Source organism: Serratia sp. CY43202, assembly GCF_052168755.1.
Taxonomy (GTDB): Bacteria; Pseudomonadota; Gammaproteobacteria; order Enterobacterales; family Enterobacteriaceae; genus Serratia; species Serratia bockelmannii.
Map to the genome: position 1 here is coordinate 1 of NZ_JBJNMB010000012.1, position 55,553 is coordinate 55,553.

The window sequence follows — 55,553 nt, forward strand, 5'->3', positions numbered from 1 at the left end:
TCTGGCGCGTTATCGATCTGGTCGAAAGCACGTGCAGAACCGCCGTAGGTTTTAGCCAGAACGGTGGTGATCGCTGCAGTCAGGGTAGTTTTACCGTGGTCAACGTGGCCGATAGTACCAACGTTAACGTGCGGTTTTGTACGTTCAAATTTTTCTTTAGACACGGCTATATTCCTTACTATAGCGCTCTCCCCTTCTGGAGAGAGCACGGGACTTTGGTTTTAACCCTGCGGCTTATTTGCCACGGGCTTCGATTACGGCCTGAGCGACGTTGTTCGGTGCATCATCATACTTCAGGAATTCCATGGTGTATGATGCGCGACCTTTAGTCAGAGAACGCAGCTGAGTTGCGTAGCCGAACATTTCGGACAACGGTACTTCAGCGTGGATCTTAACGCCAGTCACTTCAGATTCCTGACCGCGCAGCATGCCGCGACGACGGCTCAAGTCACCGATAACGTCACCGGTGTTCTCTTCTGGAGTCTCAACTTCAACCTTCATGATAGGCTCAAGCAGAACTGGTTTCGCTTTCTTAAAGCCTTCTTTAAAGGCGATAGACGCGGCCAGTTTAAACGCCAGTTCAGAGGAGTCAACGTCGTGGTAAGAACCGAAGTGCAGACGAATACCCATGTCTACTACCGGGTAACCAGCCAACGGACCAGACTTCAGCTGCTCCTGGATGCCTTTATCAACGGCAGGGATGTATTCGCCAGGAATTACACCACCTTTGATGTCGTTGACGAACTCGTAACCTTTCGGGTTAGAGCCCGGCTCCAGTGGGTACATGTCGATCACAACGTGACCGTACTGACCGCGACCACCAGACTGCTTGGCGTGCTTACCTTCAACGTCGGTAATCTTCGCGCGAATCGCTTCGCGGTAAGCTACCTGAGGTTTGCCCACGTTAGCTTCAACGTTGAATTCACGCTTCATGCGGTCAACGATGATGTCGAGGTGCAGTTCACCCATACCGGCGATGATGGTCTGGTTAGACTCTTCGTCAGTCCATACGCGGAACGACGGGTCTTCTTTAGCCAGACGGCCCAGAGCCAGACCCATTTTTTCTTGGTCAGCTTTGGTTTTCGGTTCAACGGCGATAGAGATTACCGGCTCAGGGAATTCCATACGCTCCAGGATGATTGGAGAGTCTGGATCACACAGGGTGTCCCCGGTGGTCACGTCTTTCAGACCGATCGCAGCGGCGATGTCGCCTGCGCGAACTTCTTTGATCTCTTCACGCTTGTTGGCGTGCATCTGAACGATACGGCCAAAACGCTCGCGCGCAGACTTAACGGAGTTCAGCACGGTGTCGCCGGAGTTAACAACGCCGGAGTACACGCGGAAGAAGGTCAAGTTACCTACGAACGGGTCGGTAGCGATTTTGAACGCCAGCGCAGAGAACGGCTCGTCATCACTTGCGTGACGCTCAGCCGGAGTGTCTTTACCGTCGTCCAGGATACCGTTGATCGCAGGAACGTCAGTTGGTGCCGGCAGGTATTCGATTACCGCATCCAGCATCGCCTGCACGCCCTTGTTCTTGAACGCAGAACCACAGGTAACCAGGATGATTTCGTTGTTCAGTACGCGCTGACGCAGAGCTGCTTTGATTTCTTCCTCGGTCAGCTCTTCGCCGCCCAGGTATTTTTCCATCAGCTCTTCGGAAGCTTCCGCAGCGGACTCGATCAGGTTCTGGCGCCATTCTTCAGCCAGATCCATCATGTCAGCCGGGACGTCTTCGTATTCGAAGGTTACGCCTGCGTCTTCTTCGTTCCAGTTGATCGCCTTCATTTTCACCAGGTCGATAACGCCGGTGAATTTGTCTTCTGCGCCGATAGCCAGCTGCAGAGGAACAGGGTTAGCGCCCAGACGAGATTTGATCTGGCCAACAACTTTCAGGAAGTTAGCGCCCATACGGTCCATTTTGTTAACGAACGCGATACGTGGCACTTTGTATTTGTTAGCCTGACGCCATACGGTTTCAGACTGTGGCTGAACACCACCAACAGCACAGTAAACCATTACCGCGCCATCCAGCACACGCATGGAACGTTCTACTTCGATGGTGAAGTCAACGTGCCCTGGGGTGTCGATGATGTTTACGCGATGCGGTTCGAACTGCTTGGCCATACCAGACCAGAAAGCAGTAGTCGCTGCAGAAGTGATGGTAATACCACGCTCCTGCTCCTGTTCCATCCAGTCCATGGTGGCAGCGCCGTCATGAACTTCACCGATTTTGTGGTTTACACCGGTGTAGAACAGAATACGTTCGGTAGTGGTGGTTTTACCGGCGTCGATGTGAGCACTGATACCGATGTTACGGTAGCGTGCAATGGGTGTTGTACGAGCCATTTGATTCCTCTATTCCTAGGGCGTTCAAGTTCAGTTAACCCAAGCGGGCCGATTTGACGCGCCCGCTTGGTTAGCATGACTACAGCCAGGTGATTACCAGCGGTAGTGGGCGAACGCCTTGTTGGCTTCGGCCATACGGTGAACGTCTTCACGCTTCTTAACAGCAGAACCTTTGTTCTCTGCTGCGTCAGACAGCTCGTTCGCCAGGCGCAGAGCCATGGATTTATCACCGCGTTTACGTGCAGCATCAACGATCCAACGCATTGCCAGAGCATTACGACGAACCGGGCGGACTTCAACTGGTACCTGATAAGTAGAACCGCCAACGCGACGCGACTTAACTTCTACAGTCGGGCGAACGTTGTCGAGAGCGACTTCGAAAGCTTCCAGGTGATCTTTACCAGAACGCTGAGCCAGGGTCTCCAGCGCGGTATAGACGATTGCTTCTGCAGTAGATTTTTTACCGTCTACCATCAGGATATTTACAAATTTGGCCAGCAGCTCAGATCCGAACTTAGGATCTGGCAGGATTTTACGTTGGCCGATTACGCGACGACGTGGCATGGAAATACTCCGTTGTTAATTCAGGATTGTCCAAAACTCTACGAGTTTATTTTGACATTAAAGTTAAAACGTTTGGCCTTACTTAACGGAGAACCATTAAGCCTTTGGCTTCTTCACGCCGTACTTGGAACGAGCTTGCTTACGGTCTTTAACACCGGAGCAGTCAAGTGCACCACGGACGGTGTGGTAACGCACACCTGGCAGGTCTTTTACACGACCGCCACGGATCAGGATTACGGAGTGTTCCTGCAGGTTGTGGCCTTCGCCACCGATGTAGGAAGTCACTTCGAAACCGTTAGTCAAACGCACACGGCAAACTTTACGCAGTGCGGAGTTTGGTTTTTTCGGGGTAGTGGTATATACGCGGGTGCATACGCCACGTTTCTGCGGGCAGGCTTCCAGCGCTGGAACGTTGCTTTTAGCAGCCTTCACAGAGCGTGGTTTGCGAACCAGCTGGTTAATTGTTGCCATTAAAAAAGCTCCTGGTTTTTGCTTCGTACTAGCTTCGTAAACATGTGATAAATCCCCTCGTATGCACTATTGGCAGAGTACGAGGACGCAGAATTTTAGGGCTGACCAGTATGGGTGTCAAGAAATATACAACATCACTCTCATCACCAGGCCATTTGGCTGCAGTGTTGTTCGGTTAATTCAACGAAGTGATTATAGCCGATGACAGTGATTTTGTGCGAAAAATGACCAACCAATCCCCGGGCTTCCAGGTCATCCTGCAGCGCATAAAGGGATATGGGGGCGGCGAGCAGCAATTCAAGATGAGCGCTGCCGGCAAGGCCTGCAAGCACGCCGTCCTGTAGCAGCAACAGCGCGTCGCCCTCCGCCGCCAGGCGCAGCAGCGCAGGTAAGTCACATTGGTTTGGCGAATGGCTCAGGGTATACAGCATCAGAAGATCCTAAAACGTCATCACGGCGTCGTAACCGGCCAATTGGCGGCGCAATTCATCCGGCGCCAGCACCTCGGCATCCAGCACCCAATCGGTCACCTGACTCAGCCCACGCTCCTGCAGCGAAGCCTGGCATAGATAGCAGCGCTCCACGTCATACAACGGCAGCACGCCGAAGGTGGCGATGTAATTGCGCGCCAAGATTTTTTCCGGTTGCTGGCCCGGCAACAGCTGCAATACGCCATCGCCGACAAAAAACACCCCCAAATCCTCACTGAGCGCCGATGTGGCAAGCAGCGCATCCAGCCCTTCCCTGCCGCCGGCACCGCCGTGCGGCCCGTGGGTGAAAACAAAAGCGACTCGTTTCATCATATCCTCAGAACTGCACCAGACGGTCGCAACTCAGCGACGCTTCGGCCAGGGAACCCAGCCCGCTCAGGGTAAAGCCGGGCTGCAGGTTGGCGCTTGCCAGCCCCTGTTGCGCCGCCTCCTGCTCGTCGGTGACGCCACGGCGCAGCGCGGCAGCAACGCAGACGTTGAGCGCCACGCCGTGTTGCTGCGCCAGCTGCGTCCAGCCGCGCACCAGGTCGAACTCGTCGCTGGCCGGCGCGGTCAGCTGGTTGGCGTTCAACACCCCTTCACGGTAGAAAAAAACGCTGGAAAGCCGGTGCCCTTTCGCCAGCAAAGCCTGAGCGAACTGATAGGCGCTGCTGGCCTGCTGAGTGCCGTAAGCCGGGCCGGTGACCAACAGACAATAATCGAGCATCAACGGTCGCTTCCCAACAGATCGCCGCTCTTGAACTGGCGGATGTACAGATACACGGTGTGTTTGGAGATATTCAGGCGATCCGCCACCTGATTGATCGCATCCTTGATATCGAAGATGCCTTTCTCATAGAGGTTGAGCACCACCTGGCGATTCTTGGCGTTATTGGACACCGAGCGGTCGGCGTTCACCTCTTCGATGGTGAACTCCAGCGTCTGCGCCACCAGATCGTCGACGGAAGAGGCGAAATTCACCGACGACGGCACGTCCTGCGTGGCCGGCGGCATAAAAGTCTGCATGATCTGCGAGAACGGCACGTCGAGGTTCATGTTGATGCACAGCAAGCCGATCACCCGCTGCTCGCGATTGCGAATGGCAATGGTCACCGATTTCATCAACACGCCGCTCTTGGCGCGGGTAAAGTAGGCTTTCGACACGCTGCTGTCGTCGCCGGCCATGTCGTGCAACATGCGCAGCGCCAGGTCGGTGATCGGCGAGCCGATTTTGCGCCCGGTGTGTTCCCCGTTGGCGATGCGCACCGCCGAGCTGTTCAGGTCTTCCAGCGCGTGCAATACGATCTCACAGTGGCCGCCGATCAACATCGCCAGCCCGTCGACCACCGCTTCATAGGATTTCAGGATTTCATGATCCGTTTGAGTAAACGGACGTTCATTCAGCAAATCAAGTTCGCTGGCTTCGCTGGATAAAAGCGAATTCGACATCGAAGATACCACCCTCATAGATCGCCTGTGCCAGGGGGCGCAGCTAAAACCGCTCGGACCGGATCGCTGCCGTCGTCGGCATGCCGCCGCGCGGCTGGCTGAGAGCCGCATAAAACGGCACGATGACATCCGCGGGCGAGGCGGCCGGGAACAATTTTAGGTACACGCCCTAAGGGGCAGACGCATGACTGATAAGTCAGAATTATTAGTCTAGCAAAGCGGCCGGAGCAAAGTCCTTGCGTTTGCGCGTGGTATTGACGTTAAGCCCGATGCCCGGCAGGCGTCAAGCGTTCAATGGCGAGAGAGGTGGCGGCGGCCAAAATGAAAACCGCCGCGGAGGGCATCCGCGGCGGTGGCAAACAAAGCGACGAGATTATTTCGCTTTGGTATCGGCTTTCGCGTCAGCCGGTTTTTCGGCTTTAGCGTCGGCTTTCGGCGCCGCTTTCACGTCCAGCAGCTCAACGTCGAAGACCAGCGTGGAGTTAGCCGGGATGCCCGGAACGCCGGTTTTGCCGTAGGCCAAGGCCGGCGGGATCACCAGCTTGATTTTGCCGCCTTTCTTGATGTGCTTCAGACCTTCGGTCCAGCCAGGGATCACGCCGTCCAGACGGAACGACAGCGGCTCGCCGCGGGTATAGGAGTTATCAAACTCGGTGCCGTCGGTCAGGGTGCCTTTGTAGTTCACCACCACGGTGTCGCTGTCTTTCGGCGCTTCACCCGCGCCCGGTTTCTCTACCTGATACAGCAGGCCGGATTCGGTTTTCTTCACGCCTTTTTCTTTAGCGAAGCTGTCGCGATACTTGGCGCCTTTGGTTTCGTTGTCCTTGGCGTCCTGCTCCATCTTCGCCTGAGCGGAAGCCTTCACGCGCGCTTCGAAGCCCTGCAGGGTCTTCTCGATGTCGGCATCGTTCAGCTTGCTCTTGTTGGCGAACGCGTCCTGAACGCCGGCGATCAGCTGATCTTTGTCCAGTTTGATGCCCAGCTTCTCTTGCTCTTTCAGAGAGTTGTCCATGTAACGGCCGAGAGAGGCGCCCAGTGCGTAGGCCGCTTGCTCGTCGTCGTTTTTGAACTTGCCGGTGCTTGGCGCTGCTGCCGCGTCCGCTGGTTTAGCGGCTTCTGCCGGTTTGGCGGCATCGGCTGCCATGACCTGGGTCGCATTCAGAGCAAAAGCCATGGTGGTTGCCAGAAGCGTGACTTTAAACAAAGATTTCATCCATTTCTCCAGTGTCTGAAGCAATGCCCCAAACAATCATTAGGTAAGATAACCGGGCTACTATAGCTGCCTGAAACAAAACAAAACAGTCGCACAGGTAACCAATCGAGTCAAAGTGTGACTCCCACTTTGCCGAGAAGTTTCCCCCTGAGTGCTACTCGCATGATAAATCAGATTTTTCTTGCAGAATATTCGGCGAGGTTAGCAAAAAACAGCGTATCGGGCGCGCAACTTTTCAGCACTTTACACTGCCGATCGCAACGTTGCGCGCCGTCTGAAGAAATAGCGCGAGCAAACCCGGCGCCAGCTGTTACCATAGCGCCGAATCAGGATTTTATCGCGTCAGAGGTAGCCTCATGCACAACGCCGACATTCAACGCCTGCTACAGCGGCTTGAAGAACTGGAGAGCCGTCAGGCTTTCCAAGAGCTCACCATCGAAGAGCTCAACCAGACCGTTACCCAGCATCAAATGGAAATGCTGAAGATGCGCGAACACCTGCGCATGTTGACCGACAAGCTGCGCTCGACCCAAACCTCAATGATCGCCTCGCAATCGGAAGAAACCCCTCCGCCGCACTATTGAGGGTCCGTTGCGCGGTTATTTCAGGCGTGCCAACCCATCGACGGCACGCTCGAGATACCGGCGCGGGCACCCCAGGTTGATGCGGATAAAACCGCTCCCCTGCGGGCCGAAACCGCTGCCCATCGACGGAGCCAGCTTTGCCACCGCCACCAGCGCCTGCTGTAAGTCAGCATCGCTCAAACCCAGTGCACGGCAATCCAGCCAGGCGAGATAGGTCCCTTCTGCCTGGGTCATCGTGCACCAGGGCGCGGCGGCCGCCAGCGCCCGTTCAAACCAACGCCGATTCTCCGCCAGGTAGCTGAGCAGCTCATCAAGCCAGACAGCACCCCGTTGATAGGCCGCGGTCGCCGCCGTCATCGATAGCGCGTTGAACACATCCAGCCCGTGGGCATTCAGCCGATCGACAAACGCCTGCCGAAGCCGAGCGTTGGGGATCAGGAAATTCGAAATGCGCAGCGAGGAAAGGCCGAACGTTTTGCTGGCGGACGTCGCCGCAATCGCTCGCTCGCGATATTTCTTGTCCAGATGCAACACCGACGTAAACGTCTCGCCGGGCAGCAGCAGATCGGCCCAGATCTCATCGGAGATCACCGTAACGTCGTGGGTATGGCAAAGCGCCATGAGCCGCTCCAGTTCATCGCGGCGCCAGCAACGGCCTGTCGGATTGTGCGGATTGCACAGCAACAACAGCGGCGGTTTACGCTGTGCCAGACAGGCAGCCAACTGGTCGAAATCGATCCGATATCCCTGCGGAGTTTTCAACAGAGGATTCTCAAGCACCTCTCTGCCATTCATGGTGACTATCTTGGCGAACGAGCCATAATACGGCCCCTGCACCACCACACCGTCCCCCGGCTTGCTGAGCAGTTGGATCAGCATCGCCAATCCGGGCACCACCCCCTCAATCGACGTAAACCACTCACGCCGCAGCGGCAAGTCGTGCCGTTTGGCGAACCAGTCGATCGCCGCCTGATAGTAGGCGTCGTCACGTTCGCTGTAGCCAAAGACCCCGTGGTCCACCCGCTGATGCAGCGCCTGTTGCACCTCTGGCGGACATGGAAAATCGAAATCGGACACCCACATCGGCAACAGTTCGCTGCCATCCAGTTGCAGATAGCGGTCGATGAAGTCCCACTTCACGGAGCTGGTGTTGTGGCGATCGATGATGGCGTTGAAATGACTCGTCATGTCAGGCTTCCTTACGCTGCAAATCGTTCTGAGGTTGAAGTTTGGCGATACCGAAGCCGGTGAACCCATAAATCAGGGCGAACACCACCGCGGCATAACATTGGATCGCCCACGGCAGCAGATCGAGCGTGCTGACCCCCAGCGTGGTCGCCATGTAAATACCGGCGGCCGTCCACGGGATCAGCGGCTCGATAACGGTGCCCGCATCCTCGACGGTGCGCGACAGGTTTTTGTTGTCCAGCCCCATGCGCCGATAGGCCCCTTTGAACAGCTCCGCTGGGATCAGCAGCGCCAGCTTGCCGTCGCTGGTCGCGCCGGTCACCAGGATCGTGGTGGCAACGGTGGCGGCGATCAGTTGGCCGGTGGTGTGCACCACGTGCAGCAGCCGGCTGATGATCACCGTCAGGGCGCCGGTCAGCGTCAGGGCGCCGGCGAAGGAAAAGGCGCAGAACACCAGCAGGATCGTACTCATCATCGAGAACATGCCGCCGCGGTTCAGCAGGCGCGGCACATCGGCGACGATCCCTTCGACGTTATGGCCCTGGCTGGCGAACATCGACAGATTGAAGCCGTCCATCAACGCATTCAGCCCCTGTTGCAGGCTAAAACCCTGCAGCGCGACGCCGATGGCGATCGCCAGCGCGCAGGCGGCCAGCATGACAGGGATCACCGGCCGTTTGGTCACTGCGCCCCACAGCACCAGCACCGGTGGCAGGATCAACAGCAGGTTGAAATGGTACAGCCCCTCAAGCGCGCTGACGATTTCGGTCACTTTTTCCGGCGTTGCCACGCTGCCCACCGCGCCGGTGTGGCCGGCGATCAGGTACACCACGGCGGCCAGGATGAAGCTCGGCAACGTCGTGTACATCAGATGCTGGATATGGCTGTAGAGATCGGTATCCGCAACGATAGCCGCGAAGTTCGTCGAATCGGACAACGGCGAAATTTTGTCGCCGAAGTAGGCGCCGGACACCACCGCCCCAGCCGCGGCGGCCAGCGGCACGTCTAAACCGGCGGCCACGCCCATCAGCGCCACGCCCACGGTGCCGGCTGCCCCCCACGAGGTGCCGGTGCACACCGAGATCACGCTGGTGATGAAGAACGCGGCAATCAGAATATATTGCGGACTGATCAGCTTCAGCCCCCAATACACCATGTAAGGGATTGTACCGCTGATCATCCAGGTGCCGATCAGGCCACCTACGCAGATCAGGATCATGATCACCGGCATGGCCTTCGCCAGCTTGGCCACGATGGCCTCGATGATGTCGTCCCAGCGGTAACCTTGCCACCAGGCCAGCGCGGCGGTGATGGCGGCGGAAACCAGCAGAAGCGGTTCAATGCGCAGGCCAAACTGGCCATAGCCGATGATGAGCAGCAACAGCATGGCCACAATCGGCAGCGTCGCCAACCCAAGGTTGAGCGTTTTCTTATTATCCATATACGGCTCCTGTTGAAGATGGGGTACTGCAACAGCGTAATGGCTTCGATAATCGGAGGATGTGAGCGCAGGCAACCGGCCATGTAATCGGTTTCATGCGCTCACGTTGTGTGACTTGCCTCTCATTCGCCGCGCTTGCTTTGCTCATGCGGCTCGCCGTCGGTGACAGAGTCTCGCAGGATAAGCTCGGCCGAAAAGCGGTTGTTCTGCGGCGCGACGTCGCTGCCGCTGTGGATCTGCAGCGCGAGGCGCGCGGCGCGTCGGGCCATTTTCTCGATGGGGTAATGCACAGTGGTCAGCGAAGGGTGGAGATATTTCGCCAGGGCAATGTCGTCAAAGCCAACGATCGACAGCGCATCGGGCAACTGAATGTGCCGTTGATGGCAGGTGCGCATCATGCCGGCGGCCATCACGTCGTTGAACGTCACTGCGGCGGTGAAGCGTGGGTCGCTGGCCAGCACGCGCTCGGCCGCCAACTCGCCCCCTTTCTCGTTGAAGGGCACGCTGATGATCCAGGCTCCGGGCACCTCAATACCAGCGGCGGCCATGGCCTTGCGGTAACCCGCTAACCGCTGTGCGCGGTCGTCGATCGGCAAATCCGCCGTCACGCAGGCGATTCTCCGATGCCCCTGGCGAATGAGTAGCTCGGTCGCCGCCTGTGCCGCCTTGGCATTGTCGAGCCAAATACAACGATTGGCGATGGCCGGCAGGTAGCGATTGACCAGCACCAGCGCGGGCGTGTGGGCGGCGTAGCGCAGCAGCTCCTCTTCTCCCATGCGCGTGACGTGCGCCACAATGGCTTCGCATCCCTGATTGATGAGAAAGTCGAGGCCGCTTTTTTCCAGTTCGGCCTGATGCCCGCCGCTGCACAACATCAAACGCACGCCAGCCTGCCGCGTGATGTCTTCCACGCCCCGCGCCAGGCGCGAGAAAAACGGATCGTCGAGGTTGCCGGTCAGCAACCCCAGCATATTGCCGCTTCTTTTCGCCAGTGCCAGCGCGGCGGCGTTGCGGTGGTAATTGAACTCGCGCATCGCTTTCTCGACGCGTTCGCGGGTCACCGGTTCAACGTAGGCGGAATTATTGATCACCCGGCTGACGGTGGCCGTGGAAACGCCGGCGCGGCGCGCAACGTCTTTCATGGTGGCCATGGCATGTCCTGTTGTGCCGTTCGGCGCCTGGTGCGCCGCGCATAAAAAAGGGCAGCCAATGGCCGCCCTCTTGTCTCGGGATTGCGTTCTGCTTAGTGGCAGCCGCAACCACCGTTACCGCAACCGCCTTTACCGTGGTCGTGACCATGGTCGTGATCGTGGCTGTGGCCGTGACCGCCGCAGCAACCTTCACCGTGCTCGTGGTGATGGTCGTGCTCGCCGTGTACGTGACCGTGCGCCAGCTCTTCTGCGGTCGCTTCGCGGATCGCGACAACTTCCACGTTGAAGTTCAGGTTTTGGCCGGCCAGCATGTGGTTGCCGTCAACCACGACGTGGTCACCGTCAACTTCGGTGATTTCAACCGGTACCGGGCCCTGATCGGTGTCAGCCAGAAAACGCATGCCGACCTGCAGTTCGTCAACGCCCATGAAGACGTCTTTCGGTACGCGCTGCACCAGGTTTTCGTCGTAGTTGCCGTACGCGTCGTTCGCGCCGACGTGAACGTCAAAACGATCGCCAACGTCGTGGCCTTCGAGTGCTTTTTCCAGACCTGCGATCAGAGAACCATGCCCGTGCAGATAGTCCAGCGGTGCGCTCACCGGAGACTCATCAACCAAAACACCGTCTTCTGTACGTACTTGGTAAGCCAGGCTGACCACCAAGTCTTTTGCTACTTTCATGATATCTCCTACCGTTGGCTACTAGGACGCGCACCGTTATCGGGATGCGCGCCTTTTCCGGACAGATTGTAACGGAAATCTGCCTCGCTGTACCCTCCGGGATAAAAAAACGCTACTTCGGCTGGAAAATGCCGATCACCTGCTCTTGCGGGCGAACGTGTTTTTCCACCTGTTGTTCGGTCTGGCGCTGATGGTGTCCGCACTTGACGCACTCCACCACTTCCACCTGATCCTCCCGCCATACCGCCAACGTATCCATAGCGCTACAGCTCGGGCACACCGCCCCGGCGATAAATCTCTTACGTGTTGCAGACATCGTTATGCTCCCGCTTATTCGTATTCGTCCCAGCCGTCGAACTGGCGACTTTCTTTTTGCATTTCGCGATGGAACAGCTCTTCCAGCTCGCGCCGCGCCTCTTTCACGCGGGAAATTTGCGCCACGTCGCCCTGATGCGGCGGCATCAGCTCACGCAGCATGCGCATATCCAGGCGGCGGAAATGCTGCTGGGCGCGGAAAGCCTGATGCGGGTGCATGCCCAGCTCCATCAGCGCCTTGCGCCCCAGTTCCAGCGCGCTGGAGAAGGTCTCGCGGCTGAACTGTTTCACGCCCGCCTGCAGCAGCTCATGTGCCTCCACGCGGCCGCGCGCACGCGCCAGAATGCTCAGGTTCGGGAAGTGCTGTTGGCACAGCCGCACGATCTCCATGGTGTCTTCCGGCTCATTGCAGGTGATCACGATCGACTTGGCCTTTTCGGCGCCCGCCGCGCGCAGCAGTTCCAGCTCGGTGGCGTCGCCGTAATAAACCTGGTAACCGTAACGCCGCAGCACGCCGACGGCGCTGACGTCGCGCTCCAGTACGGTAATGCGCATTTTGTTGGCCATCAACAGGCGGCCGATCACCTGGCCGAAACGCCCGAAGCCGACGATGATCACCTGCGGATCGTCATCCTCTACGTACGGCGTTTCCTCGTCTTCGCCTTTAGCGTTATAGCGGCGCGCCAAAATGCGGTCGATGGCCTGCATCAGCAGCGGCGTGGTCATCATCGACAGCGTCACCACCACCAGCAGCAAAGAGAGTTGATCCGGCTGCAGCACCTTTTGCGCCCCCGCCGCCGAAAACAGCACGAAGGCAAACTCACCGCCCTGGCTGAGCACCCCGGCAAACTGCAGCCGCACCGAGCTACGCAGGCCGAACAGACGCGACACGCCATAGAGCACGCCGGATTTGACCGCCACCAGCGCCAGTACGCCGATCAACACCTCGGCCAGGTGGGTGTAGAGCACGCCGATATTCAACACCATGCCCACCGAGATAAAGAACAGCCCCAGCAGCAGCCCTTTAAACGGCTCGATGGAGATCTCCAGTTCGTGGCGATATTCGCTCTCCGCCAACAGCACCCCGGCGATGAAGGTGCCGAGCGCCATCGACAGGCCGAGCGCCTCCATAAACAGCGCCGAGCCGAGTACCAACAACAGCGCCGCGGCGGTGAAAATCTCGCGCACGCCGGAGGCGGCGATATAGCGGAACAGCGGCCGCAGCAGAAAGCGTCCGCCGATCAGCATGCCGCCGAACGCCGCGACCTTGAGCGCGATCTTCGCCCAGTCGTCGCTGGTGCCGCCGGCGCCGGCCAGAATGGGGATCAACGCCAACGCCGGGATCACCGCCATATCCTGGAACAGCAGCACCGAGAAACCGAGCTGCCCCCCTTCGTTGCGGTTCATGCCCTTTTCGCGCATCAGCTGCAGCGCCATGGCGGTGGAAGACATCGCCAGGCCGATACCGCCGATCACCGCCGCCTGCCAGGCGAAGTGCGTCAGGTACAGCAACGCGCCCAGCACCGCCGCGGTGAGCAACACCTGGCCGGCGCCGGCGCCGAAAATCGAGCGCCTCAGTTCCCACAGCTTGCTGGGGTTCAGCTCCAGACCGATGATGAACATCAGGAACACCACGCCCAGCTCGGAGAAGTGCAGGATCTCGTCAACGTCGCGGATGAAGCCCAATCCCCAAGGGCCGATGGCAATGCCGGCGATCAGATAGCCCAGCACCGCGCCGATCCCCAGGCGACGGGCGATCGGCACCGTCACCACCGCGGCAAACAGGAACAGCAAAATGGCGGTCAGTAAGGTCGATCCTTCCATGGTCACCGCCCTCCGTGCGGCAGCGGGTGGCTCAGCCACTCGCCGTAGGCGTCTGCATGGCTGCGCAACACCTCCGGCTTCTGCCGCCGCGCCCAATAGACCACGAACGGCGTCAGCCAGTGCATATGGCACATCCCGGCGGTCAGCTCGAACGGCCGCAGGATATCTTCCATCGGATAGTGGTTATAACCGCCGGTGCGGTAGGCGCCTTCCGGCTCACCGGTGGTGATCACCGAGCGCCAGTATTTGCCCGCCAGCGCATTGCCGCCCACCCCGCTGGCGAAGCCGCGCGACAGCACGCGATCCAGCCACTCCTTCAGCAGCGCCGGACAGCTGTAGGTATACAGAGGGTGCTGAAACACGATGACCTGATGCTCACGCAGCAGCTGTTGTTCGTGATGAATATCGATAAAAAAATCAGGGTAGTGCGCGTAGAGATCGTGCACGGTGACATGTTCCAACTGCTGCGCCGGTCGAAGCAAAACCCGGTTCGCCACCGAGTCATGGGATTCCGGATGGGCATACAGCAGCAAGACCTTGGGCGGCTGCGACATCATTCCCCTCCAAAGCGTCGTCAGAGTAGCGGTTTTCCGCTACCATGCATCGCAAAGACAAAAACAGCGCGCGGTGCGCGTTCTGTTACCTTAATGATAATTTAACATACTCTGAACATACGGCGCTTTATGATTGTATTCTCCTCGCTACAAATCCGACGCGGCATCCGCGTCCTGCTGGACAACGCCACGGCGACGGTTAATCCAGGTCAGAAGGTCGGCCTGGTGGGCAAAAATGGCTGCGGCAAATCCACGCTGCTGTCGCTGCTGAAGGGCGAGATCGCGGCGGATGGCGGCAGCTTTACCTTCCCCGGCAACTGGGCGCTGGCCTGGGTCAACCAGGAGACGCCGGCGCTGGATGTGCCGGCGATCGAGTATGTTATCGACGGCGACCGCGAGTTTCGCCAGCTCGAAGCCGAACTGCAGGCCGCCAACGACCGCAACGACGGCCACGCCATCGCCACCCTGCACGGTAAGCTGGACGCCATCGACGCCTGGACCATCCGTTCCCGCGCCGCCAGCCTGCTGCACGGCCTCGGCTTCTCCAACGAACAGCTGCAAAGCCCGGTGCGCGACTTTTCCGGCGGCTGGCGCATGCGTCTCAACCTGGCGCAGGCGCTGGTGTGCCGTTCCGACCTGCTGCTGCTCGACGAACCGACCAACCACCTGGATCTCGATGCGGTGATCTGGCTGGAGCGCTGGCTGAAAAGCTACCCCGGCACGCTGGTGCTGATCTCGCATGACCGCGACTTTCTCGATCCGATTGTCGACAAGATCCTGCATATCGAACAGCAGACCCTGAACGAATACACCGGCAACTACTCGTCGTTCGAACGCCAGCGCGCCACCAAATTGGCGCAGCAACAGTCGCTGTATCAGCATCAGCAAGAAAAAGTGGCGCACCTGCAAAGTTATATCGACCGTTTTCGGGCGAAGGCCTCCAAGGCCAAGCAGGCGCAGAGCCGCATCAAGATGCTGGAGCGCATGGAGCTGATCGCCCCGGCGCACGTCGACAACCCGTTCACCTTCAGCTTCCGCCCGCCGGAAAGCCTGCCGAACCCGCTGCTGCGCATGGAAAAAGTCAGCGCCGGATATGGCGATAAAGTGATCTTGAAGTCAATCAAGCTGAACCTGGTACCCGGTTCACGCATTGGCCTGCTCGGCCGCAACGGCGCCGGTAAATCGACGTTGATCAAACTGCTGGCCGGCACCCTGGAACCGCTGAGCGGCGAGATCGGCCTGGCGAAAGGCATCAAGCTGGGTTACTTCGCCCAGCACCAGCTGGAATTCCTGCGCGCCGACGAATCGCCGTTGCAGCATCTGAGCCGCATCGCGCCACGGGTGCTGGAGCAGCAGCTGCGAGATTACCTGGGCGGTTTCGGGTTCCAGGGCGACAAGGTCAGCGAAGTGACCGAACGTTTCTCCGGCGGCGAGAAGGCGCGGCTGGTGCTGGCGCTGATCGTCTGGCAACGCCCGAACCTGCTGCTGCTCGATGAACCGACCAACCACCTGGATCTCGACATGCGTCAGGCGCTGACCGAGGCGCTGATCGATTTCGAAGGCGCGTTGGTGGTGGTCTCGCACGACCGTCACCTGCTGCGCTCCACCACCGACGATCTGTACTTGGTACACGACGGCCAGGTCGAGCCTTTCGAGGGCGATCTCGACGACTACCAGCAGTGGCTTGTCGACCTGCAGCGCCAGGAAAACCAGCAGGATGCACCGGAAAAAGAGAGCGGCGGCAACAGCGCGCAGGCGCGCAAGGACCAAAAACGCCGCGAGGCGGAGTTCCGTACGCAGACCCAACCGCTGCGCAAGCAGATCGCCAAGCTGGAACAGCAGATGGAAAAACTGGGCGCCGAACTGGCGGCGGTGGAAGAGCAGTTGGCGGATCCCGCACTGTACGACATCAGCCGCAAGGCCGAACTGACCGACTGCCTGCAAAAGCAAAGCCAGGCCAAATCCGCGCTCGAAGAGACGGAAATGACCTGGCTGGATGCGCAGGAACAGCTGGAGCAGTTAACGCAGGCGTTCGACGCCTAAACGTTGTTACGCCTTGTAAAAGGGCCTATCCCCCAGAATGGTCGCGCGGTGCATGATGCGCCGCTGCGGCAGATAATCCGCGTTGGCGTAGTGCTGCGTCACGCGGTTATCCCAGATCGCCACGTCATTTTCCTGCCAGCGCCAGCGCACCTGAAACTCCGGTTTGGTGATGTGAGCAAACAGGAAGTTCAGCAAAGCGTCGCTCTCCTTCGGCGCCAGATCGACGATCCGCGTGGTGAACCCTTCATTGACGAACAGCGCCTGCCGGCCGCTGACCGGGTGAGTACGCACCACCGGATGCAGCAGCGGCGGATTTTTCTGCACCGCCAGTTGCCAACGCTGGTGTTCTTCTTCACTGCCGCGATGCTTGTACTCCGGGAACGACTTGGTGAAGTCATGCTCTGCGCGCAGCCCCGCGAGCAGCGTTCTGAACGGCGCCGACAGCGCCTCGTAGGCCGCGATGCCGCTGGCCCACAGCGTATCGCCGCCGGTGGAAGGCAAGGTCTTGGCCGCCAGGATCGCTCCCAGCGGCGGGTTCTCGATAAAGGTCACGTCGGTATGCCAGTTGTCGTTGTCCGGCGGGTTGTCGTCGTGGGTATCGAGCACGATGATCTCTTCCACGTCGGTGGCGTGCGGATAGACCGGATGGATGTGCAGATCGCCGAAACGGCCGGCCAGATCGCGCTGCTGCAGCGGCGTGATCGGCTGGTTGCGGAAGAACAGCACCTGATGCTTGAGCAGCGCATGATAAAGCTGTTCAAACTGGCCATCGCCCAACGGCCGGGCCAACTCGACGTTTTCCACCAGCGCCCCGATGTAAGGCCCCAGCGGGGTGATATTCAGACGTTCGTTCATTGCTGTACTCCATGCCACGGGGTCAATCGGCGCTGCAGGGCGCGCAGCCCCAGCTCCAACCCAAATGCAATCACCGCAATCACGCCGATGCCGGCCAGCACCACGTCGGTCGCCAGAAACTCACCGGCGGATTGCACCATAAATCCCAGGCCGCGCGTGGCGGCGATCAGTTCGGCAGCCACCAGCGTCGACCAGCCGACGCCCAGCCCGATGCGGATGCCGGTCAGGATCTCCGGCAGCGCGCTCGGCAGCACCACGAAACGCAGCACCTGCCAACGCGTGGCGCCCAGCGCGCGGGCGGCGCGCACCCGCACCTGCGCCACGCTGCGCACGCCGGCCACGGCGGACAGCGTCACCGGCGCGAAAATCGCCAGATAAATCAACAAGACTTTCGAGGTCTCGCCGATGCCGAACCAAATTACCATCAGCGGTAAATACGCCAACGGCGGCACCGGACGATAGATCTCAATCAGCGGATCGAGGATGCCGCGCACCGTGTCGTTCAGCCCCATGGCGATGCCCACCGGAATGCCGACGATCACCGCCGCCAGCAGCGCCACCAAAATGCGCCCCAGGCTGGCCGCCAGATGCTGCCATAGCGTGGCGTCCATAAAGCCTTGCGGGCTGGCGATGGTGATCAGTTGGTGCAGCACCTGCTGCGGCGCCGGCAAAAATAGCGGGCTGATCAGCTGCAGCGCCGTCACGCCCCACCAGACGATCAACACCGTCAACAGCGTGGCGCCGCTCAACCAAACGTTGCGCGGCACGCTGAAACGGCGCGCCGCTTTGCCCTGCGGCTGCGCCGCGGCCTTTAACGTGGAATGCAGGCTCATAGCAAGGCCTCGCGCTGTTGGAAAACTTTGCCCAGCACGTATTCGCGCTGCGCGATAAATTCAGGATCGGACTTAATCGAGCGGCAGGCTTCGCCGTCGGCATAGCGTTGGCCGAAGTTCAGCGACAGTCGCTCTACCACCTGCCCCGGCCCCGGCGACAGCAGCAGCAGCTCGCTGGCGAGGAACACCGCCTCTTCGATATCGTGGGTGATCAGCAGCACCTGCTTGCCGGTATCGCGCCAAATAGTCAGCAACAGCTCCTGCATCTGCTCGCGAGTAAACGCGTCCAGCGCGCCGAACGGTTCATCCAGCAACAGCAGGCGCGGATCCGCGGCCAGGGCGCGGGCGATGCCGACGCGTTGGCGCATGCCGCCGGAAAGCTGCCAGATGAAATGCCGCTCGTAACCGGCCAGACCGACGCGCTGCAGCATCTGCTCCGCCACCTGGCGGCGCTGCGCCTTGCCGACGCCGGCCAGCTGCAGACCGAACTCGACGTTGTCCACCACGTTACGCCACGGCAGTAAACCCTCATGCTGGAACACCACGCCCCGTTCAGCGCCCGGGCCGTGAACGGGCGTTCCATCCAGCGTGATGCTGCCAGCTGAAGGCTCGATAAACCCGGCGATCAAATTCAGCAGCGTGGTCTTGCCGCAGCCCGATGGGCCGAGCACCACCACCAGTTGCCCGGCGGCGATCTGGAACGACACGTCACGCAGCACGGGCCGCCCCTGATACTCTGCTGAAAGATGATTGACGTTTAGCATCCTGCTTCCTTACGACTGCGGCGCAGCCTGCACCTGTTTCACAAAACGGTCGGTGACGTAAGCGCTGTAGTCGCTGTCGACCTGCGGGATCTTGCCCTGCTGCTTGAGAAATTCGGCGGTATCGCGGATTGCCTTGTCCACCGGCTGGCCGAGCTGGGCAACCTGATCGGCCACCGGCAGATAACGGTTCCCCTTCACCAGTTCCGGCACCTGCGCTTCCGGTACGCCGCTCAAGCGCGCCAAGGTGCTAAGATGGCTCGGATCTTTCAGCCACTGTTCCGGCGCCGTCAGGTAGGCCTTTTGCGCCTGCAGAGCGCTGGCGGCAAAGGCGGTCACCACGTCGGGATGTTTCTCGGCGAAGTCTTTGCGCACCACCCACACGTCCAGCGTCGGTGAACCCCACTCGCCCACCTGCGCGGAGTCGGTCAACACCTTGCCTTGTTTGGCCAGTTCGTTGACCACCGGCGCCCAGACGTAGGCGCCGTCGATGTCGCCGCGCTGCCAGGCGGCGGCGATGGCCGGCGGCTGCAGATTGAGGATCTTCACCTGTTCAGGCTTGATGCCCCAATGTTTGAGCGAGGCCAGCAGGCTGTAATGAGTCGTAGAAATAAACGGCACCGCAATGCGCTTGCCGATCAAATCCTGCGGGTTTTTGATGTCATTCTTCACCACCAGCGCTTCAGAACTGCCGAGCTGCGAGGCGATGAGGAACACTTCGATGGGGAGTTTTTGGCTGGCGGCCACCGCCAGCGGGCTGGAGCCGATATTGCCGATCTGCACGTCGCCGGAGGCCAGCGCACGCAGCACGCTGGAGCCGCTGTCGAACTTACGCCAGTCGACGGTCGCACCGGACTGTTTGGCGAAGCTGTTTTCCGCCTGCGCCACCTTGGCCGGTTCTGCCGACGTCTGGTACGCCACGGTCACGTCCACCGCGTAGGCGCTGGCCGCGCAGAGCGACAACGCCAGCAGCGCCACGTTACGTAAGGAAAAGAGTTTGCCCGCCATGTTCCGCTCCGTTGATAAAAATCTGTTCAGTTGCTGACAGTTTTATCTGAGCGATGACGGGCGATAAAAGAATAAAAAAGTCTTCTTTATTACCTTGAGTAATATAACCGCAGATTACAGCGCGATACTTCCGTGCAGGAACACATGAGCATAGCCACCGAGCAGCGTGCGATCCCCTTGCAGTTCGCAGAACAGTTCGCCGCCGCGTGCCGAGATCTGCTGCGCATGCAGCCGATGGCGGCCGAGGCGCGCCGTCCAGTAAGGCATCAATGTGCAATGCGCGGAGCCGGTCACCGGATCCTCGCCGCCGTCGAGCGTGAAATAGCGCGAAACGAAGTCCACGGTGTCACCCGGCGCGGTGACGATCACCGCGCGGCCGGCCAATGCGATCAGCGCCGGGATGTCCGGGCACAGCGCGCGCACCTGCGCCTCATTTTCCACCACCACCAGCAGCGCTTTCGCCTGCCACACTTCCTGCGGCGGCACGCCCAGCAGCGCCGCGAGGCCCGCCGGTTCGGCGACTTTCTGCGGCGGCCTGGCGGGGAAATCAAGCACCAGCCGCTCCCCGTCCCGCTCATCGCGCTTGACGAACAGCTCGCCGCCGGCCGAACGGAAGCGAATATCCTTCAGCGCCGGGTTAACCGCGCTGAACATCACATGCGCCGCCGCCAGCGTGCCGTGGCCGCAAAGATCGACCTCACGCTCCGGGGTAAACCAGCGAATGGCGGTCATGTCGCCGTCATCCCAAACAAAGCTGGTTTCCGGCAGGCCGATCTCGTTGGCGATCGCCTGCAACCGCTCCGCCGGCAGCGGCTGCGTCAGCAGGCAAACCCCGGCCGGGTTGCCGCGCAGCCCTTTGCCGGTAAAAGCAACCACGTGATAATAATTTTCCGCCATCGTTCACTCCTTAATGCCAGATCAGTAACACACAGGCTGCGGTCAACAACCCCATGGAAACGTTGAAGATAACCCAGGCCTTTTTGCTGCGCAGCAGGCGGCCGATCAGGGTACCGAACGCCAGCCAGATAACGCCGGCGACGATGTTTACCGCCAAAATGCCCAGTGCGATCGCCGCGATGGAACCGTTGTACTTATCGCCCGCCAGGCTGAAGCTCGCCACCGCGCCCAGCGCCATCAGCCAGGCTTTCGGGTTGAGGAACTGCAGCAGCCAGCCCTGATACAGCCGCACCGGCTGCGGCGGCGCCACGTCGGTTTCCAGCTTTTCATAGGCGGCGGTGGCGACTTTCCACGCCAGCCACAGCAGGTACAAACTGCCGAGGATTTTCAGGATCAGGTGCAGCGACGGGTAAACCAGGATCAGGCTGCCGACGCCGAAGGCCACCAGCAGCAAAATGCTTTGCATGCCGAGCATGATGCCAATCATCAGCCACAGCGAACGCATAAAGCCGAAGTTAGCACCGGAGGTGGTCAGCAGCAGGTTATTGGGGCCTGGCGTGATGGCGGCGACCCACAGGAAGCCCAGCATCGAAAGGAATAAACTCGGTTCCATGGCACGGGTGCTCCTCACCCAAGGCGCTTTTTTGCAGTATCATTGTTAATTCTTGGTATTGAAGCTAACAGTGCGCTAGGGATCTCACAATAGCCGCCCATAACATTTTACTCAGCCTATGCCTAACACCTTTCGCCCCCTGACCGGGGCCAGTAACCCGCACCTGCAAACGCTGTTGCCGCGGCTGGTGCGCCGCCGCGTGTTATTGAAACCGCATTGGCAACGGCTGGAATTGCCCGACGGCGACTTCGTCGATCTTGCCTGGAGCGAGGATCCGGCGCAGGCGCGCGACAAACCGCGCGCGGTGCTGTTCCACGGCCTGGAAGGCAGCTTCTACAGCCCCTACGCGCATGGCCTGCTCAACGCCTGGCGTGAGCGCGGCTGGCTCGGCGTGGTGATGCACTTTCGCGGCTGCAGCGGCGTGCCCAACCGCAAGCAGCGCATCTACCACTCCGGTGAAACCGAAGACGCGCGCTTCTTCCTGCGCTGGCTGCGCGACCGCTACGGCGAGGTGCCAACCGCGGCGGTAGGCGTTTCGCTCGGCGGCAACATGCTGGCCTGCTATCTGGCGCAGCAAGGCGCCGACAGCCTGCTGCAGGCGGCGGTGGTGGTCTCAGCGCCGCTGATGCTGGAACCCTGCGCCTACCGCATGGAGCAAGGCTTCTCCCGTGTCTATCAGCGCTATTTGCTGGGGCAACTGAAACAAAACGCCACCCGCAAACTGTTGCACTACCCGGACACCCTGCCGCTCAAGCTGTCACAGCTGAACGGTTTGCGGCGCATCCGCGAGTTCGACGACGCCATCACCTCGCGCATTCACGGCTTCAGCGACGCCACCGACTATTATCGCCGCTGCAGCGCTCTGCCGCTGTTGCCGGCGATCCAAACGCCGCTGCTGATCATCCATGCGAAGGACGATCCCTTCATGACCCATGAGGTGATCCCCGACGTCGCTGGCCTGCCGCGCAATATCGAATATCAGCTGACCGAGTTCGGCGGCCACGTCGGCTTTGTCGGCGGCACGCTGAAAAAACCGCACATGTGGCTGGAGCATCGCATTCCGGCCTGGCTTTCCCCTTATCTGGACATCCCGACGTGATCATTCCCTGGCAAGAACTGGCAACCGACACCCTGAACAGCCTGATCGAATCCTTTGTGCTGCGCGAAGGCACCGATTACGGCGAGCACGAACGATCGCTGGAACAGAAGGTGGAGGACGTGCGCCGCCAGCTGAAAAACGGCGAAGTGGTGCTGGTGTGGTCAGAACTGCATGAGAGCGTCAACATCATGCCGCGCGGCCAGTTCCGCGCCGGGCAGGAAGAAATTTAGTGGCGTTCGGTTCTATGACTGACGGAAAAAATCAGGTAACAATGGGACATTGCAAACCAGCGAGCGCCATTTTTTCCTGACATAGAGAGCGTCAACAAGAGCCACAATAATCCCCTGACGCCGGCGCATTCAACACGGAGTGACAACCACCATGTCTGCCAAACATCCCGTTATCGCGGTGACCGGTTCCAGCGGCGCCGGCACCACCACCACCAGCGTGGCGTTCCGCAAAATCTTCCAACAGCTCAACATTCGCGCCGCCGAACTGGAGGGCGACAGCTTCCACCGCTACACCCGGCCGGAAATGGACGCGGCGATCCGCAAGGCGCGCGATCTGGGCAGACACATCAGCTATTTCGGCCCCGAGGCCAACGACTTCGGCCTGCTGCAGCAGAGCTTTATCGAGTACGGCAAAAACGGCACCGGCCGTTCGCGCAAGTACCTGCACACCTACGACGAAGCGGTGCCCTACAATCAGGTGCCGGGCACCTTCACCCCGTGGGAGCCACTGACAGCGCCGACCGACGTGCTGTTCTACGAGGGGCTGCACGGCGGTGTGGTCACCGAACACCATGACGTGGCCAGCCACGTCGATCTGCTGGTCGGCGTGGTGCCGATCGTCAACCTGGAGTGGATCCAGAAGCTGATCCGCGATACCGGCGAGCGCGGCCACTCCCGCGAGGCGGTGATGGATTCGGTGGTGCGTTCGATGGAAGATTACATCAACTACATCACGCCGCAGTTCTCGCGCACCCACATCAACTTCCAGCGCGTGCCGACGGTGGACACTTCCAACCCGTTCGCCGCCAAAGCCATTCCCTCACTGGATGAAAGCTTCGTGGTGATCCACTTCCGCGGGCTGGATCAGATTGACTTCCCCTATTTGCTGGCGATGCTGCAGGGCTCGTTTATCTCGCACATCAATACGTTAGTGGTGCCGGGCGGCAAGATGGGGCTGGCGATGGAGCTGATCATGGCGCCGCTGGTGCAGCGATTGCTGGAAGGCAAGAAGATCGAATAAATGCGTTGAGCGCGGCGGCGGGCCGCGCTCCGTCTCGATTACGCCGGTTGGCGGATCTCGAAACTGTGGGTCACCGTGGCGGCCTTGTTGAGCATCAGCGCCACCGAGCAGTATTTCTCCGCCGACAGGTTCACCGCACGCTCTACGATTTTGTCGGTCAGATCCTGACCGGTGACGATGAAGTGCAGATTGATATGGGTGAACAACCGCGGGGCTTCTGCACGGCGCTCGGAGGTCAGCTTCACCTCGCAGTCGCGCACGTCGTTGCGCCCTTTTTGCAGGATGGACACCACGTCAATCGCGCTGCAGCCGCCCACCGACATCAGCACCATTTCCATCGGGCTCGGCGCTTTATCGCCGGCGTTGCCGTCCATCAGCACCTGGTGGCCGGAGGCCGATTCACCCAAAAACGTTAACCCTTCCACCCACTTAACTCTTGCCTGCATTCTGGTCACTCCGGTTAATTTCTTAAAATCAGAGTACGCTTTCGCATAGAAACAGGCAACGTAACCTGATGCTAATCATGCTGAAGCGAGACAACACGAGACACCCGCCTTACTCTGTGCTACAAACAGAGCCGCAATAAATCTTTCCGGGACACTGAATTTCAGGGAAACGCCCAGAGAAAGGCTCCTTTACCGGTATGTTAACAGAATGTAGCTTGCAGCGCTTACGGCAAGTTAATATGCTAGAGCGACAGCGTATTTTTATGACACGCCTCAAAACTTGCCGGTAGCCCTCGCTCATGACTGCGGCTACAGGCGGGTTTTACAGGGAACTCTGACCCCTGTGACACAAGGCAGCGATAACAACAGAGGATAACAGCGAATGGTTCTCGGCAAACCGCAAACAGACCCTACTCTCGAATGGTTCCTGTCTCATTGCCATATCCACAAATATCCATCGAAGAGTACGCTGATTCACCAAGGTGAAAAGGCCGAAACGCTTTACTACATCGTGAAAGGCTCCGTCGCGGTGCTGATCAAGGATGAAGAAGGTAAAGAGATGATCCTGTCCTACCTCAACCAGGGGGATTTCATCGGCGAGCTCGGATTGTTCGAAGAAGGCCAGGAGCGCAGCGCCTGGGTTCGCGCGAAAACCGCCTGTGAAGTGGCCGAAATTTCCTACAAGAAATTCCGCCAGCTGATCCAGGTGAACCCGGACATCCTGATGCGCCTGTCCGCCCAAATGGCGAGCCGCCTGCAGGTTACCTCCGAAAAAGTGGGCAACCTCGCCTTCCTGGACGTGACCGGCCGCATCGCGCAAACCCTGCTGAATCTGGCGAAGCAACCCGACGCCATGACTCACCCGGACGGCATGCAGATCAAGATCACCCGTCAGGAGATCGGCCAGATCGTCGGCTGCTCGCGTGAAACCGTTGGCCGTATTCTGAAAATGCTGGAAGATCAAAACCTGATTTCCGCCCACGGCAAAACCATTGTCGTCTACGGCACCCGTTAATCCCTGAAGAAACGGCGCAATCTGCGCCGTTTTTTTGTCTGCTCTCTGCCATGTGGCGCCGTCTGATCTACCACCCGGAAATCAACTACGCACTGCGACAAACGCTGGTGTTGTGCCTGCCGGTGCTGTTTGGCTTGTTGATAGGCCAGCTGCAGCTCGGCCTGATGTTCTCTCTGGTGCCCGCCTGCTGCAATATCGCCGGTCTGGACACGCCGCATAAGCGCTTCTTTAAACGGCTGATCGTCGGCGGCTCGCTGTTCGCCTTCAGCAGCGTGCTGTTGCAACAGGCACTGCTGTGGCACGTGCCGCTGCCGGCGCTGATGCTGGGCCTGGCGCTGCTGCTCGGCGTTACCGGCGAAATCAGCCCGCTGCACGCCCGGCTGTTGCCGGCGGCGCTGGTGGCCGCCATCTTCGCTCTCAGCACGGCCGGCACGGTGCCTGTCTGGCAGGCGCCGCTGCTGTACGCGATCGGCACCGTCTGGTACGGCTTATTCACCTGGTTCTGGTTCCGGCTGTGGAAAGAGCAACCGATGCGCGAGACGCTCAGCCAGCTCTATCTGGAACTGGCGGACTACTTCGAAGCCAAATACTCCCTGCTGACTCAGCACACCGATCCGCAGACCGCGCTGCCGCCACTGCTGGTGCGCCAGCAAAAGGTGATGGATCTGATCAGCCTGCTGTACCAACAGCTTAATTTCCTGCCGCACGCCAACAACCTCGATCAAAAGCGACTGCAGCGCGCCTTTCAGGTGGCGATGGATCTGCAGGAGCACATCACCGTCAGCCTGCATCTGCCGGAGGAAGTGCAAAAACTGGTGGAGCAGAGCCAGGCCGAAGCGATCATTCGCCGCAACGCTCAGGTGATCGCCGGCCGGCTGCGCGTGGTGGCGCACGATATACTCTACCATCAACATTCGAAGCGCTTTTCCATGGCCCACGAGCTGGCGGCGCTGGAAAAAATGGCGGCGCAGCATCCCGATAACCCGGTCGGCCAGTTTTGTTATTACCACTTCAGCCGCATCGCCCGCCTGCTGCGCACCCAGCATCCGCTGTACCGCCGAGATCTGATGCCCGGCCAGCACCGCCTGCCGTTTTGGCCGGCGCTAGCCAGCTATCTGTCGTTCAAATCTACCGCCCTGCGCAACGCCGCGCGGCTGGGGGTGACGCTGGCGGTCGGCAGCAGTCTGGGGGCGGTGTTCAACCTGCCGAAGCCTTACTGGATCCTGCTCACCATCATGCTGGTGAGCCAAAACGGGTATAACGCCACCCGGGTGCGTATTCAGCACCGTGCGCTGGGCACGATTGCCGGGCTGTTGCTGGCGGCCGGGCTGCTGCAGCTGCAGTTACCGGAAGGCGAAACGCTGAGCATCATGCTGGTGATCACGCTGCTAGCCTACCTGGTTTCACGCAAGAACTACGGGCTATCGGTGATTGGCTTTACGGTGACGGCGGTTTACACCTTGCAGCTGCTGGCGCTGAACGGCTCGCATTTTCTGGTGCCTCGTCTGATTGATACCTTGATCGGCTGCGTGCTGGCGTTCGGCGGCACCATTTGGCTATGGCCGCAGTGGCAAAGCGGGCTGCTGCGCAAGAATGCCCATCAGGCACTGGAAAACGATCAAGCCGCGCTGCGGCTGATGCTGGAACAGCCGGAGCCGGACGCCACCGCGTTGGCCTATGCCCGCATGCAGGTCAACCAGGCGCACAACGCGCTGTTCACCTCGCTCAATCAGGCGATGCAGGAGCCGGGATTCGCGTCGAACTATCTGGCGGATATGCGTTTATGGGTCACTCACAGCCAGTTTATCGTCGAACACCTGAATGCCATGACCATTTTGGCGCGCGAGCACTATATGCTGACGCCGAAGCTGGCGGAAACGTATCTGCAAACCTGTGAAATTGCGCTGCAGAGCTGCCAGCAACGCCTGGAGTACGACGGCCCGAGCAGCGGCAGCAGCGGCATCATGCAGCCGCCGGATCTGCATCCGGAGATGCCCGTTACCGAGATGGAGCGTCATTTGCGGCGTATTCTGTCGCACCTGAGCGTGATGCACACCATTTCGTCGCTGGCCTGGCGCCAACGCCCGCACCACGGCATTTGGCTCAAGCGCAAACTCCGCGATCAATAAGGGCGCGGCATGCCGCGCCCCGTTATTCGTCACACGGGCTTCAGGCGTTGATCACATCCTGCACCGCCAGCTCGAACAGCGCCATGCCGGCCTCGATGTCCTGCGGCTCCACCACCAGCGACGGCGCGAAGCGGATCACGTTCGGCCCGGCGTTGAGGATCATCAACCCACGCGCAGCGGCGGCGGTGAGGAAATCGCGCGCTCTGCCGTGATAATGCGGCGTCAACTCGGCGCCGATCAGTAACCCCATGCCACGAATGGCGGTGAAAATACCGTATTTATCGCCGATATCCTGCAAAGCCTGCACATACAGCGCGTGGCGCTGCTCGATGCCGCTCAGCACCTCCGGCGTATTGATCACATCCAGCGCCGCCTCCGCCACCGCGCAGGCCAGCGGGTTACCGCCGTAGGTGGTGCCGTGAGTGCCCACCTGCATCACCGACGCAATCTCTTCGGTGGTCAGCATGGCGCTGACCGGGAAACCACCGCCCAGCGCCTTGGCGGTGGTGAGAATGTCCGGCGTCACGCCATAATGCATATAGGCGAACAGCTTGCCGCTTCGCCCCATGCCGCTTTGCACTTCGTCGAACACCAGCAGCGCCTGATGTTGGTCGCACAGTTTGCGCACGCCTTTGAGGAAGTCGGCGTCGACCGGCGTAATGCCGCCCTCTCCCTGAATCGGCTCCATCACCACCGCGCAGGTATGGTCGTCCATCACCGCTTTCACCGCCGCCAGATCGTTGAACGGCACGTGCACGATGTCGGCCGGCTTCGGCCCGAACCCGTCGGAATATTTGGCCTGCCCACCCACCGACACGGTGAACAGCGTGCGGCCGTGAAACGCGTTATAGAAGGCGATGATTTTGGTTTTATAGGGGCTGTGGCGGGTGATGGCGTAATGACGCGCCAGTTTGAACGCCGCCTCGTTGGCCTCTGCGCCGGAGTTGGCGAAGAACACCCGGTCGGCGAAGGTGGCGTCGATCAGTTTGCTCGCCAAACGCAGCGCCGGTTCATTGGTGAAGACGTTGCTGGTATGCCACAGGGTTTCGCCCTGGCATTTGAGCGCCTCGACCAGCGCCGGGTGGCAGTGTCCCAGCGCCGTCACCGCGATGCCGCCGGAAAAATCGATGTACTCTTTTCCCTGCTGATCCCAGACCCGGCTGCCTTTGCCGCGCACCGGAACAAACTGGGCGGGTGCATAAACAGGCAGGATCACCTGGTCAAAGGTGCTGCGGCTCACTGCGGATTTGTCAGTCATTTTCGGCTCCACCCTGAAGGTTTTTCAGCGCTATCGCGATGTTATAGTGAAAATATAATCACGAAATATGCATAAAAAAACACTAAAGCGCAAATGCAAAACGCCTGACGGGCGAAAAAAACGCGAAGGGATTAACGCCTGAGAAAATTATCCAACAGCTGATGGCCCTGCTCGCTGAGCACGCTTTCCGGGTGGAACTGCACCCCTTCCAGCGCCAGCGTGCGGTGGCGGATGCCCATGATCTCGTCGCGCACGCCGTCGCGTTCGCTCCAGGCGGTCACTTCAAAGCAATCCGGCAGCGTATCGGCTTTCAGCACCAGCGAGTGATATCGGGTCACGGTCAGCGGATCGTTCAGGCCGCGAAACACGCCGACGCCCAGATGGCGAATCGCCGAAGTTTTGCCGTGCATCACCGCGCGGGCGCGCACCACTTCGGCGCCGAACGCCTGCCCCAGCGCCTGGTGCCCCAGGCATACGCCGAGGATCGGCAGCTTGCCGGCGAAATGACGAATGGCGGCCAGCGAGATACCCGCTTCGTTCGGGGTACAAGGGCCGGGGGAAATCACCAGATGCTGCGGCGCCAGCCGCGCGATATCGGCCAGCTGCAGCTCATCGTTGCGCTTCACCAGCACCTCGGCGCCCAATTCGCAGAAGTACTGGTAAAGGTTATAGGTAAAGGAGTCGTAGTTATCGATCAGCAGCAGCATGTTAGGTCCGGCAGAGAAAAACGCCGCCATAGTTTACTGATTTAACCCGCCGCTGCCGACGATAATTTCCGCTTACTTTTTACGGCCGCCGGTGATCGAGCCCAGTACGCCGCGCAGGATCTGCCGGCCGAGATCGCGCGCCATGCTCTTGGCGGCGGTCTGGACGATGCCGTCGCGTTTGCCGCCGCGCGGGCCGGTGGAACCGAACAGCAGCTCGTTCAATCCGTCCATCAGGCCGCCGCCCGTCTGTTGCTGCGCTTGCGCCTGCGGTTGCTGCCCCTGCTGCGCAGTGCCGACGGTGGCGAAGCCGCCCGACGACAGCTTCTCGTAGGCCGACTCGCGGTCAATCATGTCTTCATAGCGGCCATACAGCGGCGACTTGTTGATCGCGCTGTTCAGCCCTTCCGCACCGAGCATGCCCATCTTGGATTCCGGCGCGATGACCATCGCCCGCTCCACCACGTTCGGCCGGCCCTTCTCGTCGAGGAATGACACCAGCGCTTCGCCCACGCCCAGCTCGGTGATCGCCGTTTCGGCATCGAAGGCCGGATTGGCGCGCAGGGTTTGCGCCGCCGTTTTCACCGCCTTCTGATCGCGCGGCGTGAAGGCGCGCAGCGCATGCTGTACGCGGTTGCCCAACTGGCCGAGCACGCTGTCCGGGATATCCAGCGGATTCTGGGTGACGAAGTAAATGCCGACGCCTTTGGAGCGGATCAGGCGCACCACCTGTTCGATCTTGGTCAGCAGCGCCGCCGGCGCGTCGTTGAACAGCAGGTGCGCTTCATCGAAGAAGAACACCAGCTTCGGCTGTTCAGGGTCGCCCACTTCCGGCAGATGTTCAAACAGCTCGGCCAGCAGCCACAGCAGGAACACTGAATACAGCTTCGGCTGATTGATCAGCTTGTCCGCCGCCAGCAGGTTGATCACGCCATGACCGTTGGCGTCGGTTTTCATCAGATCGTTGATGTCCAGCATCGGCTCGCCGAAGAACTGGTTGGCGCCCTGCTCTTCCAGCGTCAGCAACCCGCGCTGGATGGCGCCGATCGACGCGGCAGAGATGTTGCCGTACTGAGTCTGGAATTGTTTGGCGTTATCGCCGACGAACTGCACCATGGCGCGCAGGTCTTTCATGTCCAGCAACAGCAGCGCGTTGTCATCGGCAATTTTGAACACTAGCTGCAGCACGCCGCTTTGCACCTCGTTCAGATCCAACAGGCGCCCCAGCAGCAGCGGCCCGAGATCGGAAATCGTGGCGCGGATCGGGTGGCCCTTCTCGCCGTAAATATCCCACGGGATAATGGTGCAGGCCTGCGGCTGCCAGTCGGTGACGCCAATCGCCACCAGGCGCGCCTGCAATTTCTCGGAAGGCACGCCCTCGGCGCCGATGCCAGACAGATCGCCTTTCACGTCCGACAGGAACACCGGCACGCCAATGCGCGAGAACTGCTCGGCCATTTTTTGCAGCGTCACCGTCTTACCGGTGCCGGTTGCCCCGGTGATCAGCCCGTGGCGGTTGGCCAACGCCGGCAAAATCACCAGATCCTGTTCCGGTTTTCCGTCTTTCATCGCCTTGGCGATAATCCGTGGTTCACTCATTTTCTGTTCCTTTGACGCTGACGCGGCGCGAAACGCGCCTGTTGATGCAATAAAGCTATAAGCGCCGCGTAACCCCGTCAAGGACAAACAAAATGGGCGCCGTCGGGACGCCCATGATGCCTGTCTTTTCAGAATCCCCCTAAGACCTGCGTCACCCCCGCAGCCCCAGTTGCTCCTTCAGCGCTTTCAAATAGCGCCGGCTGACCGGCACCGGATCGCCGGCGGACATGATCATCTCCGCCGCGCCGCCTTCTTCGAAGCGGATCTCGCGCACCTGCTCCAGGTTGACCAAATACTGCCGATGGCAGCGCACCAGCGGCGTACGGCTTTCCAGCGTGCGCAGCGTCAATTCGGTGAAACACTCCATGCCGTCGCTGCGCACCACGAATACCCCGCTCAGTTTGGAACGGATCGCCAACACCTCGTCAAACCGCAGCAGATAGATACGGCTGTGGCCGGTGCAGGGAATGTATTTCAGGTAACCGGCGCTCTCATCCAGCGCCGTCACGTCCTGCGGCGCACTGCGCTGCCGCAGGCGTTGCAGCGTCTTGCTCAGCCGCTTCGGCTCCGCCGGCTTCAGCAGATAGTCGAAGGCGTGCTCCTCGAACGCCTGCACCGCGTATTCGTCGTAGGCGGTAAGAAACACGATGTGCGGCATCCGATTGGGATCCAGCATGCCGACCATTTCCAGCCCGCTGATACGCGGCATTTGAATATCGAGAAACACCACGTCCGGCTGCAGCCGGTGGATCTGGCTGATGGCTTCGATGGCGTTGGCGCATTCGCCGATGATCGTGATCCCCGCTTCGGCCTCCAGCAGATGGCGCAGGTTGTCGCGCGCGGAAGGCTCATCGTCAACAATCAGTGCGTTTAACATCAGGCGGCCCTCTCCATGGGAACATTGAGCGTAATGCGGGTATAGGCGTCCGGCCGGCAATCCACCCGCACGCCATAGCCTTCGCCGTAGCGCACGCGAATGCGCTTATCCACCAGGTTCATCCCCAGCCCGCTGCAGTTCGGCTTCGGCTGGAACAGCCCGGCATTGTCCGTCACCTGCAGCAGCAGATGCTCTCCTTCGCAGCAGGCGCCGATTTCGATGCGGCCCACGCCCAACAGATGCGAGGTGCCGTGCTTGATGGCGTTCTCGACGATCGGCTGCAGCGAAAACGCCGGCAGCCGCGCCGCCAGCAGCGCCTCCGGCAGCGATACCGCGATCTCCAGCCGATCGGCGAAGCGCGCTTTCTCAATCTGCAGGTAGGCGTTCACATGCTCAATCTCGTCCGCCAGGCTGACTTCATCATCCGAACGTTTGAGGTTTTTACGAAAGAAAGTCGAGAGGGACTGCACCAGATCGCAGGCGCGTTCGCCATCGCGGCGGATCACCGCCACCAGCGTATTTAACGCATTGAACAGGAAATGCGGATTGACCTGCGCATGCAACAGCTTGATCTCCGACTGCGCCAGCAGCTGCTTGTGGCGCTCGTACTGTCCGGCCATGATCTGCGCCGACAGCAGGCTGGCGATGCCTTCACCCAACGTACGGTTGATGGTGCTGAACAGCTGGCTTTTCGGTTCGTACAGCTTGATGGTGCCGATGACCCGCTGGTTTTCGCCGCGCAGCGGGATCACCAGCGTCGATCCCAGCTTGCAGGCCGGATTGATCGAGCAGCAGTAAGAGAGCTGATTGCCGTCGGCGTACACCACCTCGTTGTTGTCGATGGCGCGATGCGAATGCACCGAGGCGATCGGCGTGCCCGGCAGGTGGTGATCGTCGCCGATGCCGATAAACGCCAGCAGCTTGTCACGATCGGTGATCGCCACTGCACCGATACCCAGCTCCTGATAAATCACCCGGGCGACCTTCATGCTGTTTTCCTGATCGAAGCCCTGGCGCAGGATGCCCTCGGTGCGCTCGGCGATCTTCAGCGCCTTGGAAGAGAAAGCGCTGGTGTATTTCTCAAACATCGCGCGCCGATCCAGCAGGATTTGCATGAACATCGCCGCACCGACGGTATTGGCGATCATCATCGGCAGCGCGATGTGCTCTACCAGCTGCAACGCCTCGTTGTAAGGACGCGCCACCGCCAGAATGATCGCCATCTGCAACACTTCCGCCACCAGCGCCACGCCGCCGACGAACAGCGGATTGAACAGCAGCTCGATGCGCCCGCGGCGCATGGCGATGCTGTGTACGATGCCGCCGACCAGGCCTTCCGATACCGTGGAAATCGCGCAGGCCACGTCGGTCATGCCGCCGAGCGTATACCGGTGCAGGCCGCCGGTCAGCCCGACCAGAAAGCCCACCGACGGCCCGCCCAGCAGCCCGCCCAGGACCGCGCCTATCGCGCGGGTGTTGGCGATCGAATCCTGAATGTGCAGCCCAAAATAGGTGCCCATGATGCAGAACACCGAGAAGATCACGTAGCACAGCAGCTTGTGCGGCAGGCGAATAGTCACCTGCATCAGCGGGATAAACAGCGGGGTTTTGCTCAGCAGATAGGCGATGACGAGATAGACGCACATCTGCTGCAACAGCAACAGCACCTGGTTAAATTCATACATGGCAGCAACTCATCCAGAGACAACAAAGGGCGAACGCCGGATTTCCGGTCTGGTTATTGTCTGCCGATTAGAGCATGGGGCACGGGAGAAAACAGTGATGAAGGCAAGGCTTCGTGAGGAAGGACGGCCGACCCCGGCGGGATCGGCCAAAAAACTTACGGCAACACCTTGGCCGACAGAATCACCACCGGTTTGGTCGGCACATTCTGGTAAGGGCCGACGTTACCGGTCGGCACCTGAGCGATCTTGTCCACGACGTCCATGCCTTTCACCACTTTGCCGAACACGGCGTAGCCGAAATCGCGCTGGCCGTGATCCAGGAAGGCGTTATCCGCCACGTTCAGGAAGAACTGGCTGGTGGCGCTGTCCTTGTCGGCGGTGCGCGCCATCGAAATGGTGCCGCGCAGGTTGCGCAAGCCGTTGTCGGCTTCGTTCTTGATTGGCGCCTTGGTGGATTTCTGCTGCATGTCAGCGGTGAAACCGCCGCCCTGAACCATAAAGCCCGGGATCACGCGATGGAAAATGGTGTTGTTGTAGTACCCGCTGTTCACGTAATCGACGAAATTCTGGGTGGAAACCGGTGCCTTCTGACTGTCGAGCGCCAACTCGATATTCCCTGCCGAGGTGGTCAGCATGACGTGGGCTTCACCGGCGGCGAGCGCCGCTGGCGCCATCGCTGTCAGGGAACACAGCGCGACGAAGGTCACTAAAGTACGTTTGAACATTAACGGGTCCTTTCTCTGAGAGACAAACAACGGAAAAGCGCTTTGATTCTAAAGAGCTGTATCGGCAAGTACCAGCCATTTACCTATATTTACCCAATTACGGGACATATCCTAGGCGGCCCTGAATTTTGCTGCGGAAAGTATGGGCGCAGAAGGCTTTTTTGCCAACCGCGTCACGCATTTTTTGCCCAGCGCCGCCCCGGGGCGTTTTTTGCGATCTACCTCCCAGTTTGCACACCCGTTGCCGTTACCCTATATAAATGAGAGCGCTCTCATTATAAAAAGAACGGATACTGAGGTATCCCACGGCGGCGTAGCCGCGCAACCCCTGGAGAAATGACGTGAGTGAATTGATGACTGAAGTCAGCCCCGAGTTTGAAAGCACCATCATGGAACTGCTGGTGTTCTCCGGCAGCGCGCGCAGTAATGCGTTGATGGCGTTGCGGCAAGCGCGCGCCGGTGACTTCGCCGCCGCGGCCAAACACATGGTCGAATCCAAAGAGTGGGTGAAGAAGGCGCACCTGATCCAGACCGAGCTGATCGGCCTGGACGAAGGCTGCGGCAAGCTGGCGATCAACCTGATCACCGTGCATGCGCAGGATCATCTGATGAACGCCATGGTCATCCAGGATCTGGCCGACGACATGATCGAGCTCTATCGCCGTCAGTCACAGACGGAGGGCCGCTCATGAACACGCTCAAAATCGCGGTGATTGGCGGTGGCAGCAGCTACACTCCCGAACTGGTCGATGGGCTGATCCAACGCATCGATGAGCTGCCGGTCACCGAACTGGCGCTGGTGGACGTCGAGCCAGGCCGCCAAAAAGTGGAAACCATCGCCGCCCTGACCCGCCGCATGCTGGCGCGCCACGGGCTGGAACAGGTGAAGGTCAGCGTGCACTTCGCGCTGGACGACGCCATTCACGGCGCCGCTTTCGTGCTGACCCAGTTCCGCGTCGGGCAACTGCCGGCGCGCGCCGCCGATGAACGGCTGGGCCTGAAATACCAGCTGCTCGGCCAGGAGACCACCGGCGTCGGCGGCTTCGCCAAGGCGCTGCGCACCATTCCGGTGATGCTGGATATCGCCCGTCGGGTGGAAAAGCTGGCGCCGGACGCCTGGATCATCAACTTCACCAACCCGGCCGGCATCGTCACCGAGGCGGTGTCCCGCTTTACCAAAGCGAAGATCATCGGCCTGTGTAACGTACCGATCAGCATGCATCACATGATCGCCAACATGCTGCAGGCGCCTTACGCCGACGTGCAGCTGCGGTTCGCCGGTTTGAATCACATGGTCTGGGTGCATCAGGTCACGCAGCAGGGGCGCGACGTCACCGGCAACGTGATCGACATGTTGTGCGACGGCGCGGCGCTGACCATGAACAACATCAAGGAAGAGCCCTGGCAGCCGGACTTCCTGCGCGCGCTCGGCGCCATCCCCTGCCCGTACCACCGCTATTTTTACCAGACCCGCGAGATGCTGGCGGAAGAGATGGCTGCCGCCGGCGAGCGCGGCACCCGCGCCGAGCAGGTGATGCAGGTAGAAAAAGAGCTGTTCGAGCTGTATGCCGATCCGCAGTTGAACAGTAAACCGGAGCAACTCAGCTTCCGCGGCGGTTCTTTCTATTCCGAAGTTGCGCTGGAGCTGATCCGTGCTATCCATAATAATCTCGGCACGCAATTAGTGGTCAACACCGCAAACCGCGGCGCAATCCATGGCCTGCCGGACGATGCTGTGATAGAAATCAACTGTATCGTCGATGCCCAGGGCGCGCATCCGCTGACGTTCGGCCCGCTGTCGGAACCGATGCAGGCGCTGACGCAGCAGGTAAAAGCCTACGAGCGCCTGACCATCGAGGCGGCAGTGCACGGCGATCGCCGCAGCGGCTTGCTGGCGCTGATCGCCAACCCGCTGGTGGGCAACGCCAACCTGGCACAGCCGTTGCTGGACGAGGTGTTGACGATAAACGCGCCGTACTTGCCGCAGTTCAGGTAAGCGCCGGCGCGGTATGACAGGGGTTCGGCACGCCGAACCCATTTTTTTAGCCGTAATCAGGAGTTGGACGATGGTGACACTGGAAGATGTCGCGGCGCTGGCGGGCGTATCGCGCGCCACCGTATCGCGGGTAGTGAACGGCGACAGCAACGTCAAGGCGCCGACCCGCGAGAAGGTTGAACGCGCCGTCGCCCAGCTCGGTTATACCCCCAACCCGGCGGCCCGTGCGCTCGCCTCCAGCCACAGCAATACCCTCGGGTTGGTCACGACGTCGTACCGCGGTGGCTTCTTCGGCGCGCTGATGGACTTCGTGCAGACCGAGGCCGAATCCCACGGCAAGCAGCTGCTGGTGACCCAGGGCCGCAACAGTGCCGAAAACGAATGGCAGGCGGTGCAGCGGCTGTTCAGCCTGCGCTGCGACGGCGTGATCCTGCACGTGCGTTTTCTCAGCGACGATCGGCTGCGCCAGCTGGCGGCGGAGCAACGTGATTTCGTGTTGCTCGATCGTCTGGTGCCGGGGCTGGAAGACCGCTGCGTCACCTTCGATCACCCGCTTGCCAGCCGCATGGCGACGCAGCAGTTACTCGACGCCGGGCACCGGCGCATCGCCTGCATCAGCGGCCCGCGCGAGCGCCCGTCGAGCCGCCTGCGGCTGCAAGGATTTGAAGAGGCGATGCAGGCGGCGAATATCGAGCCGGTAGCCTGTCTGGAGGGCGTCTACGATCTGGAAAGCGGTTACCGCTGCGCCGATCATCTGCTGCAGCAAACCGCACTGCCCAGCGCCATCTACTGCTGCAACGAAGAGATGGCGATCGGCGCGCTGCTGGCGATCAACGAGCACCGCCTGCGGGTACCGCAGGATATCTCCTTGATCTGTTACGACAGCGGCGAACGCGCACCTTTCGTGCGCCCGGCGTTGAGCAGCGTACATTTTCCCATCAGCGAAATGGCCCAATACGCGGCGCGCAGGCTGATCGACCCTGCCACCCCGGCGCACCGGTTTGAGCCGACGATCATCAACCGTGATTCCATTGTGACGGTACGCAAATAGATCACAATAATGCGTATCATCCCTTCATGGGTTGCATCAAAAAATCGACAGCCATCACAAAAAATCCCGTTGTCTGTGCTAGGATCCGCCCCCTGGTGGCCTGATCGGGACTTTTTTCTGCGTTTGCCAGGAAAAGCCAGCGGCCTTATGCCAGCTTTAAAACCTCTAACAGACATATTCAGGCCTATACAATGAATGACAGTAACCGCATACGGCTTACCTGGATCAGCTTCTTTTCGTACGCGCTGACCGGTGCTTTAGTGATCGTCACAGGGATGGTGATGGGAAACATTGCAGAGTACTTTAATCTGCCGGTTTCCAGCATGAGTAACACCTTTACTTTCCTCAACGCCGGTATTTTGATTTCGATCTTCCTCAATGCCTGGCTGATGGAAATCATCCCGCTGAAGCGTCAGTTGATCTTCGGCTTTGTCCTGATGGTGCTGGCGGTCGCAGGGCTGATGCTCGGCAAGAGCCTGACCATGTTCTCGCTGTGCATGTTTATCCTCGGCGTGGTGAGCGGCATCACCATGTCGATCGGCACCTTCCTGATCACCCACATGTATGCCGGCCGCCAGCGCGGTTCGCGCCTGTTGTTCACCGATTCCTTCTTCAGCATGGCCGGGATGATCTTCCCGATCGTCGCCGCGATGCTGCTGGCCCGCCATATCGGCTGGTATTGGGTTTATGCCTGCATCGGCCTGCTGTACGTGGGGATCTTCGTGCTGACCCTGTGCTCCGACTTCCCGGTGCTGGGCAAGAAAGGCGCCGATGCCGGTCAACCAGTCGAGAAAGAAAAATGGGGCATCGGCGTGCTGTTCCTGTCGATCGCCGCGCTGTGCTACATCCTCGGCCAGTTGGGCTTCATTCAGTGGGTGCCTGAGTACGCCACCAAGTCGTTCAACATGGACATCGGCCAGGCCGGTAAGCTGGTGAGCGACTTCTGGACCTCTTATATGGTTGGCATGTGGGTGTTCAGCTTCATCCTGCGCTTCTTCGATCTGCAACGCATCGTCACCGTGCTGGCCGCGCTGGCTACCGGCGCGATGTACCTGTTCGTCAGCACCGACAATCCGGAGCACCTGGGCTACTACATCATGGCCCTGGGCTTCGTTTCCAGCGCCATCTACACCACGCTGATCACCCTCGGCTCGCTGCAGACTAAGGTCTCCTCGCCGAAGCTGGTCAACTTTATCCTGACCTGCGGTACCATCGGCACCATGCTGACCTTCGTGGTCACCGGCCCGATCGTGGCGAAAGGCGGCGCGCATGCGGCGCTGACCACCGCTAACGGCCTGTATCTGGCGGTGTTCGTGATGTGTCTGCTGCTGGGCTTCGTGACCAAGCACCGCAGCCACGGTCACGTGACGCACTGATTTCTTCGCATCAAATACATCAAGGGCGCCCGCAAGGCGCCCTTTTTTTGCGCCTTAGCGCCGAAAATCCACCGTCTCCTCCTGCTGCAAATGCAGCGTGGTTTCCGCCGGCCGCGTTTCGGCGATCACCGCACCCTGGCGAATCGAATAACGCACCGGCGTCTGGCGACGCACCGCGTCGAAGCCGCTTTCCGCCGGCAGGATCACCAGGTTGGCGCTGTTGCCGGCCGCCAGGCCGTAGTCGCTCAGGTTAAGCGTGCGCGCGCTATGGTGGGTGATCAGCTTCAGTCCGTCGTCGATTTGGCCATAGCCCATCAGCTGGCACACGTGCAGCCCCATGTGCAGCACCTGCAGCATGTTGGCGGTGCCGAGCGGGTACCAAGGATCGAACACGTCGTCATGGCCGAAACAGACGTTGATCTCCGCCTCCAGCATCTCCTTCACTCGGGTCACGCCGCGCCGTTTCGGGTAACTGTCGAAACGGCCCTGCAGGTGAATGTTCACCAGCGGATTGGCGACGAAGTTGATGCCGGACATCTTCAACAGACGGAACAGCCGCGAGGCGTAAGCGCCGTTGTAAGAGTGCATCGCCGTGGTGTGGCTGGCGGTGACTTTCGCCCCCATCTCCAGCTTCAGTGCCAGCGCCGCCACGGTCTCGACGAAGCGCGATTGCTCGTCGTCGATTTCATCGCAGTGCACGTCCACCAGCCGATCGTATTTTTGCGCCAGCGCGAACGCCTTATGCAGCGACTCCACGCCGTACTCGCGGGTGAATTCGAAGTGCGGAATGGCGCCCACCACGTCGGCCCCGAGCCGCAACGCTTCTTCAAGCAACGCTTCCCCGTTGGGGTAGGAAAGGATCCCCTCCTGCGGGAAGGCGACAATCTGCAGCGTCACCCAAGGCGCCACTTCCTGCTTCACCTCCAGCATGGCGCGCAGCGCGGTCAGCGTGGGATCGGAAACGTCGACGTGGGTGCGCACATACTGCACGCCGTTGGCGATCTGCCACTTAAGCGTTTGCCAGGCGCGCTGTTTGACGTCTTCATGAGTCAGCAGCGCTTTGCGTTCAGCCCAGCGCTCAATGCCCTCGAACAGCGTGCCGGACTGGTTCCAGGCCGGCTGACCGGCGGTCTGCGTGGTATCCAGGTGGATATGCGGTTCGACGAACGCCGGCAACGCCAACCCGCCCTGCGCATCCAGCACGTCGCTGCGCCACTCCTGTCCTTCCGGCTGTGGCACCAGATGCGCGATGCGCCCCTGCTCGATTGCCAGTTGCCACAATCCTTCATGCCCGCTTAAACGCAGGTTGTCGATAAACTTCAATGGACGTTTCGCCACCCTTCACCTCTGCCGTTGCGCTGGTTTTCTTCATCATACTGGCAGCGGATCGCGCTGACAAAGTCGCCGTGCCATGCCTACCCCTTGCGTTTACTCCCTGCGGGGTAATTTACCTGCAAACTGACTCGCTTCAGCTAAAGATGAATAAAATCCGCAACTTATCAAAAAACGTGAAAAATCATTCATATACCACGTTAGAGGTATATAGGGGTGTGATTGATTTGCATCAATAAATTGCTCATCGGGAGAGATAAGGTAAGCCTAGGAAACCAGAATTTTGAGGCAATAATGAGCAGAGTCAAACTTGCCGTCGTCGGCAATGGCATGGTCGGCCACCGGTTCATCGAAGATCTGTTGGATAAAGCAGACAAAGACCAGTTCGAAATCACCGTCTTTTGCGAAGAGCCACGCATCGCTTACGATCGCGTGCACCTTTCCTCCTACTTCTCGCACCACACCGCCGAAGAGCTGTCGCTGGTGCGCGAAGGCTTTTACGAAAAACACGGCGTAAAGGTACTGGTCGGCGAACGCGCTATCACCATCAATCGCGACGAGAAGGTCATCCACTCCAACACCGGCCGCACCGTCTATTACGACAAGCTGATCATGGCCACCGGCTCCTATCCGTGGATCCCGCCGATTAAGGGCTCGGATAGCCAGGACTGCTTCGTTTACCGTACCATCGAAGACCTGAACGCCATCGAAGCCTGCGCGCGCCGCAGCAAACGCGGTGCGGTAGTCGGCGGCGGGCTGTTAGGGCTGGAAGCCGCCGGCGCGCTGAAAAGCCTGGGGGTGGAAACACACGTGATCGAGTTCGCTCCGGTACTGATGGCCGAACAGCTCGACCCGATGGGCGGTGACCAGCTGCGCCGTAAGATCGAGCGCATGGGCGTCAAGGTTCACACCGGCAAAAATACCCAGGAGATCGTCAACGGCGGCGGCACGGCGCGCAAAACCATGCATTTCGCCGACGGTAGCCTGCTGGAAGTGGATTTCATCGTGTTCTCCACCGGCATCCGCGCCCAGGACAAGCTGGCGCGTCAGTGCGGGCTGGAGGTTGGCCGCCGCGGCGGCATCGCCATCAACGACAGCTGCCAAACGTCTGATCCGGACGTGTACGCCATCGGTGAGTGCGCCGCCTGGCGCGATCGCACCTTTGGCCTGGTGGCGCCGGGATACAAAATGGCGCAGGTGGCCGCCGATCATCTGCTGGGCCGCGAAAACGGCTTCCAGGGCGCCGACATGAGCGCCAAGCTGAAGCTGCTGGGCGTGGACGTCGGCGGCATCGGCGATGCCCATGGCCGCACCGAAGGCGCCCGCAGCTACGTTTATCTGGATGAAAGCAAAGAAGTCTACAAACGTATCGTGGTCAGCGCCGACAATAAAACCCTGCTCGGCGCGGTGCTGGTAGGCGACACCAGCGATTATGGCAACCTGCTGCAGCTGGCGTTGAACGGCATCGAGCTGCCGGAAAACCCGGACGGCCTGATCCTGCCGGCCCATGCGGGCAGCAAACCGGCCATCGGCGTAGATTCGCTGCCGGAAAGCGCGCAGATCTGCTCCTGCTTCGACGTCAGCAAAGGCGACATCATCCAGGCGGTCAACAAAGGCTGCCACACCGTGGCGGCGCTGAAGGCCGAAACCAAGGCCGGCACCGGCTGCGGCGGCTGCATCCCGCTGCTCACCCAGGTGTTGAACGCCGAGCTGAGCAAACAGGGCATCGAGGTCAACCACCACCTGTGCGAACACTTCGCCTATTCACGCCAGGAGCTGTTCCACCTGATCCGCGTCGAAGGCATCAAGTCGTTCGAGGCATTGCTGGCCAAATACGGCAAAGGTTACGGCTGCGAAGTGTGTAAACCGACCGTCGGCTCGTTGCTGGCCTCGTGCTGGAACGAATACATCCTCAAGCCGCAGCATACGCCGCTGCAGGATACCAACGACAACTTCCTCGGCAATATCCAGAAAGACGGCACCTACTCGGTGATCCCGCGCTCCGCCGGCGGCGAAATCACCCCGGACGGCCTGCTGGCCATCGGCCAGATCGCCAAGGAATACAACCTCTACACCAAAATGACCGGCTCGCAGCGCATCGGCATGTTCGGTGCGCAGAAAGACGATCTGCCGGCCATCTGGAGCAAGCTGCTCGCCGCCGGCTTTGAAACCGGCCACGCGTACGCCAAGGCGCTGCGCATGGCGAAAACCTGCGTCGGCAGCACCTGGTGCCGCTATGGCGTCGGCGACAGCGTCGGCTTCGGCGTCACGCTGGAACATCGCTACAAAGGTATCCGCACCCCGCACAAAATGAAGTTCGGCGTCTCGGGCTGTACCCGCGAATGCGCCGAGGCGCAGGGTAAGGACGTCGGCATCATTGCCACCGAGAACGGCTGGAACCTGTATGTTTGCGGCAACGGCGGCATGAAACCGCGCCACGCCGATCTGCTGGCCGCCGATCTCGATCGCGAGACCCTAGTGCGCTACCTCGACCGCTTCATGATGTTCTATATCCGCACCGCCGATAAGCTGCAGCGTACCTCGGTATGGCTGGAGAGCCTGGAAGGTGGCATCGATTACCTGCGCAAGGTGATCGTCGACGATAAGCTCGGCATCAACGAGCAGTTGGAAGCGGAGATCGCCCGCCTGCGCGACGCGGTGGTCTGCGAGTGGAAAGAGACCGTCGAGCATCCGGAAACGCAGCTTCGCTTCGCTCACTTCATCAACAGCCCGCTGCGCGATCCGAATGTGCAGGTAGTGGCCGAACGCGACCAGCACCGCCCGGCGCGCCCTGATGAGCGCATTCCCGTCACCCTGATCGATACCGAGGAGAGCCACGCATGAGCCAGTGGATTACCGTTTGTCCCGTCGCCGACATTCTGCCCGGCACCGGCGTATGTGCCCTGATCGGCGATCGGCAGGTGGCGGTGTTCCGCCCCTATGCCGACGAACAGGTGTTCGCCATCAGCAATATCGACCCGTTCGCCCAGGCCAGCGTGCTGTCACGCGGGCTGATCGCCGAGCATCAAGGCGAACTGTGGGTCGCCAGCCCGCTGAAGAAACAGCATTTCCGCCTGTACGACGGCCACTGTCTGGAAGATGACAGCCGTTCCGTCGCCAGCTTCACCAGCCGGGTGGTCGACGGCATCGTGCAAGTCGCGGCATAACCTTTCGGGAGGCAACATGTTTACCGACACGATCAACAAATGCGCCGCCAACGCGGCGCGCATCGTCCGCCTGGCGAAGGAGAGCCCGCTCGGCTTCTGGATCAGCTCGGCGATGGCGGGCGCCTACGTCGGCCTCGGCATCATCCTGATCTTCACCCTCGGCAACCTGGCCGACCCAAGCGTGCGGCCGCTGGTGATGGGCGCCACCTTCGGCATCGCGCTGACGCTGGTGATCATCGCCGGTTCCGAACTGTTCACCGGCCATACGATGTTCCTGACGCTCGGCGTCAAGGCCGGCACCATCCGCCAAAGCCAGATGTGGGCAGTGCTGCCGCAAACCTGGTTCGGCAACCTGCTCGGCTCGGTGCTGGTGGCGCTGATGTATTACTACGGCGGCGGTAGCCTGCTGCCGGTGGATACCAGTCTGGTGCACAGCGCCGCATTGGCAAAAACCACCGCGCCGGCCGAGGTGCTGTTCTTCAAGGGCGTGCTGTGCAACTGGCTGGTTTGCCTGGCGATCTGGATGGCGATCCGCGTAGAAGGCGCCGCCAAGTTCATCGCCATTTGGTGGTGTCTGCTGGCCTTTATCGCCTCGGGTTACGAACACTCCGTCGCCAACATGACGCTGTTTGCCCTCTCCTGGTTCGGCAACCACAGCGAGGCCTACACCCTCACCGGCATCGGCCACAACCTGCTGTGGGTGACGCTGGGCAACATCCTGTCCGGCTCGGTGCTAATGGGTCTGGGGTATTGGTACGCCACGCCGCGCGCCGAACGCCCGCAGGCGGCGAAAGCCGCCGTACGTCAGACCGCCTAAGTTTTCGGGGGCGCATTTCGCCCCCACATTGATTACCCCGAGGAGTGCCGATGGACTACCTGCCGATTTTCTGCCAACTGCAACACAAAGCCTGCCTGCTGGTCGGCGGCGGCGAGATCGCCGAACGCAAGGCGCGCCTGCTGCTGGACGCCGGTGCGGCGCTGACCGTCAACGCCGTAGACTTCACCCCGCAGTTCCGCCTGTGGGCGGCAGAAGGCCGGTTGACGCTGGCCGAAGGCGAATTCAGCCCGGCCCTGCTGGTGGAAAAATGGCTGGTGATCGCCGCTACCGACCGGCTAGAGGTCAACGCACGGGTGTATCAGTGCGCCAACCAGCAGCGGGTGTTCTGCAACGTGGTGGACGATCCGAAACGCGCCAGCTTTATCATGCCGTCGATTATCGACCGTTCGCCGATCATGGTCGCGGTGTCCTCCGGCGGCAAAGCGCCGGTGTTGGCGCGGCTGCTGCGCGAGAAGCTGGAAGCGATGCTGCCACAGCACCTCGGCAAGCTGGCCCAACTGGGCGGCTCGCTGCGCCAGCGGGTAAAACAACGCTTCAGCAGCCTCGGCGCGCGTCGGCGCTTCTGGGAACGGTTGTTCGCTCACGATCGGCTGGCGCAGTCGCTGGCCAACGACGACGCCGCGCTGGCTGAGCGCCAGCTCGAGCAGCTGTTCAGCGAACAGCCGGCAGATCGCGGTGAAGTGGTGCTGGTGGGCGCCGGGCCGGGCGATGCCGGCCTGCTTACGCTGAAAGGGCTGCAACAAATCCAGCAGGCCGACGTGGTGGTTTACGACCGACTGGTCTCCGAAGAGATCATGACGCTGGTGCGCCGCGACGCAGAACGTATCTTCGTCGGCAAACGCGCCGGCCACCACTGCGTGCCGCAGGAGCAGATCAATCAAATCCTGCTGCAGCAGGCGCAGCAAGGCAAACGCGTGGTGCGCCTGAAGGGTGGCGATCCCTTTATCTTCGGCCGCGGCGGCGAAGAGCTGGAGACGCTGGCAGACGCTAACGTGCCGTTCTCGGTGGTGCCGGGCATTACCGCCGCCTCGGGCTGTTCCGCCTACAGCGGCATCCCGCTCACCCACCGCGACCACGCGCAGAGCGTGCGCCTGGTGACCGGCCACGCCAAGGCCGACGGTGGATTGGATTGGGCGACGCTGGCCGCCGGGCAACAGACGCTGGTGTTCTATATGGGGCTATCGCAAGCGGCTGAAATCCAGCGCCAGCTGATCGCTAACGGGTTGCCAGCCGCCACGCCGGTGGCACTGGTGGAAAACGGCACCTCTTGCCGCCAACGGGTGATCGAAGGGGAGCTCCGCCAACTGGGCGCCTTGTCCCTTCAGGCCACCAGCCCCAGCCTGATCATCGTCGGCAGCGTGGTCAGTCTGCGCAGCAAGCTCAATTGGTTCGCCAGCGAAGAATCGCCTGCCAGCCTGGCGCAAATGGCGTAAGACCGACGTAAAAAAAGCGGCCTGTGGCCGCTTTTTCTATTTGCGCCGGCGTTATGCCTGCGGCGGTACGAAACCGACAGCCTGATAGACCTTCGCCAGGGTTTCCTGCGCGCGTGTGCGGGCCTTGGCGGCGCCGTCGCGCATCACCTGCTGCAGATAGGCTTCGTCGTTACGGAAGCGGTGATAGCGCTCCTGCAGCTCACCCAGCATGCCGGAGACGGCTTCCGCCACCGCGCCTTTCAGGTGACCATACATCTGGCCTTCGAACTCGGCTTCCAGCTGCGCGATGCTCTTGCCGGTCACACCGGCGAGAATATCCAGCAGGTTGGAGACGCCCGCCTTGTTGACCACGTCGTAACGCACGACAGGCGGCTCTTCCGAGTCGGTCATTGCGCGTTTGATCTTCTTGGTCACCGCTTTCGGATCTTCCAGCAGGCCGATCACGTTGTTGCGGTTGTCGTCCGACTTGGACATCTTCTTGGTCGGCTCCTGCAGCGACATCACGCGCGCGCCGGATTTAGGAATAAACGGCTCCGGCACTTTGAACACGTCGCCGTACAGCGCGTTGAAACGCTGGCCCACGTCGCGGCTCAGCTCCAGGTGTTGTTTCTGGTCTTCGCCCACCGGCACCTGGTTGGTTTGATACAGCAGGATGTCTGCCGCCATCAGCACCGGATAGCTGAACAGCCCAGCGTTGATGTTCTCCGCGTAGCGCGCGGATTTGTCCTTGAACTGCGTCATGCGGCTCAGTTCGCCGAAATAGGTGTAGCAGTTCAGCACCCAGCTCAGCTGCGTGTGCTCAGGCACGTGCGACTGCACGAAGATGGTGCTTTTTTCCGGATCGATACCGCAGGCCAGGTACAGCGCCAGCGTATCCAGCGTGGCCTTGCGCAGCTTCTCGGCGTCCTGGCGAACGGTGATGGCATGCAGATCGACGATGCAGTAGATGCAGTCGTAGTCGTCCTGCATCTGCACCCACTGACGCAGCGCACCCATGTAGTTGCCGATGGTCAGTTCGCCGGACGGCTGCGCGCCGCTAAATACGATGGGCTTACTCATGTTTAAATTTCCTGATTCTCTAAAGATGACAGCCCAAGAGCGGGCAACAAATCGGCGAAGCGCTCCAACACCCGATCGGGGTGGCTCAGGGCGATCGATTCACCGTAGTTATAACCGTAGGTAAAGCCGACGCTCGGGCAACCGGCGCCCTGTGCGGCTTGAATATCGTTGCGCGAGTCGCCAACGAACAGCAGTTCATGCGCACGCAGCCCAAGCTTGCCGAGCACCAGGTACAGCGGTGCCGGGTGCGGTTTCTTTTCCGTCACGTCGTCGCCGCCGATCACCAGCGAGAAATAATCGCCAATGCCCAACGATGCCAGCAGCGGCGCCACGAACGGCGTCGGCTTGTTAGTCACCAGCGCCATCGGGTAACCGTGTGCGGCCAGGCGGACCAGCGTCTCTTGCACCTGCGGGAACAGGCGGCTGCCGCTGTCAACGGTCTGCGCGTAGAAATGGTCGAAACGCTCACGCAGCCGGCTGCACTGCGCCGGCGTGCCTTCCGCTTCCGCCCAGCGCAGCGCGCGTTGCACCAGCACGTCGGCGCCGTTGCCGATCCAGGTGCCGACCCGTTCCTCACCCGCTTGCGGCAGGCCCGTCTCTTCCAGCGCCATATCGATGGCCGCCGCCAGACCCGGCGCGCTGTCGACCAGCGTGCCGTCCAGATCGAAGGCCAATGCGCGGATCGCGCCGAAATCAGCCATGGGTAACCTTCGCCAGCTCGCTGCGCATCTCGTCGATCACCTTGCGGTAGTCCGGCTGGCCAAAGATGGCGGAACCGGCGACGAACATATCGGCGCCCGCGGCGGCGATTTCAGCGATGTTATCCACCTTCACACCGCCGTCGACTTCCAGGCGGATATCTCGACCACTGTCGTCGATCAATTTGCGCACCTGGCGCAGCTTGTCCAGAGTACCGTGGATGAACGATTGGCCGCCGAAGCCCGGGTTGACCGACATCAGCAGGATCACGTCGATTTTATCCATCACGTAATCGAGGTAGCTCAGCGGCGTCGCCGGGTTGAACACCAGGCCGGCTTTACAGCCGTGCTCTTTAATTAGCTGAATGGTGCGATCGACATGCTCGGAAGCTTCAGGGTGGAAAGAGATATAAGACGCGCCTGCCTTGGCGAAATCAGGCACGATGCGGTCCACCGGCTTGACCATCAGGTGCACGTCAATCGGCGCAGTAATGCCGTAGTTGCGCAGCGCTTCGCACACCATCGGACCGATGGTCAGATTGGGCACGTAGTGGTTATCCATCACGTCGAAGTGCACCACGTCGCCGCCTGCAGCCAGCACGTTAGCGGTATCTTCACCTAACCGGGCAAAATCTGCCGACAGAATGGACGGGGCAATCAAAAACTTTTTCATCCGCTTCTCCAAACGTAGGGTCGAGTTGTTATGCGCCGGGGTGCCCCGGCTTAGCGATACAGCGCCAAAAGCTCGTTCACTTTGCTGCGGCCGAGAATGTTGCGGCTGATTGTGCGGCGCGCTTTCACCACATACAGCGCAGCATTCTGGTACCAGTCGCGCGTCAGCTCGGTATCGTGATTGGAGATCAATACCGGTACCTGGCTCTCTACCGAGAGCTGGTGCGCCAGTTGCGCCAGGCTCTGCTGATCGGCGATGCTGAAGCTGTTGGTGTGGTAAGCGGTGAAATTCGCCGTCGCCGACAGCGGCGCATAAGGCGGATCGCAATACACCACGGCACCGGCCACGGCCTTCGCCATGGTATCGCGGTAATGCTCGCAGACAAAAGTGGCATTGCGCGATTTTTCGGCAAACCAGTAGAGCTCTTCTTCCGGGAAGTACGGTTTCTTGTACCGGCCAAACGGCACGTTGAACTCGCCGCGCAGGTTATAGCGACACAGGCCGTTATAGCAGTGACGGTTCAGGTACAGGAACAGCAGCGCCCGGCGGTAAGGCTCGGTGCTAGTATTGAACTCTTCTCGCAGCAGGTAAAACTGATCCGAGTTATTGAATTCATCGGCGAAAAGCGTGCGGGCATCGCGCACGAAGTCATCCGTGCGCAGCTTAACGATGTTATACAGGTTGATAAGATCGCTATTGATGTCGGCGAGAATGTAGGCGTCGTAATCCGTATTCAGAAAGACGGATCCCGCACCCACGAAGGGCTCGATTAAGCAGTCTCCCGCCGGCAGATGGCGACGAATCTCATCTACCAGCGGGTATTTTCCACCAGCCCATTTTAAAAAAGCGCGGTTTTTCTTCATGCCGTCAATTAGCTACTTATACAATTCAGAGCGGCGGATTGTACTCTGTTTCAGACAGCACATCAGCGCACAAATTTAAATGATTTATTTTTTAAGATCTTGCTGCACTTGGTGTACAGGTCGGACCCACGGTTTTTTCGCCTGCACATCCGCCGGCAACGAAGCAATGGCGCGCTTCGCTTCCGCAGAAGACGCATAGTTGCCGCTCACCAGCACGTACCACGGTTTGCCGTCACGCTTGGTGGCGTACACCAGGTAGTTCTGCAGCTTCTGCTGTTTGGCGTAGGCGTTCAGCGTGTCGGAACGCGAAGCGCTGCTCAGCTGCAAGGTATAGTGGCTGCCCGGCGCAGACTGCAGTGAACTGCCGCTGCTGGCGACCGCTCCCGCTTTCGCGGTGGAAGACGGCTTGGCCGGCGGCGTATACACCGTGGTCGGTGATTTATGCTGCGTCGCGGTCGGTTTGGTGGCGGCGGTTTTCGCCGGCGTTTTATGCTGTTGCGGTGCGGTGCCCTGCACAGGACGCGTCGCTTCGCGCGCCGCGGCGCCGCTCATCACCGTCGCCGGTGCGGTCGGCAGCGTCGACGCTGCGCCGGTCATGCCTTGAGTCGCGGCATCCACCTGCCCCTGCTGCTGCGACAGCGCATCCGCCATGTTGCCCGGCAAATCGACGCGCTGCTGCGCGCCGCCCTGCTGAGGCTGCGTTTGCGCTTCGGTCGGTGTGCCGGAGATCGGCGGAACGCTGACGTTCTGCGGTTGCTGCGGCTGAGTCGCGCTCACGCCGTTGTTATCGTGGGTATCCGTCGTGCCGCCCGGCACGCCGTTATTGGCGGTGGTCAGCGACGAAGAACCGGACAGGTTGATATCGCGGGCCGCGCCGTTTTGCGCGCCGCTCTCCTGAGCCGCTTCATGTTTGGTTGGCGCCTTCAGGGCGGAACCGATGCCGATAATCAGCAGCAACAGCACCAAAATGCCGATGCCAATCATCAAATGCTGGCGCGAAACGGCGAAGCGCGGCGCGGCGGCCGGCTTGCGCGAACGCGTAGGACGACGATCGCTGCTATCAGGTCTGAGATCGTCTTCCGGTTTAAACTCGTCCATCTGAAACCCTCCAACTAGAGGCAAAAGCCCACCACCGTAGACCTACCGTGGCACGGGCAGATTAACCCGATGATGGCAAAGCGACACCCGTCGTGCTCTGCTCACTGTATTAATATAGATGCAAATGGCGGCTAAGCCACTGTTACTTAGTCCGATTTAATTACGCTGCTGCTCAGGCAAGCAGGCGGCGATCGACGCCAGCACCAGCTCATGCCCTACGCCGCCGCGCACTTCCGCCGCACCGATCATGGTCGGCAGCACCAGACGCAGTTCACCCGCCAGCACTTTCTTGTCACGCAACATGTGCGGCAGATAGGATTCCGGCGTCATTTCCTGCGGCCCGCAGACCGGCAAGCCGGCGCGCAGCAGCAGCGCTTTGATACGTTCGATGTCTTCAACAGAGAACTGGCCGAGACGGTGCGCGGTTTCCGCCGCCATCACCATGCCTGCAGCCACCGCTTCACCGTGCAGCCACACGCCGTAGCCCATCTCGGCTTCGATAGCATGACCGTAAGTATGGCCCAGATTCAGCAGGGCGCGCAGACCGCTTTCGCGTTCGTCGGCGGCCACCACCTCGGCCTTCAGTTCGCAGCAGCGGCGGATACAGTAGGCCAACGCCTGCATATCCAACGCCATCAGCGCATCGATGTTATTTTCCAACCAGACGAAGAACTCGCGATCGAGGATGATCCCGTATTTGATGACTTCAGCCAGGCCGGAAGAGAGTTCACGCGTCGGCAACGTTTTCAGGCAATCCAGATCAACCACCACCGAAGCGGGTTGATAGAAAGCGCCGATCATGTTTTTGCCGAGCGGGTGGTTGACGGCGGTCTTGCCGCCTACGGAGGAGTCCACCTGCGACAACAGCGTGGTGGGAACCTGAATGAAGCGCACGCCGCGTTGGTAACACGCGGCGGCAAAACCGGTCAAATCGCCGACAACGCCGCCACCGAGGGCGATCAGCGTGGTATCGCGACCGTGCGGTTTTTCGAGCAGCGCCGAAAACACCTGCTCCAACACCGCCAGAGATTTGTACTGCTCACCATCGGGAAGAATCACCTGATCCACCACGACGCCGCTCTGCTCCAGCACCTGCCGGACACGCTCGAGATAGAGCGGCGCCAGGGTCTGGTTGGTGACCAACATCGCTTGCTCACCCGCCTTTAACGGCATAAAAGAAGCCGGATCGTTAAACAATCCGGCGGCAATGGTAATCGGGTAGCTGCGCTCCCCAAGCGTTACAGTAATTCTCTCCATGTCGCGCTCAGTTCTCTGTATGGTGCGGCGGTGGTTGATCCCCGCAACAGCGGGGAACACAAATCAGTTTTTCGCATTGGCCGACGGCGAACGCGAAAATTGGCAATCAGTTGCTTTCCAGCATGTTGATGATCTGGTTAGCAACCACTTTAGCGCTCTGATCGTCGGTGCGGATGGTGACATCGGCAATCTCTTCATACAACGGATTACGTTCTTTCGCCAAGGCTTCCAGCACTTCACGCGGCGGAGAATCAACCTGCAGCAGCGGGCGTTTTTTATCACGCTGAGTGCGAGCCAGCTGCTTCTCGATCGTGGTTTCCAGATAGACCACCACGCCGCGCGCGGACAGACGGTTGCGCGTTTCGCGCGACTTCACCGAACCGCCGCCGGTCGCCAACACAATCCCTTGTTTTTCCGTCAGTTCATTAATGACTTTTTCTTCACGATCGCGGAAACCTTCTTCCCCTTCCACGTCGAATACCCAGCCCACGTCAGCTCCGGTACGTCGCTCAATTTCTTGATCGGAGTCGAAGAACTCCATATTGAGTTGCTGAGCTAACTGACGGCCAATAGTGCTTTTGCCGGCACCCATAGGCCCAACCAGAAAGATATTGCGTTTCTCTGCCATGTTTTTCGGTATTACTAAGACAATTCGTTAATGTTAACCCGCCCCGCCAATCAAATCAGCGGCGGGACCTAAACTGAAACCTCATGAGCGATAGTGCGAGATCAGACGAAAAATTATCTCAACACTCTTGGTAGTTTGGCAACCGAATAAATCGCAATCCACGCCGCGGGAGGGAAACCATATGTTTTTAACGGCGTCTTGACGCTAACAAAAAACCTCGGTGCTCAATTCGGTAACCCTTGTAAGCTAAATCGGCCGCAGCGTCAAACGCAGATCCCCCCAAGGGGATAAAAAAGTGTATCTGCTCATCAACTTTAGGAGATTTGCCGCCCAGCCGACAGGCAGCCGCTTATCCCTTAATCAAGGTCGGCGTAATGAAGATCACCAGCTCGCGTTTTTTCTGTTGTACGCCACTTTGCCGGAACAAGCCCCCCAGCAGTGGCGCATCTCCCAATCCCGGCACCTTGTCCGCCGTCTTGCCGCTATGCCGTTGAAAAATACCGCCGAGCACCAGGGTTTCACCGCTTTTCACCGTGATCTGCGTCTTAATCTCCTGTTTATCGATGGTCAATGCCTCCCCCGCCCCGCGGCTGATGGCACGCCCCGGCATATTTTGGCTGATGTGCAACGTCAGCGTGATGCGCCCGTCCGGCAACACTTTCGGCGTCACCTCCATGCCCAGCACCGCCTCTTTGAACTCAATCGCGGTCGCACCGCTGGCGCCGCTCGACACTTCATAAGGGATCTCCGTCCCCTGTTTGATGCTGGCGGTTTGCAGGTGCGCCGTCAGCAAACGCGGGCTGGCGATGATCTCCACCTGATTCTCCTGCTCCAGCGCCGTCAGCTCGAGGCTCAGCAAACGCCCGCTGATGCGCGCCAAATGGAAACCGGCGCTCACCGCGCTGCGCTCCAACGGCAGATTAACGCCGAGATTGCCCGGCCGCAGCGGCCGCGTCGGTTTTTCGTCGGCCGCCAATCCCCAACGCACGCCAAGTTCACGCAGGCTTTCGCTGTTGATGGTCACGATATGCGCCGCCAGCTGCACCTGTGCCAGCGGCGCGTCCATTTCCGTCACCCTTTTTTTCAACTGCGCCAGGATTGGCGCCGTGTCGCGCAGTAACAGCGTATTGGTGCGCTTATCCGCCAGCACGCTGCCACGCTCGCTGAGCAAGGCGCCGCGTTGAGCATTGAGGCTTTCGGCAATCTCCGCCGCATCGCCGTTTTGTAACGTCAGGGTCAAGCTGTGCAAAGGCTGCCGCTGCGCCAGCGCTTCTCGCTGCTGTTTTTTTTCCTGCGCGTCCGGCTCCGGGGCGACCAGCATCACGCTCCCCTCCCGCGTCATCGTCAGCTTGCCCATACGCAGGGTCAGCGCCAGCGCCTGAGGCCAGGGCACATTCTCCAGCCGCAGCGTCAGATTGCCGCTTACGCCGGGCGCGACGATCAGGTTCATCTGCCGATAATCCGCCAGCGCCTGCAGGATGACCGTCACTGGCGCATCCTGGAACTCCAGGGAAACCTGCTGTTTATCCTGCGCCTGGACGATGCCGAGCGACAGACACCACAACGCCACGCCCAATCCAGCGAGTCCTTTCATGGTTTGCCATCCTTGTTGTTGTCCATCATGAGCGAGATGTCGCCCTGGCTCGCCGGACAATCCGGTTCGGCCGCCAGCGCCGTTAACGTCAGGCTACGCGCCCGCACCTGCGCCACCTGCCAACGCTCGTCCAGCACCCACTGCTGCGGCCGCAGGCGCAACCACTGCCCTGCCGGCGTCACCACCCAGCCATAGCGCAGCGGCGGTTGCCCGATGACGCCTTTCAGTCGCCAACCCGCCGGCGATGCCTCCTGATGGGCACAAACAGGCAGCGGAGGCGGCGCAAACGGATCGCGCGGTTCTGCACACAAGGCCCACGGCCATAGCAGCCACCACCAACGGCCCGGTCTTTTACTCATCGGCCTGCTCCTCGGCGGCATCCTGCAACACCAACCGCGCCGTCATGCCCTGCGGCGCCGTTTCCACGCTCAATTGTTCGAGACGCAAATCGGCGGGCAGCGCCTCCAACAGCGCCAACAAACCGGCATAATCAATGCGCAAACTCAGCGTTTGCCGCAGCGGTTTTTCCTGCCGCTGCCAGCGCAACAAGGCGCCCCCCGCTTGTTGCAGCACGTTCGCCAGATCGCCGGCGGTGGTCGGACCGATCGGCGTTGGCGGCATAGGGGCTTCCGGCGCCTCGTCCAGTTGGTGCTGTACCATGGAAATCTGTTGCAACAGGCGCTGTTGCCGCTCCGCCGCGTTTTCCCGCTGACGCCATTCGTCTTGCAGCAGCCAACCGCCGCCCAACAGCGTCAGCGTGCCGATGCCCAGCCCTTGCGCCACCAGCAATAGCCAGCCCGGCAAGTTCAGCCAAAAGCGCAGCCCGGATGACAAACGGCTATCCATCACGCCCCCACTGCGCCGCCAGATGAAAGGAATACAGACCGTCGTCCCGTTGCGTTACCTCAGCCAAACGCAGCCGTGGCAACGCAGGCATCCCCGCCAGCCGCCGTTCGAACTGCGTGATGGCCGCAGGAGAGCGGCTCAATCCACGCAGCCGCAGACCGTTCGTCGCATCGCTGTCCAGCGCCGTGAGCCACAGCGGTGGAGGAATGCTGAAGGACAATTGCTGAAGCAACTGCAAATAACGCCGGTTATGTTGGCCGTTGCGCGCCTGCCGTTCGGCGCGGGCGCTGTGCAGCGCTCGCTGCGCCCGCTCTTGCTGCTGCTGATGGGCGAGCAACGTCAAGGCCGCCAGCTCTTCACCCAGCATCGTTAGCCGCGCCTGCCGCTGCGCCTGTTGGTGACGCAGTTGGCCGGCAACCAGAAACAGCGCCAGCAGCAGTAGCGTTACCTGCAACAGCAGCGCACCCAGCCAGAAACAGCCGCGCCGCCGATCGCGGCGCTGTCGCCAGGGCAGAAAGTTGACCTGATACATCAGCGATCCTCCTCGCGCAGCGCCAGACCACCGGCCAATGCGAATGCCGCAGGATGCGCAGGCAACGGTGGGCGCAACTGCGTGAAGGCGCTGAGCGGCGACCAGGCAAGGCAACCGGCGGGCAAGGCACCTGCCAGCACGCTGCCGGCATAGACCGGCCGATCGTCGCCTGCCGGCATCTGGGCTTGCAGCGCCCGCAGCGCCTGCGCGTCATCGTCGCCCGGCGCCAGACCAAAGGCGAACGCGCCGTCAGCCGGCGCCACCCACAGCCATTCTCGTTCGAGACGGTGCATCAGCCCCGCAGCGGGCGGTACGCCTGCCGCCGTCGCCATCATCCGCAGCGCACAAGGGGTGATATCGACCGCTTGCGGATGCAGGCCAGCCTGACGCAAACAATGCAGCCACTGCTGCAGCTCCTGCCGCCGCGCGGCGGTCAGCAACAGCGCCGCCTCATCCGCCGGCGCGGTGCGATAGTCGAGCGCCAGCGTCTGGCCATCGAGCGGAAACTGCTTCAAACCGTGGCCACCGATATAGTCGCTGCGTTCCGGCTCGCGCAGCCGCGCGTCCGGCTGCACCATGCGCTGCTGCAACACGCGCTGCGCTGGCAGAGCAATGCGTAAGGAAATATGTCGCGGCAGTTGAACGCGCCATTGCCGCAGCGCCCGGATCAGGAATTCGGAAGGTTCCAGGCAGCCATCGCGTAAAACCGCCTGCGGCAGCGCCTGCTGCCACCAGTGGCGCAACTGCCAGCCATTGCGGCGGCGTTGGGCCGCCACCGCGCGCACGCAGTCGATTTGTATATCCAGCCCCACCTGCCATGCTTGAGGGAACATGTTTCGCAAGCCTCCATAACATCAGATGATAAAAGAACATATCCATGTCGCAGGCTTGCCTTTATACTACCGCGCGGTTGTTTATAAACTGCCCAAATGACTTAGAAATGGGAAATCTCAGGTGAAGTTCGTAAAGTATTTACTAATCCTTGCAGTATGTTGCATCGTGCTGGGAGCAGCCTCGATTTTCGGCTTGTACAAATATGTCGAGCCGCAGCTGCCCGACGT

Annotated in this window: 58 protein-coding genes (1 of these 58 running past the window's edge); 16 read left to right on the top strand and 42 right to left on the bottom strand. The window is 60.3% G+C overall.

Annotated features, from left to right (window positions below; genetic code table 11):
- The 9 genes from ACJ8J5_RS22245 to fkpA all read right to left on the bottom strand — a co-directional run.
- Positions 1-164, bottom strand: a 164-nt coding sequence (locus tag ACJ8J5_RS22245) for a GTP-binding protein (protein ID WP_023158627.1), incomplete at its 3' end; no start/stop codon positions are given.
- Positions 165-234: 70 nt separating this feature from the next.
- Positions 235-2,349: an elongation factor G gene (gene fusA / locus ACJ8J5_RS22250; protein WP_025304497.1), complete on the bottom strand. Its 2,115-nt coding sequence runs from the start codon at positions 2,347-2,349 to the stop codon at positions 235-237.
- Positions 2,350-2,442: 93 nt separating this feature from the next.
- Positions 2,443-2,913, bottom strand: a complete 471-nt coding sequence (rpsG, locus tag ACJ8J5_RS22255; RefSeq protein WP_004956203.1) for a 30S ribosomal protein S7 — start codon at positions 2,911-2,913, stop codon at positions 2,443-2,445.
- Between the two features lie 96 nt (positions 2,914-3,009).
- A complete protein-coding gene (gene rpsL, locus ACJ8J5_RS22260; protein ID WP_004930426.1) occupies positions 3,010-3,384 on the bottom strand; it encodes a 30S ribosomal protein S12 in 375 nt (124 codons plus the stop codon).
- A 143-nt stretch (positions 3,385-3,527) separates the two neighbouring features.
- Positions 3,528-3,815, bottom strand: a complete 288-nt coding sequence (gene tusB / locus ACJ8J5_RS22265) for a sulfurtransferase complex subunit TusB (protein ID WP_414105002.1) — start codon at positions 3,813-3,815, stop codon at positions 3,528-3,530.
- A 9-nt stretch (positions 3,816-3,824) separates the two neighbouring features.
- Entirely contained in the window at positions 3,825-4,184 is a 360-nt protein-coding gene (tusC, locus tag ACJ8J5_RS22270) for a sulfurtransferase complex subunit TusC (RefSeq protein WP_025304500.1), read from the bottom strand.
- A gap of 7 nt (positions 4,185-4,191) precedes the next feature.
- Positions 4,192-4,581 carry a sulfurtransferase complex subunit TusD gene (tusD, locus tag ACJ8J5_RS22275; protein WP_033636259.1) on the bottom strand — a complete coding sequence of 130 codons (390 nt, stop codon included), beginning with the start codon at positions 4,579-4,581 and terminating at the stop codon, positions 4,192-4,194.
- Positions 4,581-5,303: a helix-turn-helix transcriptional regulator gene (locus ACJ8J5_RS22280; RefSeq protein ID WP_004930418.1), complete on the bottom strand. Its 723-nt coding sequence runs from the start codon at positions 5,301-5,303 to the stop codon at positions 4,581-4,583. The genes tusD and ACJ8J5_RS22280 overlap by 1 nt, the downstream gene beginning before the upstream one ends.
- A 373-nt stretch (positions 5,304-5,676) precedes the next feature.
- The gene (gene fkpA / locus ACJ8J5_RS22285) at positions 5,677-6,516 is read right to left on the bottom strand and encodes an FKBP-type peptidyl-prolyl cis-trans isomerase (RefSeq protein WP_025304502.1); all 840 of its coding nucleotides are present in this window, start codon (positions 6,514-6,516) and stop codon (positions 5,677-5,679) included.
- A gap of 356 nt (positions 6,517-6,872) precedes the next feature.
- Between fkpA and ACJ8J5_RS22290 the strand changes: the two genes are divergently transcribed.
- Positions 6,873-7,100, top strand: coding sequence for a SlyX family protein (locus ACJ8J5_RS22290; RefSeq protein WP_025304503.1), 228 nt, complete (start codon positions 6,873-6,875; stop codon positions 7,098-7,100).
- Between the two features lie 15 nt (positions 7,101-7,115).
- Here the strand turns inward: ACJ8J5_RS22290 and ACJ8J5_RS22295 are convergent, their stop codons facing one another.
- The 7 genes from ACJ8J5_RS22295 to kefG form a co-directional block, all read right to left on the bottom strand.
- Positions 7,116-8,288: a MalY/PatB family protein gene (locus tag ACJ8J5_RS22295; protein ID WP_025304504.1), complete on the bottom strand. Its 1,173-nt coding sequence runs from the start codon at positions 8,286-8,288 to the stop codon at positions 7,116-7,118.
- A 1-nt stretch (position 8,289) separates the two neighbouring features.
- Positions 8,290-9,729 carry a Na+/H+ antiporter NhaC gene (gene nhaC, locus ACJ8J5_RS22300; RefSeq protein WP_049206071.1) on the bottom strand — a complete coding sequence of 480 codons (1,440 nt, stop codon included), beginning with the start codon at positions 9,727-9,729 and terminating at the stop codon, positions 8,290-8,292.
- A gap of 122 nt (positions 9,730-9,851) precedes the next feature.
- A complete protein-coding gene (locus ACJ8J5_RS22305; protein ID WP_197811524.1) occupies positions 9,852-10,880 on the bottom strand; it encodes a LacI family DNA-binding transcriptional regulator in 1,029 nt (342 codons plus the stop codon).
- Positions 10,881-10,972: 92 nt separating this feature from the next.
- Positions 10,973-11,560: a peptidylprolyl isomerase gene (gene slyD / locus ACJ8J5_RS22310; RefSeq protein ID WP_004930407.1), complete on the bottom strand. Its 588-nt coding sequence runs from the start codon at positions 11,558-11,560 to the stop codon at positions 10,973-10,975.
- Between the two features lie 112 nt (positions 11,561-11,672).
- Positions 11,673-11,876, bottom strand: coding sequence for a YheV family putative zinc ribbon protein (locus ACJ8J5_RS22315; RefSeq protein ID WP_015379274.1), 204 nt, complete (start codon positions 11,874-11,876; stop codon positions 11,673-11,675).
- 14 nt (positions 11,877-11,890) lie between these two features.
- Positions 11,891-13,699 carry a glutathione-regulated potassium-efflux system protein KefB gene (gene kefB, locus ACJ8J5_RS22320; protein WP_049294935.1) on the bottom strand — a complete coding sequence of 603 codons (1,809 nt, stop codon included), beginning with the start codon at positions 13,697-13,699 and terminating at the stop codon, positions 11,891-11,893.
- 2 nt (positions 13,700-13,701) lie between these two features.
- On the bottom strand, positions 13,702-14,253 hold the full coding sequence (gene kefG / locus ACJ8J5_RS22325) for a glutathione-regulated potassium-efflux system ancillary protein KefG (protein ID WP_025159909.1): 552 nt from the start codon (positions 14,251-14,253) through the stop codon (positions 13,702-13,704).
- Between the two features lie 129 nt (positions 14,254-14,382).
- Between kefG and ACJ8J5_RS22330 the strand changes: the two genes are divergently transcribed.
- Positions 14,383-16,296 (top strand): ABC transporter ATP-binding protein, encoded by a 1,914-nt coding sequence (locus ACJ8J5_RS22330; RefSeq protein ID WP_049206067.1) that lies wholly within the window; start codon positions 14,383-14,385, stop codon positions 16,294-16,296.
- 6 nt (positions 16,297-16,302) lie between these two features.
- On the opposite strand, the gene tauD is transcribed toward ACJ8J5_RS22330, so the two are convergent.
- From tauD to ACJ8J5_RS22360, 6 genes are all read right to left on the bottom strand, one after another.
- On the bottom strand, positions 16,303-17,151 hold the full coding sequence (tauD, locus tag ACJ8J5_RS22335) for a taurine dioxygenase (RefSeq protein WP_169541284.1): 849 nt from the start codon (positions 17,149-17,151) through the stop codon (positions 16,303-16,305).
- Entirely contained in the window at positions 17,148-17,984 is an 837-nt protein-coding gene (gene tauC, locus ACJ8J5_RS22340) for a taurine ABC transporter permease TauC (protein ID WP_238968773.1), read from the bottom strand. Before tauC ends, tauD begins: the two co-directional genes overlap by 4 nt.
- Positions 17,981-18,748: a taurine ABC transporter ATP-binding subunit gene (tauB, locus tag ACJ8J5_RS22345; protein ID WP_060435115.1), complete on the bottom strand. Its 768-nt coding sequence runs from the start codon at positions 18,746-18,748 to the stop codon at positions 17,981-17,983. The genes tauC and tauB overlap by 4 nt, the downstream gene beginning before the upstream one ends.
- A 9-nt stretch (positions 18,749-18,757) precedes the next feature.
- Positions 18,758-19,753 carry a taurine ABC transporter substrate-binding protein gene (gene tauA, locus ACJ8J5_RS22350; protein ID WP_414105003.1) on the bottom strand — a complete coding sequence of 332 codons (996 nt, stop codon included), beginning with the start codon at positions 19,751-19,753 and terminating at the stop codon, positions 18,758-18,760.
- A gap of 114 nt (positions 19,754-19,867) precedes the next feature.
- Positions 19,868-20,650 (bottom strand): PhzF family phenazine biosynthesis protein, encoded by a 783-nt coding sequence (locus ACJ8J5_RS22355; RefSeq protein ID WP_414105004.1) that lies wholly within the window; start codon positions 20,648-20,650, stop codon positions 19,868-19,870.
- A gap of 10 nt (positions 20,651-20,660) precedes the next feature.
- Positions 20,661-21,263 carry a LysE family translocator gene (locus tag ACJ8J5_RS22360; RefSeq protein ID WP_025304514.1) on the bottom strand — a complete coding sequence of 201 codons (603 nt, stop codon included), beginning with the start codon at positions 21,261-21,263 and terminating at the stop codon, positions 20,661-20,663.
- A gap of 118 nt (positions 21,264-21,381) precedes the next feature.
- On the opposite strand from ACJ8J5_RS22360, the gene ACJ8J5_RS22365 reads away from it, so the two are divergent.
- From ACJ8J5_RS22365 to ACJ8J5_RS22375, 3 genes are all read left to right on the top strand, one after another.
- Entirely contained in the window at positions 21,382-22,362 is a 981-nt protein-coding gene (locus ACJ8J5_RS22365; protein ID WP_025304515.1) for a hydrolase, read from the top strand.
- Entirely contained in the window at positions 22,359-22,592 is a 234-nt protein-coding gene (locus ACJ8J5_RS22370; protein WP_004930376.1) for a YheU family protein, read from the top strand. The genes ACJ8J5_RS22365 and ACJ8J5_RS22370 overlap by 4 nt, the downstream gene beginning before the upstream one ends.
- Positions 22,593-22,743: 151 nt before the next feature.
- Positions 22,744-23,613, top strand: coding sequence for a phosphoribulokinase (locus tag ACJ8J5_RS22375; RefSeq protein ID WP_049208849.1), 870 nt, complete (start codon positions 22,744-22,746; stop codon positions 23,611-23,613).
- Positions 23,614-23,651: 38 nt separating this feature from the next.
- Here the strand turns inward: ACJ8J5_RS22375 and ACJ8J5_RS22380 are convergent, their stop codons facing one another.
- Entirely contained in the window at positions 23,652-24,059 is a 408-nt protein-coding gene (locus tag ACJ8J5_RS22380; RefSeq protein ID WP_025304517.1) for an OsmC family protein, read from the bottom strand.
- A gap of 382 nt (positions 24,060-24,441) precedes the next feature.
- Here ACJ8J5_RS22380 and crp point away from each other — a divergent pair, with 382 nt between their 5' ends.
- Both crp and ACJ8J5_RS22390 read left to right on the top strand, forming a co-directional pair.
- Positions 24,442-25,074, top strand: coding sequence for a cAMP-activated global transcriptional regulator CRP (crp, locus tag ACJ8J5_RS22385; RefSeq protein ID WP_004090925.1), 633 nt, complete (start codon positions 24,442-24,444; stop codon positions 25,072-25,074).
- Positions 25,075-25,124: 50 nt separating this feature from the next.
- On the top strand, positions 25,125-27,203 hold the full coding sequence (locus ACJ8J5_RS22390; RefSeq protein WP_025304518.1) for a YccS/YhfK family putative transporter: 2,079 nt from the start codon (positions 25,125-25,127) through the stop codon (positions 27,201-27,203).
- Positions 27,204-27,243: 40 nt separating this feature from the next.
- Here ACJ8J5_RS22390 and argD read toward each other — a convergent pair whose 3' ends face one another.
- From argD to ppiA, 6 genes are all read right to left on the bottom strand, one after another.
- Positions 27,244-28,461 carry a bifunctional acetylornithine/succinyldiaminopimelate transaminase gene (argD, locus tag ACJ8J5_RS22395; RefSeq protein WP_414105005.1) on the bottom strand — a complete coding sequence of 406 codons (1,218 nt, stop codon included), beginning with the start codon at positions 28,459-28,461 and terminating at the stop codon, positions 27,244-27,246.
- Positions 28,462-28,592: 131 nt separating this feature from the next.
- Positions 28,593-29,168, bottom strand: a complete 576-nt coding sequence (locus ACJ8J5_RS22400) for an aminodeoxychorismate synthase component II (protein ID WP_025304520.1) — start codon at positions 29,166-29,168, stop codon at positions 28,593-28,595.
- Between the two features lie 72 nt (positions 29,169-29,240).
- The gene (locus ACJ8J5_RS22405) at positions 29,241-30,764 is read right to left on the bottom strand and encodes a helicase HerA-like domain-containing protein (protein ID WP_414105006.1); all 1,524 of its coding nucleotides are present in this window, start codon (positions 30,762-30,764) and stop codon (positions 29,241-29,243) included.
- A 151-nt stretch (positions 30,765-30,915) separates the two neighbouring features.
- The gene (btsR, locus tag ACJ8J5_RS22410; protein ID WP_025304522.1) at positions 30,916-31,641 is read right to left on the bottom strand and encodes a two-component system response regulator BtsR; all 726 of its coding nucleotides are present in this window, start codon (positions 31,639-31,641) and stop codon (positions 30,916-30,918) included.
- A complete protein-coding gene (locus tag ACJ8J5_RS22415) occupies positions 31,641-33,326 on the bottom strand; it encodes a sensor histidine kinase (protein ID WP_033639224.1) in 1,686 nt (561 codons plus the stop codon). Before ACJ8J5_RS22415 ends, btsR begins: the two co-directional genes overlap by 1 nt.
- A 155-nt stretch (positions 33,327-33,481) precedes the next feature.
- Positions 33,482-34,051: a peptidylprolyl isomerase A gene (gene ppiA, locus ACJ8J5_RS22420; protein WP_049294941.1), complete on the bottom strand. Its 570-nt coding sequence runs from the start codon at positions 34,049-34,051 to the stop codon at positions 33,482-33,484.
- Between the two features lie 353 nt (positions 34,052-34,404).
- Here ppiA and ACJ8J5_RS22425 point away from each other — a divergent pair, with 353 nt between their 5' ends.
- The 4 genes from ACJ8J5_RS22425 to tsgA all read left to right on the top strand — a co-directional run bounded on the left by ACJ8J5_RS22425 (position 34,405) and on the right by tsgA (position 38,474).
- Entirely contained in the window at positions 34,405-34,743 is a 339-nt protein-coding gene (locus ACJ8J5_RS22425; RefSeq protein WP_025304525.1) for a PTS lactose/cellobiose transporter subunit IIA, read from the top strand.
- A complete protein-coding gene (locus ACJ8J5_RS22430; RefSeq protein ID WP_025304526.1) occupies positions 34,740-36,047 on the top strand; it encodes a 6-phospho-beta-glucosidase in 1,308 nt (435 codons plus the stop codon). Before ACJ8J5_RS22425 ends, ACJ8J5_RS22430 begins: the two co-directional genes overlap by 4 nt.
- Positions 36,048-36,117: 70 nt before the next feature.
- Positions 36,118-37,098, top strand: coding sequence for a LacI family DNA-binding transcriptional regulator (locus ACJ8J5_RS22435; RefSeq protein ID WP_025304527.1), 981 nt, complete (start codon positions 36,118-36,120; stop codon positions 37,096-37,098).
- A gap of 191 nt (positions 37,099-37,289) precedes the next feature.
- Positions 37,290-38,474, top strand: coding sequence for an MFS transporter TsgA (gene tsgA / locus ACJ8J5_RS22440; protein WP_025304528.1), 1,185 nt, complete (start codon positions 37,290-37,292; stop codon positions 38,472-38,474).
- A gap of 54 nt (positions 38,475-38,528) precedes the next feature.
- Here tsgA and ACJ8J5_RS22445 read toward each other — a convergent pair whose 3' ends face one another.
- Positions 38,529-39,797 (bottom strand): cytosine deaminase, encoded by a 1,269-nt coding sequence (locus ACJ8J5_RS22445; protein WP_038629982.1) that lies wholly within the window; start codon positions 39,795-39,797, stop codon positions 38,529-38,531.
- Positions 39,798-40,100: 303 nt separating this feature from the next.
- Here ACJ8J5_RS22445 and nirB point away from each other — a divergent pair, with 303 nt between their 5' ends.
- The 4 genes from nirB to cysG are packed head-to-tail and all read left to right on the top strand — an operon-like array spanning position 40,101 to position 45,244.
- Complete coding sequence (nirB, locus tag ACJ8J5_RS22450; protein WP_149570044.1) at positions 40,101-42,650, top strand: nitrite reductase large subunit NirB; 2,550 nt, start codon at positions 40,101-40,103, stop codon at positions 42,648-42,650.
- Positions 42,647-42,973 (top strand): nitrite reductase small subunit NirD, encoded by a 327-nt coding sequence (gene nirD / locus ACJ8J5_RS22455; protein ID WP_038878129.1) that lies wholly within the window; start codon positions 42,647-42,649, stop codon positions 42,971-42,973. The genes nirB and nirD overlap by 4 nt, the downstream gene beginning before the upstream one ends.
- A 16-nt stretch (positions 42,974-42,989) precedes the next feature.
- The gene (nirC, locus tag ACJ8J5_RS22460; protein ID WP_049206055.1) at positions 42,990-43,790 is read left to right on the top strand and encodes a nitrite transporter NirC; all 801 of its coding nucleotides are present in this window, start codon (positions 42,990-42,992) and stop codon (positions 43,788-43,790) included.
- A gap of 50 nt (positions 43,791-43,840) precedes the next feature.
- Positions 43,841-45,244 (top strand): siroheme synthase CysG, encoded by a 1,404-nt coding sequence (gene cysG / locus ACJ8J5_RS22465; protein ID WP_149570045.1) that lies wholly within the window; start codon positions 43,841-43,843, stop codon positions 45,242-45,244.
- Positions 45,245-45,295: 51 nt separating this feature from the next.
- Here cysG and trpS read toward each other — a convergent pair whose 3' ends face one another.
- The 12 genes from trpS to pilM all read right to left on the bottom strand — a co-directional run bounded on the left by trpS (position 45,296) and on the right by pilM (position 55,325).
- On the bottom strand, positions 45,296-46,303 hold the full coding sequence (gene trpS, locus ACJ8J5_RS22470) for a tryptophan--tRNA ligase (protein WP_261427229.1): 1,008 nt from the start codon (positions 46,301-46,303) through the stop codon (positions 45,296-45,298).
- 2 nt (positions 46,304-46,305) lie between these two features.
- Positions 46,306-47,004, bottom strand: a complete 699-nt coding sequence (locus ACJ8J5_RS22475; RefSeq protein ID WP_043138894.1) for a phosphoglycolate phosphatase — start codon at positions 47,002-47,004, stop codon at positions 46,306-46,308.
- Positions 46,997-47,674, bottom strand: coding sequence for a ribulose-phosphate 3-epimerase (rpe, locus tag ACJ8J5_RS22480; protein ID WP_004930320.1), 678 nt, complete (start codon positions 47,672-47,674; stop codon positions 46,997-46,999). Before rpe ends, ACJ8J5_RS22475 begins: the two co-directional genes overlap by 8 nt.
- A 50-nt stretch (positions 47,675-47,724) precedes the next feature.
- A complete protein-coding gene (gene dam, locus ACJ8J5_RS22485) occupies positions 47,725-48,537 on the bottom strand; it encodes an adenine-specific DNA-methyltransferase (RefSeq protein WP_025304536.1) in 813 nt (270 codons plus the stop codon).
- A gap of 84 nt (positions 48,538-48,621) precedes the next feature.
- Complete coding sequence (locus tag ACJ8J5_RS22490) at positions 48,622-49,635, bottom strand: SPOR domain-containing protein (RefSeq protein ID WP_049206049.1); 1,014 nt, start codon at positions 49,633-49,635, stop codon at positions 48,622-48,624.
- 156 nt (positions 49,636-49,791) lie between these two features.
- Entirely contained in the window at positions 49,792-50,892 is a 1,101-nt protein-coding gene (gene aroB, locus ACJ8J5_RS22495; protein WP_025304538.1) for a 3-dehydroquinate synthase, read from the bottom strand.
- Positions 50,893-50,998: 106 nt separating this feature from the next.
- Positions 50,999-51,520 carry a shikimate kinase AroK gene (aroK, locus tag ACJ8J5_RS22500; RefSeq protein WP_004391482.1) on the bottom strand — a complete coding sequence of 174 codons (522 nt, stop codon included), beginning with the start codon at positions 51,518-51,520 and terminating at the stop codon, positions 50,999-51,001.
- A 349-nt stretch (positions 51,521-51,869) separates the two neighbouring features.
- Positions 51,870-53,114: a DNA uptake porin HofQ gene (gene hofQ / locus ACJ8J5_RS22505; RefSeq protein ID WP_049294948.1), complete on the bottom strand. Its 1,245-nt coding sequence runs from the start codon at positions 53,112-53,114 to the stop codon at positions 51,870-51,872.
- Complete coding sequence (locus ACJ8J5_RS22510; RefSeq protein ID WP_025304540.1) at positions 53,111-53,473, bottom strand: HofP DNA utilization family protein; 363 nt, start codon at positions 53,471-53,473, stop codon at positions 53,111-53,113. The genes hofQ and ACJ8J5_RS22510 overlap by 4 nt, the downstream gene beginning before the upstream one ends.
- Entirely contained in the window at positions 53,466-53,960 is a 495-nt protein-coding gene (locus ACJ8J5_RS22515; protein ID WP_261456856.1) for a hypothetical protein, read from the bottom strand. The genes ACJ8J5_RS22510 and ACJ8J5_RS22515 overlap by 8 nt, the downstream gene beginning before the upstream one ends.
- Entirely contained in the window at positions 53,953-54,492 is a 540-nt protein-coding gene (locus ACJ8J5_RS22520) for a PilN domain-containing protein (protein WP_049208842.1), read from the bottom strand. The genes ACJ8J5_RS22515 and ACJ8J5_RS22520 overlap by 8 nt, the downstream gene beginning before the upstream one ends.
- Entirely contained in the window at positions 54,492-55,325 is an 834-nt protein-coding gene (pilM, locus tag ACJ8J5_RS22525) for a type IV pilus biogenesis protein PilM (RefSeq protein ID WP_141999096.1), read from the bottom strand. Before pilM ends, ACJ8J5_RS22520 begins: the two co-directional genes overlap by 1 nt.
- Positions 55,326-55,446: 121 nt before the next feature.
- Here pilM and mrcA point away from each other — a divergent pair, with 121 nt between their 5' ends.
- Positions 55,447-55,553: the 5' portion of a peptidoglycan glycosyltransferase/peptidoglycan DD-transpeptidase MrcA gene (gene mrcA, locus ACJ8J5_RS22530; protein ID WP_325979022.1), read on the top strand. It continues 2,452 nt past the right edge of the window; the window shows 107 of its 2,559 coding nt (coding positions 1-107); it begins with the start codon at positions 55,447-55,449; its stop codon lies beyond the right edge, outside the window.

Bases quoted from the DNA above. Each gene is read 5' to 3' on its own strand.
- fusA (WP_025304497.1), bottom strand. From the start codon at position 2,349: ATGGCTCGTACAACACCCATTGCACGCTACCGTAACATCGGTATCAGT.
- rpsG (WP_004956203.1), bottom strand. From the start codon at position 2,913: ATGCCACGTCGTCGCGTAATCGGCCAACGTAAAATCCTGCCAGATCCT.
- rpsL (WP_004930426.1), bottom strand. From the start codon at position 3,384: ATGGCAACAATTAACCAGCTGGTTCGCAAACCACGCTCTGTGAAGGCT.
- tusB (WP_414105002.1), bottom strand. From the start codon at position 3,815: ATGCTGTATACCCTGAGCCATTCGCCAAACCAATGTGACTTACCTGCG.
- tusC (WP_025304500.1), bottom strand. From the start codon at position 4,184: ATGAAACGAGTCGCTTTTGTTTTCACCCACGGGCCGCACGGCGGTGCC.
- tusD (WP_033636259.1), bottom strand. From the start codon at position 4,581: ATGCTCGATTATTGTCTGTTGGTCACCGGCCCGGCTTACGGCACTCAG.
- ACJ8J5_RS22280 (WP_004930418.1), bottom strand. From the start codon at position 5,303: ATGTCGAATTCGCTTTTATCCAGCGAAGCCAGCGAACTTGATTTGCTG.
- fkpA (WP_025304502.1), bottom strand. From the start codon at position 6,516: ATGAAATCTTTGTTTAAAGTCACGCTTCTGGCAACCACCATGGCTTTT.
- ACJ8J5_RS22290 (WP_025304503.1), top strand. From the start codon at position 6,873: ATGCACAACGCCGACATTCAACGCCTGCTACAGCGGCTTGAAGAACTG.
- ACJ8J5_RS22295 (WP_025304504.1), bottom strand. From the start codon at position 8,288: ATGACGAGTCATTTCAACGCCATCATCGATCGCCACAACACCAGCTCC.
- nhaC (WP_049206071.1), bottom strand. From the start codon at position 9,729: ATGGATAATAAGAAAACGCTCAACCTTGGGTTGGCGACGCTGCCGATT.
- ACJ8J5_RS22305 (WP_197811524.1), bottom strand. From the start codon at position 10,880: ATGGCCACCATGAAAGACGTTGCGCGCCGCGCCGGCGTTTCCACGGCC.
- slyD (WP_004930407.1), bottom strand. From the start codon at position 11,560: ATGAAAGTAGCAAAAGACTTGGTGGTCAGCCTGGCTTACCAAGTACGT.
- ACJ8J5_RS22315 (WP_015379274.1), bottom strand. From the start codon at position 11,876: ATGTCTGCAACACGTAAGAGATTTATCGCCGGGGCGGTGTGCCCGAGC.
- kefB (WP_049294935.1), bottom strand. From the start codon at position 13,699: ATGGAAGGATCGACCTTACTGACCGCCATTTTGCTGTTCCTGTTTGCC.
- kefG (WP_025159909.1), bottom strand. From the start codon at position 14,253: ATGTCGCAGCCGCCCAAGGTCTTGCTGCTGTATGCCCATCCGGAATCC.
- ACJ8J5_RS22330 (WP_049206067.1), top strand. From the start codon at position 14,383: ATGATTGTATTCTCCTCGCTACAAATCCGACGCGGCATCCGCGTCCTG.
- tauD (WP_169541284.1), bottom strand. From the start codon at position 17,151: ATGAACGAACGTCTGAATATCACCCCGCTGGGGCCTTACATCGGGGCG.
- tauC (WP_238968773.1), bottom strand. From the start codon at position 17,984: ATGAGCCTGCATTCCACGTTAAAGGCCGCGGCGCAGCCGCAGGGCAAA.
- tauB (WP_060435115.1), bottom strand. From the start codon at position 18,748: ATGCTAAACGTCAATCATCTTTCAGCAGAGTATCAGGGGCGGCCCGTG.
- tauA (WP_414105003.1), bottom strand. From the start codon at position 19,753: ATGGCGGGCAAACTCTTTTCCTTACGTAACGTGGCGCTGCTGGCGTTG.
- ACJ8J5_RS22355 (WP_414105004.1), bottom strand. From the start codon at position 20,650: ATGGCGGAAAATTATTATCACGTGGTTGCTTTTACCGGCAAAGGGCTG.
- ACJ8J5_RS22360 (WP_025304514.1), bottom strand. From the start codon at position 21,263: ATGGAACCGAGTTTATTCCTTTCGATGCTGGGCTTCCTGTGGGTCGCC.
- ACJ8J5_RS22365 (WP_025304515.1), top strand. From the start codon at position 21,382: ATGCCTAACACCTTTCGCCCCCTGACCGGGGCCAGTAACCCGCACCTG.
- ACJ8J5_RS22375 (WP_049208849.1), top strand. From the start codon at position 22,744: ATGTCTGCCAAACATCCCGTTATCGCGGTGACCGGTTCCAGCGGCGCC.
- ACJ8J5_RS22380 (WP_025304517.1), bottom strand. From the start codon at position 24,059: ATGCAGGCAAGAGTTAAGTGGGTGGAAGGGTTAACGTTTTTGGGTGAA.
- crp (WP_004090925.1), top strand. From the start codon at position 24,442: ATGGTTCTCGGCAAACCGCAAACAGACCCTACTCTCGAATGGTTCCTG.
- ACJ8J5_RS22390 (WP_025304518.1), top strand. From the start codon at position 25,125: ATGTGGCGCCGTCTGATCTACCACCCGGAAATCAACTACGCACTGCGA.
- argD (WP_414105005.1), bottom strand. From the start codon at position 28,461: ATGACTGACAAATCCGCAGTGAGCCGCAGCACCTTTGACCAGGTGATC.
- ACJ8J5_RS22400 (WP_025304520.1), bottom strand. From the start codon at position 29,168: ATGCTGCTGCTGATCGATAACTACGACTCCTTTACCTATAACCTTTAC.
- ACJ8J5_RS22405 (WP_414105006.1), bottom strand. From the start codon at position 30,764: ATGAGTGAACCACGGATTATCGCCAAGGCGATGAAAGACGGAAAACCG.
- btsR (WP_025304522.1), bottom strand. From the start codon at position 31,641: ATGTTAAACGCACTGATTGTTGACGATGAGCCTTCCGCGCGCGACAAC.
- ACJ8J5_RS22415 (WP_033639224.1), bottom strand. From the start codon at position 33,326: ATGTATGAATTTAACCAGGTGCTGTTGCTGTTGCAGCAGATGTGCGTC.
- ppiA (WP_049294941.1), bottom strand. From the start codon at position 34,051: ATGTTCAAACGTACTTTAGTGACCTTCGTCGCGCTGTGTTCCCTGACA.
- ACJ8J5_RS22425 (WP_025304525.1), top strand. From the start codon at position 34,405: ATGACTGAAGTCAGCCCCGAGTTTGAAAGCACCATCATGGAACTGCTG.
- ACJ8J5_RS22430 (WP_025304526.1), top strand. From the start codon at position 34,740: ATGAACACGCTCAAAATCGCGGTGATTGGCGGTGGCAGCAGCTACACT.
- ACJ8J5_RS22435 (WP_025304527.1), top strand. From the start codon at position 36,118: ATGGTGACACTGGAAGATGTCGCGGCGCTGGCGGGCGTATCGCGCGCC.
- tsgA (WP_025304528.1), top strand. From the start codon at position 37,290: ATGAATGACAGTAACCGCATACGGCTTACCTGGATCAGCTTCTTTTCG.
- nirB (WP_149570044.1), top strand. From the start codon at position 40,101: ATGAGCAGAGTCAAACTTGCCGTCGTCGGCAATGGCATGGTCGGCCAC.
- nirD (WP_038878129.1), top strand. From the start codon at position 42,647: ATGAGCCAGTGGATTACCGTTTGTCCCGTCGCCGACATTCTGCCCGGC.
- nirC (WP_049206055.1), top strand. From the start codon at position 42,990: ATGTTTACCGACACGATCAACAAATGCGCCGCCAACGCGGCGCGCATC.
- cysG (WP_149570045.1), top strand. From the start codon at position 43,841: ATGGACTACCTGCCGATTTTCTGCCAACTGCAACACAAAGCCTGCCTG.
- trpS (WP_261427229.1), bottom strand. From the start codon at position 46,303: ATGAGTAAGCCCATCGTATTTAGCGGCGCGCAGCCGTCCGGCGAACTG.
- ACJ8J5_RS22475 (WP_043138894.1), bottom strand. From the start codon at position 47,004: ATGGCTGATTTCGGCGCGATCCGCGCATTGGCCTTCGATCTGGACGGC.
- rpe (WP_004930320.1), bottom strand. From the start codon at position 47,674: ATGAAAAAGTTTTTGATTGCCCCGTCCATTCTGTCGGCAGATTTTGCC.
- dam (WP_025304536.1), bottom strand. From the start codon at position 48,537: ATGAAGAAAAACCGCGCTTTTTTAAAATGGGCTGGTGGAAAATACCCG.
- ACJ8J5_RS22490 (WP_049206049.1), bottom strand. From the start codon at position 49,635: ATGGACGAGTTTAAACCGGAAGACGATCTCAGACCTGATAGCAGCGAT.
- aroB (WP_025304538.1), bottom strand. From the start codon at position 50,892: ATGGAGAGAATTACTGTAACGCTTGGGGAGCGCAGCTACCCGATTACC.
- aroK (WP_004391482.1), bottom strand. From the start codon at position 51,520: ATGGCAGAGAAACGCAATATCTTTCTGGTTGGGCCTATGGGTGCCGGC.
- hofQ (WP_049294948.1), bottom strand. From the start codon at position 53,114: ATGAAAGGACTCGCTGGATTGGGCGTGGCGTTGTGGTGTCTGTCGCTC.
- ACJ8J5_RS22510 (WP_025304540.1), bottom strand. From the start codon at position 53,473: ATGAGTAAAAGACCGGGCCGTTGGTGGTGGCTGCTATGGCCGTGGGCC.
- ACJ8J5_RS22515 (WP_261456856.1), bottom strand. From the start codon at position 53,960: ATGGATAGCCGTTTGTCATCCGGGCTGCGCTTTTGGCTGAACTTGCCG.
- ACJ8J5_RS22520 (WP_049208842.1), bottom strand. From the start codon at position 54,492: ATGTATCAGGTCAACTTTCTGCCCTGGCGACAGCGCCGCGATCGGCGG.
- pilM (WP_141999096.1), bottom strand. From the start codon at position 55,325: ATGTTCCCTCAAGCATGGCAGGTGGGGCTGGATATACAAATCGACTGC.